A 52476-nucleotide genomic window follows, 5' to 3' on the forward strand; every position below is an offset into this window, starting at 1 on the left:
TGTACCGCGCGGGTAGTCCGGTGCAACAGCGTCGTCCCGAGGTCATGCTCAAGCTCACGTACGACCGTTGAAACACGGCCTTTCTTAATGCCCAGGCTCTCCGCCGCCTGAGTAAAGCTCTGCATTTCTGCGACGCGCGCAAAAATAGTCAGTGCATGCAGGTTTTTCATTGTTCACCTTCCGGGTAACAGTGCGTTATTTTTTGGGTGATTTATTCCCTTATTGATGACTAATAGAGTGTCTTCATACCGCGTAACGCTGTCAAACAGGTTGATGCGTTTTACACCACCGGCAACAGTCCTCAGGAAGGATAAAGAAGATGAATAAAGGTTATTTAATCGCCCACGTGACCGTCACAGATCCTGCTGCCTATGCAGAATATGCGAACGCTGCCGGGGAAGCGCTGCAGGGGTTCAACCCCCGGGTCATCGTCTGGTCAGGGGAATATGAAAATCTCGAAGGGGAGGCGCATGAACGCCATGTCGTTTTAGAGTTTGATTCGTATGCTGAGGCCAAACGTTTTTATAACAGTCCCGGGTACGTTGCCGCCAGAAAGCTGCGCGCGGGGGCGGCAACCGGGACATTTGTTGTGGTTGAAGGGGCTTAATCCTGCGCCAGCGGCAGGAAGGCGTCAGCAAATATGTCCGGCTCATACCCGGCTGAGGTAAAGAGATGATGACGTGATTCATCAATGGCCTCGCGAAGGCGGGTGATGTCTACCCCCAGCACGTTGCCGTCTTGCTTCACGATTCGTCCGGCAATCATGACGGTATGGATGTTGCTGCGCTCTGCCGCATGGACCACCGTGCCAAATGCATTGCCGGACGGATAGAGGTTGAGATCGCCGGCGTTAATAAGCACCAGGTCGGCCTGTTTACCCGGCGTCAGGCTGCCGATGCTCTCCTGTAACCCTGCACAGGCCGCACCATCGACGGTGGCTGCTTTCAGGAGCTGTTGGGTATGAAGCGTATTTACGGTGTGCGCTGAACCACAGCAGCGCTGCTGATGCATGCCCATGACGCGCTGGAGGTAAAAAGCCACGCGCATTTCCATAAACATGTCGCCGCTGTACGACGTTTCATTGTCAACGCTGAGGCCGGGGCTGATGCCGTGGCGCAGCGCGGACTGAAGGGCAAACATGCCGTCTTCAATCCCATAGTGCGCATCGGAGCGGGGGCAGACGTTCACGCGTACACCCGCGTCCCGCAGGATTTTCCATCCGTCGTCCGGCAGTGCGGTGCAGTGATTAAAAATATTGTCCGGTCCCAGAAGCCCCTGCTGATGCAGCGCCTCAAGCTGCGACGCCATTTCACCCCCAAAGAATTCGGTCACGATTGGCAACCCCAGCCTGCGGGCCTCCAGCCATCTCTCCGGCTCCAGCTGGGCCATGACCGCCAGCGAAACAAGACTTTCAGGGTTATTCTGGAAATACTTTTCTTGCAGGCGCTGCCAGTTACCGGGCCAGTGCGCGCGGTCCCATTCTCCGGACACCGGTGCACCGGAAGCGTGTACGGCGCGGATCCCCGCATCCAGCAGGGCCTCAACGGCCGCGTCCGAATGCGCAGCGGTGCGGCTGTTATGGGAATTATCAATCACCGTAGTGATACCGGCATCAATACACCCCAGGGCAGTGAGCAGGTTGCCGATATAAATATCGGCAGGGCGATAATACCTGGCGAACGAGAAGTGCGTGGCGTTGCAGTAATCTTCAAGCGTTTTGGCGTCGGGGTTAATGCGGCGCAGTTGTCCCTCCCAGGCATGGCGATGGGTATCCACCAGGCCCGGCATGGCAATCATATGTGTGGCATCTATTATGCGGGCGCCTTCTGCTGCCAGATTTTCACCAATGGCGACGATCTTTGCGCCTTCGATAAGGATATCGCCGCGCTCAAAATTACCCACCCTGTCATCCATGCTGAGCAGGGTTGCGCCCTTAATCAACGTGGCGGGTGGGGTTATGCTCTGATTGTTAATCATATTTCTCAGGTAATCGCTCATCTTCTTGTCCTTTGTCTCTTCATGGGTGAGAAATTACGCCACCCGATTACGGCGAAAAAGATGCTTAACGTGTTTTCATTATTCATAATCTACGAAGAATAATGTGAGCGACGGTCGGGGGAGAAAAGATGGATCGTATTCAGGCAATGCAGATCTTCATGCGGGTAGCGCAGGCCGGAAGCTTTGTCCGCGCAGCCGAAACGCTTTCTCTGCCTTCGTCAACGGTCACCAGCAGCATAAAAAATCTGGAGAATTACCTCCAGGTGCGCCTGCTTAACAGAACGACAAGGCGGGTGAGCCTCACCGCTGAAGGTGTGCAGTATCTGGCGCAATGCCAGGAAATACTGGCGCTAATCGATCATGCCGAAACGAGCCTGACGGCGTCAGTCCGGCGCCCGCAGGGACGCTTGCGGGTGGATATGCCGGGCGGGATCGCGGATTTCATCGTGATGCCTCACCTGAAAGATTTTTACCGGCTTTATCCGGATATCTACCTGATGTTGGGCGTCAACGATCGGCAGGTTGATCTGGTGCAGGAGGGGGTGGACTGTGTGATCCGAACGGGGGATCTGAATAACTCGACTCTTGTTGCCCGTCCTCTGGGCCGGTTTCGCTGGGTGACCTGTGCCTCACCGGACTATCTCAGGAAGTTCGGTACTCCCCGCTCGCCAGACGACTTATCACAGCATCGGGCGATACACTATTTTTCCGATCAGACCCGACGGGCGGATGCGTTACGCTTTGTCCGCGGGACAGAGACGGTCTCCATCCCTGTCCGCGGCGAAGCGGCCGTAAATGCCACCGGGCTTTATATCAACATGTGCCTTGAAGGTTTCGGGCTGGCGCAGCTGGCTGAGAGTATTGTCTCAGCGCATCTGCGGGAGGGAAGGCTGGTTGAGGTTCTGGCTGACTGGCAACCGCCTTCGGTGCCCGTCACGTTGCTTTATCCCCATCAGCGCTTTCTCTCTCCCGCAGTGCGTGCCTTTGCAGACTGGATTGCCGGGCTTATCCCGGACGCCAGCCCGGCACCGTCAGGCGGCGGGTTTGATCCGAAACCAGATCGCATACATCGCAGGCAGGAAGACGAGGGTAATAATGGTTCCCCCTAGCGTTCCGCCAATCAGCGTGTAGGCCAGCGTTCCCCAGAACACGGAGTGCGTCAGGGGAATGAACGCCAGCACGGCGGCCATGGCCGTCAGTAAGACCGGCCTCGCGCGCTGTACGGTCGCCTCAACCACGGCGTGGAACGGATCGAGACCGTCCTTCTGGTTGTGATCGATTTGACCAATGAGTATCAGCGTATTTCGCATCAGGATCCCCGAAAGCGCGATCAGGCCGACGAGGGCATTGATGCCAAACGGCTGATTGAAAAGCAGCAGCGTAGGAACCACACCAATAAGCCCCAGCGGTGCGGTCAGGAATACCATGACCATGGCCGAGAGTGAACGCACCTGCAGAATGATTATCAGCAGCGTCAGGGCAATCATGATGGGGAACAGCGGAGCCATGGCCTGGGTGGCTTTGCCGGATTCCTCAATCGATCCCGCCATTTCGATGCGATAGCCAGGTGGAAGCGAATCAATAATGGGTTGCAGCTGTTTCATGATGGCGGTTGACACATCCGGGGGCTGAAGGTTTTCGGCAATGTCTCCCCGCACGGTAATCGTGGGCGTACGATCGCGACGGCGCAACAGCGGATCTTCCATTCGGATCTCAATCTCCCCGATTTGTGACAGCGGAACGCGTTGCCCGGCGTTACCCACCAGGGTAAAGCCCTCTATCTTCGCCGGATCAAGGCGGATATCACCCGCGGCGCGCCCCGTAACCTGTACCGAGCGAATATCTTCCCGCACGGAGGTGATGGGAACGCCCGACAGCAGGAACTGAAGCTGCTGGGCAACGGCGTTCGACGTTAAACCGGTAGCCTGCAGGCGGTTCTGATCGAGGGTGAAATGCAGGGTCGGTACGCGTGAACCCCAGTCGGTATTGACGGTTCTCATCATCGGGCTGGCCTGCAGCACACCTTTAACGTTATCTGCAATGTCACGCAGTTTATTGACATCCGGTCCCATTACTCGCCAGGCGACCGGGAAGGGAGAATAAGGCCCGAACACCAGCTGCGTGACCCGCACGCGTGCCTCCGGAGCCAGCCCGCGGGCTACCGCTTCGCGAAGGCGGAACTTAAGCGCCTCGCGTGACTTCTCGCTGTCCGTCATGACGACAACCTTCGCGAAAGAGGGATCGGGCAACTCAGGGGCCATCGCCAGATAAAAGCGCGGCGAACCCTGGCCAATGTAGGCGGTGACGATGCTGGCTTCAGGCTGTTTGCGCAGCCACGCTTCGATTTTCGCGGTGGCGGCGCTGGTTTGCTCAATCGATGTGCCATACGGCATCTGCACTTCCACCAGCACCTCGGGGCGGTCGGACGTCGGGAAAAACTGTTTCTTAACCAGCCCCATCCCCAGTACTGCGAGGGTGAAGATGGCCACGACGGACGCGGCGACGATCCATTTTCGGGCGATCACGCGGCTCAGGGTATGACGAAAACGGTTATAGCGCGGGGTGTCATAGATGGCGGCATGACCGCCTTCGACTTTTGCGATGTCCGGCAGGATTTTGACGCCCAGATAAGGGGTGAACACCACCGCCACAAACCACGAAGCTATCAGGGCGAGGCCGACTACCCAGAACATATTACTGGTGTACTCCCCGGCGGTTGACTGCGCAAAACCATTCGGCATAAACCCGATGGCTGTCACCAGGGTTCCGGCCAGCATTGGCGCGGCGGTATGGCTCCAGGCGTAGGCGGAGGCTTTAATTCTGTCGTAGCCTTCCTCCATTTTTACCACCATCATTTCGATGGCGATAATGGCATCATCAACCAGTAAGCCGAGGGCAAGAATAAGGGAGCCCAGGGTAACGCGGTCGAAGTTTATACCGGAGGCTTCCATCACGACAAAAACGACCGCCAGCGTCAGCGGCACTGCCGCCGCGACAACGATGCCCACGCGCCACCCCATACTGACAAAACACACCACCATCACCACCAGCAGGGCGACGAAGAACTTGATCATAAACTCATCGACCGACGAGCGGATATTCACCGACTGATCGGTGACTTTCGTCAGGGTCATCCCCAGAGGCATATTGGCATTGATGTTTGACGTTTCAGCATCCAGCGCTTTACCCAGCGCCAGGCCGTTCCAGCCTTCACGCATCACAATACCGAGCAGCAGGGTGGGTTCTTGCTGGTTACGGATCTGCAGGGTCGGTGGATCTTCATACCCCCGTTCAACCGTTGCCACGTCGGACAGCCGGAGCGTTTTGCCCTGTGCGATCAGGGGCGTATCGCGGATCTTCTGCAATTTATCGAAAGCGCCGTCGAGGCGGATAAAGATTTGCGCCCCGCGCGTTTCAATCGAGCCCGCCGCGGTTAATGCGTTCTGGCTGTTGAGCGTGGTGAAAATATCCTGCGGCGAGAGTCCCAGTGTCGCCAGACGGTCATGCGAGAAGGAGATGTAAATCCGCTCGGCCTGTTCCCCGATGATGTTCACTTTCTTTACGCCCGGAACGTGCAAAAGCTGCTGGCGCAGGGCTTCGGCGTCACGCACTAACAGACGCTGTGGTTCGCCTTTCGCTTTCAGTGCAAAAAGGGCAAAGGTGACATCGGAAAACTCGTCATTGATCATCGGCCCCATGACGCCCGCCGGAAGGTTTTTGGCTTCATCCCCCAGTTTCTTTCGCGCCTGGTAAAACTCTTCCTGAACCTGAGAAGGCGGGGTTTTGTCCTGCAATGACAACGTGATAAACGCCATACCGGGGCGGGTATACGTTTCCGTACGGTCATACCATTTGAGCTCCTGCAGACGTTTTTCCAGCGGCTCGGCGACCTGATCCTGAATTTCCTGTGCGGTTGCCCCGGGCCAGACGGTGATAACCGTCATTTGCTTAACCGTGAAGGGCGGATCTTCCGCGCGGCCAAGGCCAAAAAACGAGAAAATACCGGCAAGGGTAACCAGAATAATCAAGAACAGCGTGACCGAGCGCTCGCGTACCGCAAGCGCTGACAGGTTGAAACGACCTCCACTCATGGTGTCATCCCCGCCTGAGTGGCATCGCGCTGTTCCGCCAGCCGGACCGCTTCGCCTTCGTGCAGAAGATGGACACCTAACGCAACAATCTTCTCTCCGGGCTGTACGCCGCCGGTCACTCTGGCGATATCATCCCCTACGCTAAGCACCCTGACAGGCTGCCAGACGACTTTTGTCGGCTGAGCGGAAATACGCCAGACGCCAGGCCCTTTCCCCGCATCGTAGAGAGACGCCAGAGGAACCTGCATCACCCGGCTGTCGCCTTTGCCGTGTTCGATGCTCAGCGTCACGGTTGCCCCCAGCGGCGCGTTCGCCAGCGCGCCATCCAGCACGTATCGGGCCTCAAAGGTACGGGTGGTCGCATCGGCTGAATCAGACAGCAGGCGCAGCTTCGCGCTAACGGGCTGTTTTTCGTTACCGTAGAGCGTTGCCAGGGCTGTACTTCCTACGGCAGGGCGCAGGGTTTCCGGCAACTGGACCAGCGCCTCGCGCTGCCCCGCGCGGGCCAGACGGACCACCGCCTGCCCGGCGCTGACCACCTGTCCAGGCTCGGCAAGCGTCTCCATCACCACGCCGTCTGAATCGGCAAGTAGCACGGCATAACCGGTGGCGTTTTGCGCCACGCCTGCCTGTGCCCGGGCAGCGCTGAGCTCCGCTCTGGCGCTGTCGGCTGCGGCTTTAATCTGGTCGTATTCCGACGCCGACACTGCACCGGATGCCACAAGGCCGCGATAACGCGCCTCATCGCTGGACGCTTTACGCGCGCGCGCCTGGGCAGCATCCACCGCTCGCTGCTGGGCCTGCGCCTGTAATTTCAGATCAACAGGATCCAGACGCATTAAAGGCTGGCCCTGCTTAACGGTCTGACCCGTATCGACAAGACGTTCGAGAATTTTGCCCTGCACCCTGAAGCCTAAATCACTTTGCGTTCTTGCCACCACCACGCCGGTAAAGGCGCGTGACGTCTCGTTCGCAGGGATCACGGACGCAGACCTGACAAGCGGTGGCTGCGTGCGCGGATCGTCACTGGCGTGGTTATCGCCGCATGCCACCAGGGCAAACGGCAGGAGGCATACGGCAAGGCGGGCTGAATGAAGCCTGAGCATGGGAACCCTTATTACATTAACAGGACGGTATCCGCATTCTCATTCGGGTGACCAATAAAGTCAATGGTCACTAATCAGGGGGCCAGGCTTCGCAAAATCAGAGAGGAGAGGACAACCGCCGCGGTCGGGGCGGCTTCAAGGTTGTACTGCAGCTGAACAGGGTTAATGAAAGGGCACATCACCATATAGATCGCCAGTGTAGCTTCGTCCAGAGGGGTTTTTCTCTCGAACTCACCGGCTTTTCTGCCCTCGACAACAATGCTCTCAATCAGCTTCAGCAGACGTTCGGAATACCTTTCGGTTGAAGGCCACTTGTCCCGCGCGGCAACGGCGGCGATGTCGTAGAGTTTACGCTCATGGAAAAACAGTTCACTTCCCGCCTCGGTGAGCGCCCTGAACAGACGACGCAGCTTTTCGCTTGCGGATGGCGCATCAGCGATGGCTGCATTGACCGCCGCCATGATCATATCAAGACGGTTCGCGCAGATGACCTCGCCGATTGCCTGCTTGGAATCAAAAAACTTATAGATATAGGCTTTTGAAAAACCGATGGCTTTCGCAAGTTCGGCGACGGTGGTTTTTTCATAGCCGTAATGGCCGAAGTGCTCATACGCAGCTTCGACGATTTGCTCTCGGACCGTGTGATCGAGTGGACCACGTGTGGATGGGGTGTTCATGTCTTTAGTCATTATTTCAGCTTAGCGTGACAGGCTCCGATTGACAACGTGTGACCATTTGGTAATTAGGTCACATGGTTGAGTGGGCAGATGGCACATGCACAGTCGTCTGTGGAACCCGAGGGATAATACTCGTTAGCCCTGAGCCGTTAAGACTGCATCATCAACCAGGTCGGCTAAGTGTATCACTGTTTTTCGCGGGATATTGTCAGTCTTTGCGAGAGGTTGCGCGCGTTTCAGTGCAATTGTGCGGCACTGAAACGTCACGCTTTGACCTGAACGGGATTATGCGTCTGAACGCGTCCCCTGACCGGCGGGCTTAGGTCGTAATACTTTTTCAGCAATGATCGCCAGACGTCGGCGGGTGACAAACCGGTGTAACTGGCCCAGCAGCCAGTTGCCGCAGCCGGGGATCAGCGTATTGCGTTGCGTATCCACGGCCCGTAACGCCTGCGCGACCACGTTCTGCGCTGGCATTCTTTTGCCCACTGACGCTTCCTCGGCGTTCACCACCTCAAAAAAGGCGGTATCCGTTGCGCCGGGGCAAAGCGCCAGCACGCGGATGCCGTAAGCGCGGTATTCTCCCCACAGCGCGTTCGAAAAGGAGAGTAAAAATGCCTTTGTTGCCCCATAAATTGCCATATACGGATCCGGTTGCATGGCAGCGGTTGAGGCCACGTTAATCATCACGCCTGAACCTTTACGCAGCATGGCGGGCAGCAGGGCGTGCGCGAGTGCCACGGGGGCGACGCAGTTGACGTTGATCTCTTCACGCTGGCGCGCCAGAGATAGCTTTTCAAATCGCCCGTAGGTGGCAAACCCCGCGCTATTAATCAAAATATCGGGATAAAGCCGTAACGCTTCCAGCCGTTCCACAATGTGGGTAATGGCCTCAGGCAGCGTTAAGTCCTGCACGATAACGGTGAGTGATACGCCGTGCGTTTTCTGAAGCTCAGCCGCAAGCGCCTGCAGCGTTGCCTCGGAGCGGGCAACCAGGATCAACCCCACGCCACGGGCCGCGAGCTGGCGGGCGAACTCCCGTCCGATGCCCGAGGATGCACCGGTAACCAGTGCTGTTTTTCCTGTATAATCAAAAGAATTCATAACATAAATCCCGTTTTCCCTGTCTGTGCGGCACAGGATAAACCGTGTACTCAGGTACACGGTCAAGCGTGATTTTTACAAGGTGAGAACGACGCGATGAGGATCGGCGAGCTGTGTGCCAGAACTGGGTTATCGAAAGAGACGGTGCGTTATTATGAAAGGGCGGGCTTGCTGGAAAAAATTCCGCAGCCAAACGGCAGTAATAACTACAAAGTCTACTCGGCTGTGGATTTACAACGGCTGAAGCTGATCGGGCATGCCAAAATGCTGGGGTTTACCCTGGCTGAAATCGCCGATGTTCTGGCGGTCTGGGTTGATGATCGCTTTACCGCGGAGGAAAAACAGGCCGCTTTGCGACGCAAACTGGCGCAACTGGCGGAGAAAGAAGCGGCGCTGAATGAACTTCGGACCCGCTTGACCGATGCCCTTCATAAAGTCGGTCAGCCGTGTGTTGATGTATTTTAAACGGCCGACGCGGGCCGTTTAACGCAACCGGCGGCTTCACGACGTCATCAGCTCACCGCCTTCAGTCTTTTTAAGCCAGTCGATAAAAAACTGGCTAAATGCGGTGACCTGAAGCGGCTGGAGTTTCCGTTGCGGGTAGACAAACTGTAGCCCGACATCTTTGCGATCAAACCGGCTAAAGCCGGTGAAGCTCCCGGCAAGTAACACTTTCAGCCTACCTTTCTCGACATCGTCCTTCACGTCCCACCACGATTTGCCCGCAATGCCAGCCCCGTCGAGGGCCCACTGACGAAGCAGCGCCCCGTCATCACAGACCATGGCAGGCTCTACGCGAACGACGCGCTCTTTCCCCTCAACCTCAAACCGCCATTCATTCATCACCACCCCTTGCGACTCCAGCGCCAGACAGCGGTGGTCCGTCAGCGCGTCACAGGAGGCAGGGATACCCTGGTCGTTAAGATACGCTGCTGACGCGACCAGCACCCGGTGATTGGGACGGATATTTCTGACCACCAGGCTGCTGTCCGGCAGGTTGCCGAAGCGAATGCTCATATCCAGCCGGTTAGCGACCAGATCCTCTACGTGTTCTCTTAAGTAAACGAAAAATTTGATTTCCGGATGCAGGCGGGAAAATGCCATGACGGCGGGGCTGAGATACTGCCTGCCAAAGTCAGAGGGGGCGGAAAGACGAATGTTGCCGCTGAGCACGCCCTCTTTTTGTGCCAGTAACGACTCGGCATGATGCATCTCTTCCAGCACGCGCAGTGCCGCATGGTAAAACTCTTCGCCCGCCCGGGTGAGGGAGATAGCCCGCGTGGAACGGTGAAACAGGCGCGTCTGGTAGCGTTCTTCAATCGCTTTGAGGCGGGCGGTCATGGTGGCCGGGGAAAGTGACAGGCGGCGGCCAGCGGCGGAAAGCCCGCCAGCCTCGGCCACTTCAACCAGCAGCGCCATATCTTCGAGTTTACCCATTATTCATATTTTCCTAAAAGTGCATCTGATTTTAGTGTAATTATCAAAATCAGATGCCGCCTGTAAAGTGATTTCATCGTAACCACAAGGGACGTCCAGATGAACCAGACCTCACTTTTTGAACGCTACAGGTTAGGGGATCTCAACCTGAAAAATCGCATCGTCATGGCACCAATGACCCGTGCCCGCGCTCTTCAGCCGGGAAATATTCCCTCGACGCTGATGGCTGAATATTACCGACAGCGGGCCAGCGCGGGCTTAATCATCACCGAAGCCACGCAGATTTCGCCTCAGGGCCAGGGCTATTCATGGACTCCGGGGATCCATACGCCAGAGCAGGTTGCGGGGTGGCAACTCACTACCGGCGCGGTCCATCAGGCGGGAGGGGTGATTTTTTCCCAGCTCTGGCACGTGGGGCGGATGTCTCATGCGCGTTTTCACGAAGACGGACTGCCCGTCGCCCCCTCCGCGCTGGCACCCGATGCGAAAGTATGGGTGGTGAATGAACATGGCGAGGGTCAAATGGTTGACTGCCCGACGCCACGCGTGCTGTCGCGAAAAGAGATCGCGCTCGTCGTCGAACAGTACCGACAGGCGGCGCTCAATGCCGTTCAGGCCGGGTTTGATGGCGTGGAGGTGCACGGCGGAAACGGCTATCTGATTGATCAGTTCCTGAGAACCACGTCAAACATTCGCACGGATGAGTATGGCGGCAGTCTTGTGAACCGGATCTGCTTCGCGCAGGAGGTGCTCGATGCCATTGCGCAGGCCATAGGCGCTGAGCGCACCGGTATCCGGCTTTCGCCGTTTATTACACAGCGGGGAATGAACGATCCGCAGGTCATCGAAGCCATTCTCGCCCTCGCGGCCTGGTGCCAGCAACGAGGTATTGCGTTTATTCACCTGGCGGAAGCCGACTGGGATGATGCGCCGCAGGTTCCGGAAAGTTTCCGCAAAAAACTGCGCGAAACATTCCGTGGCACCCTGATCGTGGCAGGAAATTATACCCCCGAAAAGGCGGAAAAAATCCTCGCAGCAGGGTATGCCGATTTGATTGCGTTTGGACGCCCGTTTATTGCCAACCCCGATTTACCACAGCGGCTGGCGCATCACTGGCCGCTGAATGACGTCAGCGATCCCGCCACGCTCTTTGGTGGTACAGCTGTGGGGTATACCGATTATCCCACCTACAACCTGAGTGAGGAAAAATGATGACCCGTAAAACGTTAATTATTGGCGGCGCGTCCGGTATTGGTTTTGCTGTAGCCCGTGCCCTGGCAGAGCGCGGCGACGACATTATTCTCGCGGGACGCAATAAAGAGAAACTGAACGCTGCCCGCGCGCGGCTCAGTCCATCTCCCGCCTCTGTTGAGACCCTCGTCCTCGATATTAGCAATGAAGCAGAGGTGATCGCGTTAAGCGAAACGCTGGGTGAGGTCGACAATATTATTGTCACGGCCGGCTCTCAGGCACCGGGAGGGGCGCTTTCCAGCCTCGACCCTGGCGCGGCGAAACTGGCTTTTGATACCAAATTTTGGGGCAGCATGCATGTCGCCAGGTATCTGAGCGGGAATATTTCGCCCCGCGGTACGCTGACGCTGACCAGCGGATTTGTTGCACGCCGCGTGGTAGCGGGTGCCATAGTCAAAACCACCATGAACGCCGCCATCGAGGCGGCAACAAAAGTGCTGGCAAAAGAACTTTCACCGCGTCGCGTAAACGTCATCAGCCCGGGTCTGACCGATACCGAAGCCCACGCCGGGATGGATGCGGCTGCGCGGGAAAAAATGCTGACTGTTGCAGCACAGACGTTGCCCGCTAAAGCGTGGGGACGAGCGGAAGACGTTGCTCAGGGCTATCTCTTTGCCATCGATAATGCCTTTGTTACGGGCTCGGTGATTGATATTGAGGGCGGGGCATTAATTAACTGACCCCGTGTTGATCCGAATTGATTCCGGCAGTGAACATGCTGGCGGAAAACGTAATCACAGGTTGTAAGCGTTTATGCAATATTCAACATATGCACGTCCAGCTGTGCTGGCGTTAATTCTGGCTGGCGTATCCGGCGTGGCTTATTCGGCCCAGAGCGACCGGGTGAAACCGAATCTTCTTATCGTGGATAACACGCTGTCGCAAACGCAATTAACGGCGAGCGAACATGCGGCCGTTACGTATGCCACGTTCTGGGATACCGGCAAAGAGTCTCTGGCGCGGGAAGCGCTGGCGGTTAATTTTGTGGATAAAACCCCACCGGAAGGCCGTAAACAGGGGCCAGAGGGCGCCATTATGGCCTCGAGGGCATTTCGCACCGCGGTGCCGGATTTACGCTGCGAGGTGGAACAAATGATCGTTACGGGTAATCGTGTCGTGTCCCATTTGCATTTCCACGGTCATTTCAGCGGGACATTTGGCAAAATAAAAGGGCAGGGTCAGAACGTTGATTTTATCGCGACGGATATCTATGAGATCGGCAACGGTAAAATAGTTTCCAACTGGCATATTGAAGATAACCTGACGCTGATGAAACAGTTGGGTGTGATTTAAATAATAGTCTGCCTCTTTTTCGTGGTGTAAAAGATAAGCCCGCCCGGGTAACCGAAAGGTTACCCGGAGCGTATAACCCCCCGTAATGGCGAAGCATGATCCTGACGAAACCTACAGCCCCAGGTCGCTCAGTGAAGGGTGGTCATCAGGACGTCTGCCCAGCGGCCAGTGAAACAGGCGCTCAGACGCTTTTATCGGCATATCGTTGATGCAGGCGAAGCGGCGCTTCATCAGACCATCCGGCTCGAATTCCCAGTTTTCATTACCGTAAGAGCGATACCAGTTGCCTGAATCATCATGCCATTCATAGGCATAGCGCACGGCGATACGGTTTTCCGTAAATGCCCACAGCTCTTTGATCAGACGATAATCCAGCTCTTTTTTCCATTTGCGCTCCAGGAATGCCTGCGCTTCCTGACGGTTAGTGGCAAACTCCGCGCGGTTTCGCCACTGGGTATCCAGCGAATAGGCAAGTGCGATTTTGGCCGGATCGCGACTGTTCCAGCCATCTTCTGCCAGTCTGACTTTTTCGATGGCACTTTCACGCGTAAAAGGCGGTAAAGGGGGGCGTGTGTTCATTTCGGCTACCTCTGGTTGGTATTAGGTAGACAGGTCTGTCTACTGGTGTTAATCTAGGCCTGAAAAATAACGCTGTCAACCTGTCAATTGAGGCCGTCGATCTGTGAACAGAGTCAACTTGAATAACGATAAAACAATCAGTGTGAGGGAAAAAATATTGCTTACCGCGCACGATCTGTTTTATTCCAGCGGATTTAAAGCAACGGGCGTGGATACCATTATCAAGCAGGCTAAAGTCACGAAAGTGACGTTTTATCGCCATTTTCCGGGAAAAAGTTTACTGATTGTTGCCTATCTCCACTATCGACACGAAATATGGATTGACTGGTTTGAAAGCACGCTGCGTCGACATCTTGCTGCGGGCAAAACCCCGGCCAGTGCATTATCAGACACGCTGTATGAATGGTTTATTTCGCCGTTATTCCATGGGTGCGCCTTTATTAATGCCAGCGCAGAAGCAAAATCTGAAGAAAATGAAGGCGAAATAAAAGATATTTGCCGCAATCATAAAACCGAAACAAAGGCAAAAATAGCGTCCCTGACCGGCATAACCGATGAGAAAACCGTTAATGAAATCATGATGCTGATCGACGGCGCGATTATTCATGCGCAAATGGGGATCGCAGCGGATGAGGTCATAAGCTCATTGAAAAAGGGAGTAGAACGGCTGACAGAAAACGCCGCCTGACCCGGGGCACGATCGGCCGTCGACGAAATACGCTTAGCATGGAAGGGCTGGCGCGGAGCCTGGCAGTGAATGCCAGGCTCCTGCCTTTAGTCATCATCTTCTGCCCGTTCCGCCAGCGCCAGCGAGCTGGCACTGGCCGGATCAAACAGGGAAATACTCTCAATCTGATTCAGCATGATCACCTTTCTGAAGTCCATTGCGCTTCCGGGTTCTGAATCCAGAGTAATGTCGTGGCGGGCATACCATTTGCTGTAATTATTTTCGATGCAAATCCGCATTGTCTCTTCATCGCGATAGCCGCTTAGCATGGGGATCAGCACGATATTGGCGGTTTTTTCATACTCGAGCGTTGCGGTGTGGATCATGCCGACATAAATCCGTCTCGAGCGCAGCGTCACCTGCGCCAGCTCCCCTTGCTCCATACACTGATACAGCAGTTGTTCGATACCGCTCGACTGCGCGAGACGTTTGTAGAGCTTCTTCCTGCCTTCACCGTCCAGCCTGGCGCTGCCAGCCCAGTTAGAACGATAAAGACAAAACAGGATAGCGAAGGCCAGCATGACGACAACCGGTGCCTGAATACCTAAAAAGCTCCAGTTCATAAAATCTATTTGCCAGTCGGCATAGGTTTGCGCCGTGAAGTGGAAGGTGTTGTCGGCGGCAGAAAGTGCATAGAGCAACAGCCAGAGCAGCCCCGTGGCGATCACCCCTTGCAGAACGAAGATACAGCCATACAGGGCAACGAGAAAATAGACATCCCAGCCGAAAGATCGCTTGATTTTAAAACGGGTCGACAGGTCACGGCTGGTGTACCAGTACCCACAGACCATCAGCACCATAAAGATAGCCGTTCCCATATCAGGCCCTCTTCAGCGCGTTAACATGACGCAGGAAATCCTGTCGTACCTCGTTGCTCTTGTAGTTCACCGAGGCGTTCCCGTCCTGGTCGATGATGATGCGATCGCCATCCTCTACGGCTTCGATAATTTCCTGCTGGCTCATCACCTGGAGCAATGATTCCGGACTGGAGAAAAGTGACAGAAAGAAACGTTTCATCGCGGGGTTTCCTCATCCTTATGATTAAAAAGGATAAGTCTGGAAGAAGAAGGGGAAATGCGCCTTAAGGTAAAACTGAAAAGCAAAACGTGAAACAGGTGTGTCAGAAAATGTTCTGAAAAAAGCATCGGCAACACATGTGTAACTTTTTGAAAAATAATATAAATAAAAAATAGTTTTACACAAACTTGGACAAATAACGTTAATTGTGTAAGTTTTAATTATGCGATTACGCCACGTTGTTTACCGCCAGGATGTGACCCATGAGCACTTTGCCCTCTGTCGTGAGTCGGTTTGTTGAGTACTACACCGCACTGGATAGCCAGCCGCCCTCAGCGCTGGTTGGGCTTTATCATTCGGATGCCACGCTTATCGATCCGTTCGGCGAGCATGACGGGATTTTCGCGCTCCAGCGCTATTTCACCCATTTGCTGGCCAATGTAGAAAATTGCCGTTTTACCATTGATCCTCCGCTGTTCGGTGACCGCCGTTTCGTTGTCACGTGGATTATGCACTGGTCGCATCCGCGCATTGCCGGAGGCGAGCCGCTCGACCTGCCGGGATGTTCGGTGGTGGAGACCGAACATGGGTTGATTACTCGCCAGCGTGACTATTACGACGCCGGAGAGATGATCTACGAACACCTTCCGCTGCTCGGTTGGGCAGTGCGCGGCGTGAAGCGGAGGGTAAACGCATGAGCACGGTTCTGATTACCGGAGCAAGCTCGGGCATCGGCGCCGGGCTGGCGAAATCCTTCGCCGCTGACGGCCACACGGTTATCGCCTGCGGGCGCGATCCGGCGCGTCTGGACGCCCTGCATCAGCACAGCCCCACTATCACGGTTCGCCTGTTCGATATGACAGACAGGGACGCCTGTCGCCAGGCGCTGACGGGCTGCTATGCCGACCTGGTTATTCTCTGCGCCGGTACCTGCGAATACCTTGAGCAGGGCGTGGTGGATGCAGCGCTGGTAGAGCGGGTGATGACCACCAATTTCCTCGGGCCGGTGAACTGTCTGGCCGCGTTACAGCCGCAGCTGGTTTCAGGCAACCGCGTGGTGCTGGTCAGCTCCATGGCGCACTGGCTGACGTTCCCGCGCGCAGAGGCTTACGGCGCGTCCAAAGCGGCGTTGAGCTGGTTTGCCGACAGTCTGCGGCTCGACTGGGAGCCGAAAGGGATCGCCGTGACGGTGGTATTCCCGGGCTTCGTTGATACGCCGCTGACGCGAAAAAATGACTTTGCCATGCCGGGCAGGGTGAGCGTTGAGGAGGCCGTTCAGGCCATTCGGACCGGGCTGGCGAAAGGGAAAATGCAAATTGCGTTTCCGGTGGGGTTTGGCCTTATCTTGCGGTTGCTCTCAGGGCTTCCCGCATTTCTTCAGCGCGCACTGCTGCGCAGGATGGTGCGTTCATGAAGATTGCCATTATCGGCAGCGGCATCGCCGGGTTGACCTGTGCCTGGCGTCTTGCCGGTCATCACGAGGTGACGCTCTTCGAAGCGGGGGCCACTCCCGGCGGTCATACCGCGACGGTTGACGTGCCGACGCCACAGGGTACTTTCGCCATCGATACCGGTTTTATCGTCTACAACGACCGTACCTACCCACGATTTATGGGCCTGCTGAGCGAGCTGGGTATCAGTGGGCAAAAGACGCAGATGAGCTTTTCGGTGCATAACCCGCAAACCGGGCTGGAGTACAACGGACACACCCTGACCTCGTTATTTGCCCAGCGTCGAAACCTGGTGAACCCGTCGTTCTGGCGGCTGCTCGGGGAGATTGTCCGCTTTAATCGCCTGGCGAAACAGGCGCTGGAGAGCGAGCCAGACCCGCACGCGACGCTGCAGACGTTTTTGGAGAGACACCGCTTTACGCCGTTTTTCGCGCGTCACTACATTCTGCCAATGGGGGCGGCCATCTGGTCATCGTCGTTGCAGGAGATGAAACGTTTTCCGTTGCCGCTCTTTTTGCGTTTCTTTGACAATCACGGCCTGCTGGATGTGACGCATCGTCCGCAGTGGTACGTCGTGCCCGGAGGTTCGCGGGAATACATCCGCGCCATGCTGGATAAACTCGGTGACCGCCTGACGCTGCACCTCAACGCCCCGGTGCAGCGGGTGATTCGTCAGCAGAATGGGGTAACGATCCAGCTCGACAACGCGAGCCACAGCGTTGATCAGGTGATTTTTGCCTGTCACTCCGGGCAGGCGCTGGCGATGCTTGACGCGCCGAGCGCGGCTGAGCAGGACGTGCTGGGCGATATCGGCTGGCAGCGTAATGAGGTGGTGCTTCACAGCGATCCGCGCTGGCTACCGGTACGTCAGCGTGCCTGGGCGAGCTGGAACTACCGTCTGAGCCAGCAGGATCAGGCCAGCGCCTGCGTCACCTACAACATGAATATTTTGCAGGGGTTGCCTGCGGGTAGCCCGTTGTTCTGCGTCACCCTTAATCCGGACATCCCCGTGGATGAACGCTTCGTTCTGAAACGCTTTGTCTATGAACACCCGCTGTTTAACCCCAAAAGCTGGCGTGCACAGGCGCGTCGCGGTGAGATTAACGGCCACCAGCGTAGCTGGTTCTGCGGCGCTTACTGGTACAACGGCTTTCATGAAGATGGCGTGCGCAGTGCGCTGGACGTGGTGAATGCGATAGCCGCCGGGGAGGGGAACTGAAATGAACAGCTGCCTCTATCACGGTGTATTACGCCATCGTCGCTTCCGGCCGAAAGCGCACCAGTTCCGCTACAGCGTCTTTATGGCCTGGCTCGATCTCGATGAGCTGGAGACGTTGCCCGCGGTCGGGGTACGTCGCAATCGCGTTGCCGCCGCCTCGTTCCATGATGCAGATTATCCGCTGGGCACGCCGCTTAAAGAGAATGTCCTCACCAGGCTTGAAAGCCTGACCGGAGAACGGCCGCAGGGGCGGGTTATGCTCCTGACGCAGCTGCGCTACTTCGGATTCCATTTTAATCCGGTCAACTTTTACTACTGCTATGACCGGGCGGAGACGCTGCGCTGGGTGCTGGCGGAAGTTCGCAATACCCCGTGGAATGAGCGTCATTACTACGCGGTGAATGGGCAGGATGCGCGTCCCACAGAAAAAGCGTTTCATGTTTCCCCTTTTAACCCGATGGACATGGTTTACCACTGGCGCTTTAACCCGCCTGACGACTCGTTGCATATGCACATTGAAAACCATCAGGAAGCGAAGGTGTTTGACGCCACGCTGGCGCTACGCCGGGAGCCGCTTACCCGGGCGGCACTGCGGTCGCTGCTGCTGCGCATTCCACTGATGACCCTCAAAACCGTTTTCGCTATTTACTGGCAGGCGCTGCGGCTGTGGCTCAAGCGCGTGCCGCTGTATAACCATCCCGTCAGCAGGAGTGAACGCTCATGACCGATCCCGTCTTTGCGCTTGAACCCGATATCCCGCGCAACGTCCGCATCGCGCGCTGGCTGCTGTTTCGTCTGTTAAGCGGTATCCGCGGCGGCTCGCTGACCCTGCGTGAGGGTGCGCAGACGTTCCATTTCGGCGAGACATCCGCTGCGCTGCATGCTGACGTTCAGATCCTGAGCCCGGGCGTGTACTGGCGTGTCTTAATGGGGGGTAGCCTCGCCGCCGCTGAGGCCTGGATGGATGGCGAATGGGAAACCACACAGCTCACGCCATTGCTTGAGATCCTGGCGCTTAACGGGCAGGTGCTTGGCCGGCTGGAAAAGGGATTTCGCCTGTTCAGCAGGCCGCTTGAACGGCTTCGTCACTGGACGCGGCGAAACTCACGCGCCCAGGCCCGCGAAAATATTGCCGCGCATTACGATCTGGGTAACACCTTCTATGCCCATTTTCTGGACAACGAGTTGCTTTACTCCAGTGCGCTGTTCACCGCAGATGAGCAGGATCTCACAGCGGCTCAACAGGCCAAAATGGCTCGCCTGTGCGATCAGCTGGCGCTGAACGCCAATGATCACCTGCTGGAAATTGGCACCGGCTGGGGAGCGATGGCGGAATATGCCGCCCGTCATTATGGCTGTCGGGTGACCACCACGACGCTGTCGCAGGAGCAGTATCTCTGGGCGAAAGAACGGATTGTCCGCGCCGGGTTGCAGGATCGCGTTGAGGTACTGCTGTGCGATTACCGCGACCTCACCGGAGAGTACGACAAGCTGGTCTCGATAGAGATGATTGAGGCCGTGGGGCAGCGCTATCTGCCAACTTTCTTCCGCACCTGTCAGGCCAGGCTGCGACCGGGAGGTCGTATGGCAATACAGGCCATCACCATTCAGGACCAGCGCTATCGCGACTACAGCAAAAGCGTCGACTTTATCCAGCGCTACATTTTCCCCGGCGGTTTTTTACCAAGCATCACCGCCATGAATGAGCTTATGACGCGCCACACCGATTTCGTGATGCGCAATCTCTTTGATATGGGGCCCGACTATGCCCGCACGCTGGCTCTCTGGCGCCAGCGCTTCGTGCATGCATGGCAGGAGATTGAAAAGCTTGGGTTCGATGAGCGGTTTCGTCGGATGTGGCTGTACTACCTCGGCTACTGCGAAGCCGGGTTTAACGCCCGCACCATCAGCGTGGTGCAGCTGACCGCCGAGCGCGTATGAAACATTATTTGCAGGTCTTTCTGCTGGCTATCGCGTTCGATTTTTACTGGGCGCTGGTGGTGCTCTTTCGCGAGCAGGGCCTGATTATCTGGATCGTGCTGGCGGTTGTGGCCTGCCTGCTGTTGCCGTCCGCGTACCGACTTTACGCCATTGCGCTGGCCGCGGCAGGGAGCCTGCTGGATACGCTCTGGGCGTTGACGGGCCTGCTTGCGTTTACGGGTGAGTCACTGATGCCGCTGTGGATGGTGGCATTGTGGCTGATGTTCGCCACCGTCTGGACTCAGCTGACGCGCACAACAACATTACCCGGCTGGCTGCTGACCCTGCTGGCAACCGTGGGCGGGCCTGTCGCCTATCTGATTGGCGAACGGCTTGATGCCATTACTTTTCTGGAGCCGACCTTTATTGTCATCAGCTGGATGGCACCGGGCTGGCTGGTATTGATGCTGTTTTTCCATCTGCTGGTGGGGAGACAAAAATGAGAGCTGCGGCACTGCTTCTCTTACTGATAATCCTGTCCCCCGTGGCTCAGGCTGCCGACTGGCTGACCTGGCGCAAGGTCGGTGACGCCACGCTGACCTGGGGGCCGTTCACCGTCTATACCTCACAGCTTCGCACGCCGGAGGGACGTTACAGCGGGGAGAACGGGGATCGGGCGTTGATCATCACTTACGCGCGTGAAATCGACCGTGAAGACCTGGTTGAGGCAACGCGCGATCAGTGGCAGGCGCAGGGGATCCTCGAGCAGGAGCCCCAAAGCGCAGCCTGGCTGCGTATGCTCCAGTCGCTCTGGCCCGATGTTGGGCCGGGCAGCCAGCTGGCGTTTGTGGTCACCGACAGGCAGGGGCAGTTCTGGTACCGCGCTTTGGCGACGCAGAAAGACTTTATTCCGCTGGGACCACGTCAGTCCGCCGCGTTCAGCACGCGCTTTCTGGCAATCTGGCTCAGTCCCCGCACGCAATATCCCGCGCTGCGTCAGCAGCTGACAGGAGGGCAACAATGAAACGTATTCTGGTCATCGCGCTGGCGGTAACGATGCTGCTGGCCGGCTGCAGTACAGAGGTGACGGAATACCGTCAGCAGCAGCCGAAGCTGGATATCTTCCACTATTTTCAGGGGAAAACCGAAGCGTGGGGCATGGTGCAGGATCGCAGCGGTAAACAGTTGCGCCGGTTTCACGTTGAGATTGCCGGGGACGTTATCGGCGATACGCTGACGCTCAATGAACATTTCGTCTATGACGACGGCGAAAAGCAGCAGCGGGTATGGCATATCCGACGGATGGGGGGCGATCGCTACGAAGGCACGGCAGGGGATATCGAAGGGGTGGCGACCGGGCAGGCGGCGGGAAACGCCTTCAACTGGCATTACAGCATGCAGGTGAAAGCCAATGGCAGCACCTGGCTGCTGCACTTTGACGACTGGATGTACCTGCAGGATGAAACCCATCTGTTCAATAAAACAGAGCTGAAGAAACTGGGCGTCACCGTCGCCACGGTGACGCTGTTCTTTACCCGCAAGGCGTGACGTTACTCGCTCCTGGGTGCCGGTTCGGCGGGGGTTTTGCTGCTGAGGTAGATGAAGATCAGCGCAATGGCCAGGCAGACGATGGCCCCGAGACGGCTCAGCGAAAACGGAATGACGGCGTTACCCAGCCAGCCAAAGCTGTCAATCAACATGCTCATGGTGAGCTGGCCGAAGATCACCGCGACCGTGGCAACGGCGGTACCGATGCGTTGTACCGCCAGTACCATTATCACAATGTAGGGCACGCCGAACAGGGCACCGAGCAGCTGCCATTTGGGCACGTCCATCAGGGTAACGGCCTGTTTGGGTTCAAAGAAGAAGATCAGCAGGGCGGTGACCAGCGCACCAACGGAAAACGTCAGAAACGCGCTTTTAAAGACGCCCACGCTGCTTCCCAGCTGTCCGTTGATGGCGGCCTGGATGCTCAGCGTGGCACCGCCACACACTGCCAACATAATCATAATCAGTGTCATTTTGTTACCCCTGTGCAACCAGAACCAGCGCGGCAATGATGAAAAGCAGCGCGATGATGCGTTTACCGTTAATCTTTCTGGGCGTGGTGCCCAGCAACCCATAGTGGTCAATGATAAGACTCTTAAAGACCTGACCTGCCAGAATGCCAATCATCGTCAGGGCAATGCCGATGGCCGGCGTGGCGAGGGTCAAAATGACGACGTAAACGGGCCCGAGTACGCCGCCGAGCAGTTGCCATGCGGGCTGTGCGAAAAACGACGGACTGTTACGCGGGCTGAAAAACAGCATCAGCAGAAACGTCAGCGCGGCACCTGTACCGAAAATACTGAACGTGGCCCATAAATCGCCGACTTCCCCACCCAGTGGCCCCAGCAAGCCAGCCTCTACGGAGAGGCCCATGCCGCCGAGAATAACCAGTAAAATTAACATCCATTGCATATTCATTATCTCTACGTTCTGAAGGTGAAACAGACTAGCCCTGAACATCGATGAGAAAAATGCCATAATGCAGGAAACACCTTTGCAGGAAATGCACTAATGGTTGATGCCGGAAATATGAATATCCGCTCGCTGCGGGTTTTTATTGCGGTTTACGAAGCGCAAAACTTTTCTGTGGTCGCCCGGCGGGAGGGGATGTCTGCCTCGCAGGTTTCACGCGTTATCCATCAGCTTGAGGATGCGCTCGGCCAGCAGCTTTTCTATCGTAATACCCGGGCGGTGATCCCAACGGAAAGCGGCCACCTTTTTATCCGCTACGCCAGAGCGATGGTGGAAAGCCTGGAGGAGGCGCGTCGGGAGCTGGATGAGCGTTCGACGGAGCCTTCCGGGACGCTGCGCATAAATGGCCCGGTGTACTTTGGGCAGCGACACGTTGCCCCGGGCCTGCCTGCACTGGCGGCGCGGTATCCCCGGCTGAATATAGAGCTGACGCTGACCGATGACTTTATCGACCCACACAAAGATGCCGCCGACGTTATCTTTCGCATCGGCATGCTGACGGATTCAACCTTTCACGCGCGGGTTTTTGGCCAGCAGCGTTACCATCTGGCCGCGTCGCCGGACTATTTGCGAAAACACGGTGTGCCAGACGGGCCGGATGACCTCAGTCGTCACCGGTGCCTGGTCTACCGCGGGTCGTCAGGTCCCAATCGCTGGCTGGTGCGAGGTCAGGGGGACGCCTGGGTGCATTACCCCGTGGTGCCGCTGATGACCTCCAATAATGCGGAGTCGCTGCTCATTGCCGCGCTGGGCGGGATGGGGATCGTGCTGTTTCCGGACTGGCTGATTGGCGACAGACTGCAGAAGGGGGAACTGGTCGCACTCCTCGCGGAACGGGAGTGCGCCATAAATACCGAGCCGCTGAACATTGCGGCGATCTATCCTCACGCCCGTCATCCGCCCCTGAACGTCAGGGCGGTGATTGATCATTACGTGGCGCTTTTCGGCACCCCGCCTTACTGGCAGACGTAGCGATTACGCGCCGAGTTCTTTACGGATAATGTCGGCGCCGGCGCTCAGGGCGTTGAGCTTTCCGTTGGCAACCTGACGTGAGAGAGGGGCCATCCCGCAGTTTGTTGATGGCCACAGCTTGTCGGCATCGACAAACTGCAGCGCTTTACGCAGCGTATCGGCCACTTCCTCTGGCGTCTCAATGGTATTGGTCGCCACGTCAATGGCACCCACCATCACCTTTTTACCGCGGATCAGTTCCAGCAGGTCCATCGGTACGCGGGAGTTGTGGCACTCCAGCGAGATGATGTCGATATTGGACGTCTGCAGTTTAGGGAAGGCTTCTTCATACTGCCGCCATTCTGAACCGAGCGTTTTTTTCCAGTCGGTATTGGCTTTGATGCCATATCCATAGCAGATATGGACCGCGGTCTGGCAGCGTAGACCTTCGATGGCACGTTCCAGCGCGGCAATACCCCAGTCGTTCACCTCATCAAAAAACACGTTAAAGGCCGGTTCATCAAACTGGATGATATCAACGCCTGCCGCTTCTAACTCTCTCGCTTCCTGATTGAGAATTTTGGCAAATTCCCAGGCCAGCTTTTCGCGGCTTTTATAGTGAGCGTCATAGAGAGTGTCGATCATGGTCATCGGGCCGGGCAGAGCCCACTTGATCGGTTTATCCGTGAGCTGACGTAAATACTTTGCGTCATCAACGAACACCGGTTTTTGACGCGCGACGGCATCCACCACGGTCGGCACGCTCGCGTCATAGCGGTTACGAATTCGCACGGTCTGGCGGTTCTCAAAATCAACGCCGCTGAGGTGTTCAATAAAGGTGGTGACGAAGTGCTGACGAGTCTGTTCCCCGTCGCTGACAATATCAATGCCCGCACGGATCTGCTCATCCAGAGATAAACGCAGCGCATCCTGTTTACCGGCAAGTAATTCCTGATCCTGCAATTTCCATGGCGACCAGAGCGTTTCGGGTTGCGCAAGCCAGGTTGGCTTAGGCAAACTGCCAGCCGTTGAAGTCGGGAGCAATGTTTTCATAGTAGAAGACCTTTATTATCGATTAATTAAAGCGTGTTGTGACCTGACCACTGCTCAAGAAGAGGTTTATAGGGCTTGATGAAATACGCTTCCGTAAATTTGCCCTGTTCAATTGCCAGCCGGCTGCGTTCTTCGCGGTCATAAACAATTTTTGTTAATGAATGATCCTCATGATTCAGATCGGGCTGGAAGCATTCCCCGGCGGTCGAGTTCGCATTGTAAATTTCAGGACGATAAATTTTCTGGAAAGTCTCCATGGTGCTGATGGTGCTAATCAACTCCAGGTTGGTGTAATCCCGTAATAAATCGCCGGTGAAATAAAACGCAAACGGCGCTGCGCTATTCTCAGGCATAAAGTAACGAACCTGCAGACCCATTTTCCCGAAGTACTGCTCGGTTAAGGATGTACCGTCCGGACGATACTCGATGCCCAGCACCGGGTGCTGGTTGCCCGTGCGGCGGTAGGTGTCTTTGCTGGAGACGCTCAGGCAGATCACCGGTGCCTTTTTGAAGTTCTCTTTGTATTCAGGTGAGTTAACGAAATGCCGGAAAATAGTGCCGTGCAGCTCACCAAAATTATCCGGGATCGCGAAGCGGGACTGATTTTTATTGTGCTCCGGCAGCAAGACGCTGAAATCATAATCGCGGACATAGGACGAGAAATTATTTCCAACGATACCGTCGATGCGCTCATGGGTCTTTTTATCAACGATCGTTGTCTGCAATATTTCGATAACCGGGAAGGGCTTCTCAGCGCCGATATGCAAATCCACAGAAATAATGTCCAGTTCGAGCGCATAGCGTTCGGCTTTTGGGTTATCCCAGCGCGCTAACGCGTTAAAACGGTTATTCATCATCACCAGCGTATTACGCAGGTTTTGCTGGCGTTTTTCGCCACGGGCCAGGTTGGCGAAGTTGGTGGTGGTACGCGTATTTTCTGAAGGGTTATAATTTTCATCAAAGCAACTACGCTTAAGGCTAAATGTAAAAGCATTACTCATCGTCGTTATACATCCTAAGTTCTTGTTGCTAAGAAGTTACCAATGCATAATTTATGCCTGAGCCCGTGACGGAGGGGAAGTGACTTAATTTCACTGCAACATGAGCTATCTTCATGAACAGCGCCTTTCCAGGTATAATCCCCAAAATTTCAATACGGTTTAGAAACGATCATGACGAAACTCACCCTACAAGAGCAGATGCTGAAAGCAGGCTTAGTCAGCAGTAAGAAGATGGCTAAAGTTCAGCGCACGGCCAAGAAATCGCGCGTTCAGGCCCGTGAAGCAAGGGAAGCAGTAGAAGAGAATAAAAAAGCGCAGCTCGAGCGTGACAAGCAGCTGAGCGAGCAGCAGAAGCAGGCGACGCTGGCGAAAGAGTTTAAAGCGCAGGTCAAGCAGCTGATCGAAATGAACCGCATCACCGTGACCAGAGGCACCATCGCCTTTAACTTTACCGACGGCAATCTCATCAAAAAAATCGAGGTCGACAAGCAGACGCAGGCCCAGCTGATCAATGGCCGCCTGGCGATTGCGCGTCTGGTGATTAATGCCAATGGCGACTGCGACTATGCGATTATCCCGGCAGTGGTGGCCGATAAAATCGCCCAGCGCGATGCCGAGAGTATCGTGTTAAATAGTGCCCTGAGTCAGGAAGAGCAGGATGAAGACGATCCGTACGCAGATTTCAAAATTCCTGACGATTTGATGTGGTAAGCAGCGCTTAAAACGGTGCGGCGTGACGGGCGTTAATTGCCTCTGCGCTCACCGGATGCACAAAATCCAGCTCACTGGCGTGCAGCATCAGCCGCGGTATCGGTTCGGTGCCCGGCAGTGCAAGACCACCATACAGATCGCAGCCTAAAATAGGGTAGCCCAACTGCTGGCAGTGAATACGCAGCTGGTGGGTTCGCCCGGTCTCCGGGGTCAGTCTGACCCGCGTCAACGGCAGTTCCGCATCATAAAACCGGTCCACCACCTGATAGCGTGAGCGTGCGGGCTTGCCGGTAATCGCACAAATCGACATCAGCGGGAACAGCGCCGGATCTTTAGCAATCGGGGCATCAATCACGCCCTCGTCGTTTTCCACATGCCCGCAAAGCAGGGCACTGTATACCTTTCGCACGGCGCGCTGGCTGAACTGGTGACAGAGAGCGGCGTTAATCGCTTTATTGCGCGCAATCACCATCAGCCCGGATGTACCGAAATCCAGACGATGCACCAGCGTGCAGCCGGGAAACGTCTGTACCAGTCGATAATGCACGGAATCGCGGTTTTGCGGATTTTTGCCTGAAAGGCTGAGCAGACCGGAAGGCTTATTAATCAGGACCAGATGTTCGTCCTGCCAGAGGATCTCGATCTCGTCGTAACACGGTGGGGCAATAAAAGAATCTATAATCGCAGACATCAGACGGCCCGACAGAAGAGTGGGTGCGGATGATAGCGAATTTTTAGCGGTGGGGACAGAAAGAAACCCTCCCACCAGGCGGTGAGAGGGGGATGATTAAGCGGCTACGAGGCTGTCGATAGCGGCTTTCGCGTCGGTCTGCGCTTTGGTCGCAACTTCCGGGCCGTAGGCAATACCTTCAGCAAACACGAAATTCACGTCGGTAATACCGATGAAGCCCAGGAACAGAGTCAGGTACGGTGCAACCAGGTCAGTTGGGGTGTCTTTGTGAATACCACCACGGCTGGTCAGTACAATCGCACGCTTACCTTTCACCAGACCTTCAGGACCGTTTTCAGTGTAACGGAAGGTTACGCCGGCACGGGCAACCAGGTCGAAGTAGTTCTTCAGCTGAGTAGGGATGTTGAAGTTGTACATTGGCGCGTTGATCACGATAACGTCGTGCGCCTGCAGTTCAGCAATCAGCTCGTCAGAGAGGGCCAGGGCTTCCTGCTGACGTGGCGTCAGGGGAGCGTCGCCTGGACGCAGCGCACCAACCAGTTCGCCATCCAGCACAGGAATCGGGTTTGCAGCCAGGTCACGCACGGTGATTTCATCAGCAGAATGCTGTTCACGCCACTGTTCAACGAAGTAGTCAGAGAGCTGACCAGACTGTGAGTACCCTGCCAGAATACTGGATTTCAATACTAATACTTTGCTCATGGGTGATTCCTGTTTTTGCATTTGATTGAAGGGGGTTGCCCCGTTGCTTGTTGACACTCTATTCACAATCCTGTCGCAGGGATAGCGCAATATATCGAAGTCTATGTTCGAATTTTTTGAATAAGGCACTCAAAGCGCCAATGTGATACTCTATAGCAATCATTAAAAAGAGATTTTACCCGGCAGTGCACTGCCCGTTAACGCTATGACAGAACAACAAAAATTAACCTTCCCGATGCTCCTGCAACAGCTTGATTCACTGATGCTGCGTGATAAACAGCGGTTTGCCCGCCGTCTGCACGGGGTGAAGAAGGTTAAAAATCCTGATGCACAACAGGCCATTTATCAGGAGATGGCGAAAGAGATTGAACAGGCGGCAGGGAAAGTCGTGCTGCGCGAAGCCGCACGTCCGGAGATTACCTACCCGGAAAACCTGCCGGTCAGTCAGAAAAAACAGGACATTCTTGACGCCGTGCGCGACCACCAGGTGGTGATTGTTGCAGGGGAAACCGGTTCAGGGAAAACCACTCAGCTGCCGAAAATTTGTATGGAGCTGGGGCGTGGGGTGAAAGGGCTGATTGGTCACACCCAGCCGCGTCGTCTGGCGGCGCGTACCGTGGCGAACCGTATTGCCGAAGAGCTGCAAACGCAGCCCGGTGGCTGCATTGGGTATAAGGTGCGATTCAGCGACCACGTTAGCGATAACACCATGGTCAAGCTGATGACTGACGGTATTCTGCTGGCGGAAATCCAGCAGGATCGTCTGCTGATGCAGTACGACACGATCATTATCGATGAAGCGCACGAACGCAGCCTGAATATCGACTTCCTGCTCGGGTATCTGAAAGAACTGTTACCGCGTCGCCCGGACCTGAAAATTATCATCACCTCCGCCACCATCGATCCGGAGCGTTTCTCAAAGCATTTCAACAATGCGCCGATTATCGAGGTCTCTGGCCGAACGTATCCGGTGGAGGTACGCTATCGCCCGATAGTGGAAGACGCGGACGATACCGAGCGCGACCAGCTGCAGGCCATCTTTGATGCCGTCGACGAGCTGGGAAATGAAAGCGCGGGCGACATTCTGATTTTCCTGAGCGGCGAACGGGAAATTCGCGATACCGCTGACGCCCTCAGCAAGCGCGATCTTCGCCATACCGAAATTCTGCCGCTGTATGCGCGCCTGTCAAACAGCGAACAAAACCGCGTGTTCCAGCCGCACAGCGGACGTCGTATTGTGCTGGCCACCAACGTGGCGGAAACCTCGCTTACCGTGCCGGGCATCAAATATGTGATTGACCCGGGTACGGCGCGTATCAGCCGCTACAGCTACCGCACCAAAGTGCAGCGCCTGCCAATTGAGCCGGTTTCTCAGGCTTCCGCTAATCAGCGTAAAGGGCGCTGCGGCCGTGTGTCGGAAGGGATCTGTATTCGCCTCTATTCCGAGGACGATTTCCTGTCGCGACCGGAGTTTACTGACCCGGAAATTCTGCGCACCAACCTGGCGTCGGTCATCCTGCAGATGACTGCGCTAGGGCTTGGCGACATCGCCGCGTTCCCGTTTGTCGAAGCGCCGGACAAGCGCAACATTCAGGACGGCGTGCGCCTGCTGGAAGAGCTGGGTGCCATCACCACCGACGAGCAGGCTAGCGCCTACAAACTGACGCCGCTGGGCCGTCAGCTCAGCCAGCTGCCGGTTGACCCGCGGCTGGCGCGCATGGTGCTGGAAGCACAGAAACACGGCTGTGTGCGTGAAGCGATGATCATTACCTCCGCGCTCTCGATTCAGGATCCGCGCGAGCGTCCGATGGACAAGCAGCAGGCGTCTGATGAAAAACACCGTCGGTTCCACGATAAAGAGTCCGACTTCCTCGCCTTTGTGAACCTGTGGAACTACCTCGGCGAGCAGCAGAAAGCGCTGTCGTCGAACCAGTTCCGCCGCCAGTGCCGCGTCGATTTCCTCAATTATCTGCGCGTGCGCGAGTGGCAGGATATCTACACGCAGCTGCGTCAGGTGGTGAAAGAGCTGGGCATTCCGGTTAACAGTGAACCGGCGGAGTACCGCGAAATTCACATTGCGTTGCTGACCGGTCTGCTCTCCCATATCGGGATGAAGGATGCCGACAAGCAGGAGTATACCGGGGCGCGTAACGCCCGTTTCTCCATCTTCCCGGGGTCCGGTTTATTCAAGAAACCGCCTAAATGGACCATGGTGGCCGAACTGGTGGAAACCAGCCGCCTGTGGGGCCGCATTGCGGCGCGCATTGATCCCGAATGGGTTGAACCTGTTGCCCAGCACCTGCTGAAGCGCTCATACAGTGAACCGCACTGGGAGCGCGCGCAGGGCGCGGTGATGGCGACCGAAAAAGTGACCGTTTACGGTTTGCCGGTGGTTGGCGCGCGCAAGGTTAACTACAGCCAGATAGACCCCGCGTTGTGCCGCGAGTTGTTTATTCGTCACGCGCTGGTGGAGGGCGACTGGCAGACGCGTCATGCGTTCTTCCGTGAAAACCTCAAACTGCGTGCCGAAGTGGAAGAGCTTGAGCATAAATCCCGTCGCCGCGACATTCTGGTCGACGACGAGGCGCTGTTTGAGTTTTACGACCAGCGTATCAGCCACGATGTGATTTCTGCCCGCCACTTCGACAGCTGGTGGAAGAAGGCCAGCAAAGAGACCCCGGACCTGCTCAACTTTGAAAAGAGCATGTTGATCAAAGAGGGAGCGGAGTCGGTCAGCAAACTCGATTACCCGAACTTCTGGCATCAGGGCTCTCTCAAGCTGCGCCTGACCTATCAGTTTGAGCCGGGCGCGGATGCGGATGGCGTCACCGTACACATTCCGCTGCCGCTGTTAAACCAGGTCGAAGAGAGCGGATTCGAGTGGCAAATTCCAGGGCTGCGTCGCGAGCTGGTGATTGCGCTGATCAAATCGCTGCCAAAACCGGTGCGTCGTAACTTTGTGCCTGCGCCAAACTATGCCGAAGCGTTTTTAGGCCGCGTAACGCCGCTGGAGTTGCCGCTGCTGGATTCGCTGGAGCGTGAGCTCAGGCGCATGACGGGCGTAACCGTCGACCGCGACGACTGGCACTGGGATCAGGTGCCCGATCACCTGAAAATCAGCTTCCGCGTGGTGGACGACAAAAACAAAAAGCTGCAGGAAGGCCGATCGCTGACCGAACTGAAAGAGGCGCTGAAAGGTAAAGTCCAGGAGACGCTTTCTGCGGTGGCTGATGACGGTATCGAGCAGAGCGGATTGCACATCTGGAGCTTTGGAGAGCTTCCGGAAAGCTATGAGCAAAAACGCGGCAACTACAGGGTGAAGGCCTGGCCTGCACTGGTGGATGAGCGTGACAGCGTGGCCATCAAACTCTTTGATAATCCACAGGAACAACAGCAGATGATGTGGCGTGGTCTGCGTCGTTTGCTGCTGCTTAATATTCCGTCACCGATTAAATATCTGCACGAGAAGTTACCGAACAAAGCCAAGCTTGGCCTCTACTTTAACCCGTACGGTAAAGTGCTGGATCTGATTGACGACTGCATCTCCTGTGGCGTAGACAAGCTTATCCACGAGGCGGGCGGTCCGGTCTGGTCAGAAGCGGAGTTTGCGGTACTGCACGAGAAAGTCAGGGCAGAACTGAACGACACCGTGGTCGACATTGCGAAACAGGTCGAGCAGATCCTCACCACCGTGTTCAATATCAACAAACGCCTGAAAGGGCGCGTGGATATGACCATGGCGCTGGGGCTGTCGGACGTGAAAGCGCAAATGGCCGGGTTAGTGTACCGTGGATTCGTTACCGGCAACGGCTTCAAACGCCTTGGCGATACGTTGCGTTATCTGCAGGCGATCGAAAAACGTCTGGAGAAAATGGCTATCGATCCGCATCGTGACCGCGCGCAGATGCTGAAAGTGGAAAGCGTGCAGAAGGCATGGCAGCAGTGGCTCAACAAATTGCCGCCAGCGCGCCGTGACGATGAAGACGTGCAGGCGATCCGCTGGATGATCGAAGAGCTGCGCGTCAGCTTCTTTGCCCAGCAGCTCGGTACGCCGTATCCCATTTCGGATAAGCGTATTTTGCAGGCAATGGAGCAGATTTCGGCGTAACGTCGGGTGTTCGCCCTCTCTCTGTGAGAGAGGGCATCTGCGTTTAGCGATTCACCACGGCCAGGGTAAAGCCATCCCATCCTTTACTGCCCACCGTTTGTAGCGCGGTCGCCGTCAGGCGCGGGTTATCCCCGATCATCTCAATAAATCGTCTGACGCCCTGTACGCGGGCATCGTCGCTTTGCGCGTTAATCACTTCGCCGTCCCGAACCACATTATCCCCGACGATCAGCGTTCCCGGACGCGAGTAGTACAGTGCCCACTCCAGATACCCCGGATTGTTTGGCTTATCGGCATCGATAAAGATCAGGTCGAACGGCGGAATATCACCGATGTGTTCAAGAGAGTACAGCGCCGGGCCTTCAATGAGCTCAATCCGATCGCTGAGCCCCGCCAGCTGGATATTCTGCCGTGCAACGCGGGCATGGATGGGGTCCGCTTCGAGGGTGATCAACTTCCCGTCAGGTGGCAGCGCACGTGCCATCCAGATAGTGCTGTAGGCGCCCAGCGTGCCGATTTCAAGGATCCGCCGTGCCTGCGTCATGCGGACAAAAAGCGCCAGCAACTGCCCTTGATTTGGCGCGACATCGTGTTCGGGTAAACCGGCACGCTGGTTGTTTTCCAGCACCCGCTGGAGGATATCATCCTCGGGAATGAGTGAAGAGATCATGTAATTATCAACTGCAGACCACTGTTGTTGCATAGATTGACTCCTGAGTGGCAAACACCGGGTTGCGCTGCGATCCGGTTTTCGCCCCCTCCATGCCGGAGAGGGCCTGTGGGGTATCAGGTCAGGCGTTGCTCCAGCCTCCGCCCAGTGCTCTGTACAAATCAACCTGCGCCAGCAGCAGGTTATTTTTGACCTGCACGACGCTGGTTTGTACCGAGAACAGCGTGCGCTGGGCATCCAGCACATCCAGGTACGACGAATAGCCGTTGCGATAGCGGTTTTGCGCTATGCGCAGCGTCTCTTGCGCCACATCTTGTTGGGCAAGCAGCTCCGTCAGTTGTTCCTGATAGCGCGTGATGGCATCAAGACTGTTATTGACCTCGGCAAAGGCGTTACGGACGGTTTTTTCATAGCTGTAAAGCGCCTGGTTGCGCTGGGACTGCGAAATATCCACCTGTGCGTTCAGCGCCTGGCGGTTGAGCAGCGGAGCAAGAATGCTGCCGCCGACGCTCCAGAGCTGCAGCGGGTTGTCGAGTAAGCCGGAGAGCGTGCGATCCTGTATCGATCCGGTTGCGGTCAGGTTGATCGACGGCAGCAGGCTGGCGCGTGAGGCAGCAAGCGAGGCATCAGCCGCAACCAGTTGCTTTTCAGCCTGCACAATATCCGGACGGCGATTAAGCAGCGAGGAGGGCAGTTGCGAGGGCAATGTCAGGGGCGTCAGGGCCGCAAAGCTTTCACTGCGCGCGACCTCGCCCGGGTTGCTCCCCAGCAGCAGGCTCAGGGCGTTCTCCTGCTGTGCAATCTGATGCTGCAGCAGGGGAACCTGCGCCCGCGTGGAGCGCAGTTCGGAGTCGGACTGCATCAGCTCCAGGCGTGAACTGTAGCCCGTTTCAAACTGGCGTTTAGCGAGAGTGAATGCCTCTTCCCGGGACTTCAGCGTGGAGCGGGTAACGCGAAGCTGTTCATCGAGGGACAGCAGAGTGATATAGCCGGAGGCGACCGAGGACGCCACGGTAAGATCTGCTGCCGCCGCCGCGGCTTTCTGCGCGTCCAGCGAGGCTTCAGCCGCATTCGCGGTGCTGCGGTTTACGCCCCAGATATCGACATCATAGCTGGCGGTGAGGCTGCCTTTATACAGGCTGCTGTAGATCGGCAGACCGGTGGCAGCAGATTGTGTCCGGGCGCGGGTGCCCGTGACGCCAGCATCCAGCGACGGAAACAGGCTGCCTTCGGCCGCGTAGACCCGCGCCTGATACTCGTTAATCCGTTCGCGGGCAATCAGCACGTCGCTGTTGTTCTTAAGCGCCAGGTCCACATAGCGGTTCAGATTATTGTCGTGGAAATTACGCCACCAGAGCTGTTCTGCAGGGCTTGCCGGGCCTGCTGTTGCTCGCCATTGCGTGGGGATGTGCAGCGACGGCTGCGCCGGTTTCACGTCAACCGACTGGCAACCGGCCAGCACGGTCATCATCATCAGAACGGCTATCGGGCGAAGGGTCATTGCTTCGCCTCCCGCGTATCAATGGTCACCTGCACCGACATGCCCGGACGCAGAAGCTGATAGGCTTCCTGGTCACCCAATACTTCGATTCGTACCGGAATACGCTGGGCAATTTTGACAAAGTTACCCGTGGCGTTATCCGGCGTGATGGCGCTGAACTCAACGCCGGTTGCCGGAGAGATGCTCTCCACGCGGCCCTGATAGGCCTTATCATTTAACGCATCGACGGTGAATTTCACCGGCTGACCCACCCGAAGCTCCGCCAGCTGCGTCTCTTTAATATTGGCGATCACCCAGTGCTGAGGCGGCACGAGGGTGGTGAGGTGGGTTCCGGCGGTAACGTAAGCGCCCAGACGAACGGCGATCTGACCAAGCTGGCCGTCGCGAGGCGCCACAATGCGCGTGTTTTGCAGGTCAATTTGCGCCAGCTCCAGCGCCGCTTTGGCGTTTTCCACATCCGCCTCCAGCGCGCCGCGATTGACGATCACCGTTTGCAGATCCTGGCGCGACATTTCCAGCGTGGCTTTCGCCTGATCAATGTCGGCGCTGCCCTGGGCTGCGCTTGCCAGCGCGGCGTCGCGCTCACGGATAGACAGTGAACCATCCGCCGTCAGGTCCTTTACGCGCTTCAAATCCGCCTGAGATTTCAGACTCTGGGCGCGGGCATTTTTCAGAGCCGCTTCGTTTTTGGCGATCACCGCTTCGGCGCTTTTGCGCTGTTGCAGGTTGTTGTTCAGGGCGGCAATCTTCATCGCCAGCTGTGCCTCGGCCTGATGCACCCGCTGGCGGTAGATACGGTCATCAATCTGCAGCAGCAGCTCGCCCTTTTTGACCCGGTCGAAATCCTGCACCTTCACCTCAGTGATATAGCCGTTAACCTGCGGGCTGATAAAGGTCGTCTGTCCGCGCACGTAGGCATTATCAGTAAACTGCGAGTGGCGGGTGAACGGGGGTAGCTGCCAGGCGTAGAGGATCACCAGTACGCCGACAATACCGATTGCCGCCGCGGTGAAAACCGAAACGATACGGACATTTTTACGGGTGTTGGCCTGCTCTTTAGCGGCATCCTGCTGACTCATAACATCTCCAGAGAAATCATCTTCATATTCATTACTTGTTGCCTGTTGCCTTCTTCAGGGCCATACGGGCAGTCAGGCGCAGGCGCAGCAAGCGCCATAAAATCCAGACCAGGGTGGCGGCGGCAATGCTCGCCGTCAGTAAATAAGTATCGTTATAAGCCAGAATATTTGCTTCAAGCGATGAAACCGTTTGCAGCTGGGTGATGGCCTGGGTACCCAGCAGCGAGCTGTCGCCAATCAGGTTCCGGTACAGCCCGGTGTAAGCCTGAATACGGTCATTCACCAGCGGGTTCAGGGTTGTAAGCTGATCGGCCAGCATGCTGGAGTGGTATTTCTCGCGCCAGGTCTGGAAGGTCCCCAGGATGGCAGAGCCGAGCAGGCCGCCGAGGTTCTGGCTCATGCCAAACATCACCGAGAAGCTCACCAGGTTGCGCGGATCGGCGATAACCCCGCCAATCGCGGCCAGCATGGCGGGCGCGAGGAAGAAGGCGCTGCCGAAGCCCAGCAGGAACTGGCTTAGCATCAGCTGGTCCGGGCGGGTCAGGTTGTTCGACTGGCTGTCCAGCAGGGAGGCAACAATCATAAGCGCCAGCGAGGTAATGATCGGCCACGCCAGTTTTGTGGGCTTGATGGTCAAACAGCTGGTCACAATCCCGCAGACAATACCGGCAAAAATAGACCACGCCAGGTGGGTCATCTGCTCATTCTGCAAGCCGACATACTGCAGCCAGCCGATAACGCCGGTGTTTTGCTCCGCCAGCACGATGCGGATCAGCAGCATAATGAGCCCGAGACGCACGATGCTGCCGCTCGACAACCAGCGGGTATTCAGCAACGGGTTAGAACGGTTATGTTCAAACACGATCGCAGACACGATTAATACCAGCGCTAATGCCAGCGACCAGCCGATCCACGGCGCTTCAAACCACCAGTAAAGACGGCCTAAGGAGAGCACCGCGCAGAGCAGCGCCATCCCCGGGGCCAGTAAAAAGAAGGTGATGAAGTCTTTTTTCTCGAAGACCTTGCGCCGGTCGCCAGGAGGCAATTTCAACGCTATCACGCAGGCCAGTGAAATGAGCGCCAGCCCGAGCTCAAAGAAGTAAAGCCCGCGCCACTCGTCAAGCTGCAGCAGCTCGGTCGAAAAGAGGCGGGCGAGGGGGATGGCGAGCGATGACCCGGTAATCCCGATGGTCAGTGCCTTCAGACGGTGTTTCGCGGGCCAGGCCTGTATCTGGTAGTAAATACCGAGGGAGCTGAGCGCGGCGGCCACCATCCCGTGCGCGGCACGCACCATCAGCGCGGAGCTGAGATCGTTTACAAACAGGTGGAAAAAGGTGACCAGCACATACAGCACCAGAAAACCTTCCGTGAAGGCGCGCAAACCATACTGCTGGCGGAATTTCACCAGCAGCAGGTTGATGGAGATGTTGGTCATTACATACACCGCCGGGAGCCAGGCGATTTCTGTCGACCAGGCCCCGAAGGTCCCCTGCAGATTTTGCAGATTGGCGGTGACCACCGCATTACCCAGCGCCCCCGTCAGGCACACCAGCAGACCGACAACCCCGTAGGCAATCCGTTTTGGCGTGCTGTGTTCTGGCGTGGAGGGCGAACCCAACAGGGCGGGTTTCTCATGAGGCTGCCACTCGCGAGGAGCATAAGGGTCGCGTTCGGGCAGGCGCATAACGTCTTTTACCTTAGAAAAAATTGAATAATGAGTGGGCTAACGATTCTACGTTTGCCGCAAATGATAATTCAAGTGAATATGATTTTCGCAGGTTAATCAAATGTTGAAGAACAGGTTAAGGAAAAAGAGCGGCCCGGGAGGCCGTTGTTTTGTCGATCTGAAGTCGTTAATCTGAACCAGAGCAACTGAGGACATCACCATGGTTCAGACGCATTTTCCCCTTCTGCCGGAGTCAACCCTGGCGGCAATTAACACGGTCGGCCAGTGGCTGGCACAGGATGATCTGGGCGATACCCGCGACGTGGCGGCGGTTGACAGGGTTATTCTGGCCGGAAACGCGGTGATGCCGACCATCGACGCTGCCTGCCGTATTGCCGCTGAACACGACGTTCCGTTACTGATTAGCGGAGGGATTGGCCATTCGACCGCGTTTTTGTATGCGGCCATCGCTCAGCATCCGCATTATCAAACTGTCCCGGTAACCGGGCGAGCGGAAGCACGTATTCTGGCCGATATTGCCCGCCAGTTCTGGCAGATCCCTGATGCGCGCGTGTGGGTTGACGATCAATCAACCAACTGCGGAGAAAACGCGCGTTTTAGCTGGAACATGCTCAAACAGCATCATCAGACGTCCGGGCGCGTGCTGGTCGTGCAGGATCCGACCATGCAACGCCGCACGATGGCAACCTTTGCCCGCGTGTGCCGTGACGAGTCTGCTTCGCCGCAGTGGGTCAGCCACCCGGGCTATACACCGGTGCTGAAAAACGGCGAAAACGGGCTGATGTTCAGCGGGGAGAGCGCTGGCCTCTGGCCGGTAGAGCGTTATCTCTCGCTCATTTTAGGCGAGCTTCCGCGACTCTGTGATGACATGAACGGCTATGGCCCGGCCGGGCGTGATTTTATTGCACACGTTGAATTCCCCGACGAGGTGACTGCAGCGTGGGCACGGTTAAAGCAGGATCCTGTGCTTACGGATGCCCTGAATCACCGGTCGCTTCTCTGAGCAGAGGCCGTTTGCGGTATTCCCCTCTCCGCGGAGAGGGGACAGGCATTACAGCGAGGCGAATTTGTCCAGCGTGCGCACCAGCTGGGTGACGAAACCGTATTCGTTGTCATACCAGGCGACGGTTTTCACCAGTTGCAGATCGCCAGCCTCTGATACCTCGGTCTGTGTGGCGTCAAAGACAGAACCAAAGTGAGAGCCAATCACATCAGACGAAACAATCTCTTCATCGGTATAACCAAAAGATTTATTCCCCTGCGTCGCTTTTTTCAGCGCGGCGTTGATCTCCTCAACGGTGACCTTTTTACCCAGAATCGAGACCAGCTCGGTCACTGAACCGGTTTTCACCGGTACGCGCTGGGCGTGGCCTTTCAGCTTGCCGCTGAGGGCCGGAATCACCAGACCGATGGCTTTGGCCGCCCCGGTGGTGTGCGGAATAATATTCTCCGCCGCGGCGCGTGAGGCGCGAAGGTCTTTCCCGCGCGGGCCATCCACCAGCGCCTGCGTGCCGGTATAGGCGTGAATGGTTGTCATGGTGCCCACTTTTATTTCAAACGCATCGTGCAGGGCTTTTGCCAGTGGGGCGAGGCAGTTGGTGGTACAGGAAGCAACGGAAATAATCGTATCACTGGCGACAATGGTATCGTCATTCACGTTATACACGATGGTTTTCATCTCACCGGCAGGGGCAGAGATCAGCACTTTTTTGGCTCCGGCCTCAAGGTGTGCCTGTGATTTTTCTGCCGACGTGTAGAAGCCGGTGCATTCCACGACGATATCCACGCCCGCGGCTTTCCACGGGATATGTTTTGCCTCTTTTTCGGCGTACACGGCGATAGTTTTTCCGTCAACAATCAGGGCGTCTTCGGTGAAATCTACGCTCCACGGGAAGCCACCGTAGTTGGAATCATGCCTGAGCAGGTAGGCCAGCACTTTGGGAGAGGTGAGATCGTTGATGGCGACGACGGTGTTGCTGTCCTGGGTTTCAAGAAGGCGACGCAGGACAAGGCGTCCTATGCGTCCAAATCCGTTAATGCCAATTTTACTCATGGTGTACTCCTGTGAACGCGTCTTTGCGACAGTTTGAACTCATCCAGGCTTAGACCATCACGGACAGGGCGGCAATTGAAGAAGCTTCATGCGAGGGGAAGTATTTGAAAAACCATACAGAAAAATTAATGAATTTTTAAGGAAAGGGGATTATGTTGGCGCGATATCGGTTATTTATCAGGAAATCTCATGCGTACTAAATATACAAGCCTGCAAATTGCTATCCACTGGCTGGTGTTTTTGTTAATCATCGTCGCCTACTGCGCGATGGAGTTCAAAGGCTTCTTCCCACGCACCGCCCGGCCGGTAATCAACATGATCCACGTTTCGTGCGGCATCTCTGTGCTGGTGTTGATGGTGACGCGTTTAGTGGTTCGCCTTAAATTCCGCGCACCGCCGATTGAACCAAAGCCAAAACCGATGGTGACCGGGCTGTCCCATCTTGGCCATCTGGTGGTGTATCTGCTGTTCATCGCGTTGCCGCTGATTGGTATTGTCATGATGTATAACCGCGGTACTGACTGGTTAGCCTTTGGTCTGGTGATGCCGCACGCGGCAGAATCGAATTTTGATCTGGTCGACGTTCTGAAAGAGTGGCACGAGACGCTGGCCAACGTGGGGTACGTTGTGATTGGTCTGCACGCGATGGCGGCGCTGATGCATCACTATTTCTGGAAAGACAACACCCTCCTGCGCATGATGCCAAAAAAACGCCAGTAATCCATAACCGCGAGCCCTGCAGCAGTCTGCAGGGCTTTTTTTGCGTTTTATTGCAGTTGAGCGCGCTCTTCCGGGGTTAACTCCAGCGCCTGAGTGGTGCCCGTCTCTGAGGATTTCACGGCCGCTTCCAGTACCGCCATCACCGCCAGCGCCTCGACCGGATGAACCGGATTGGTGATTTTTCCGAGTAGCGCATCACGCACGTTGATGTAGTACTGACGCTGATCGCCTTTCGGCGTGGTAACGGTCTGCGGCTCACCGTTTGCACCAAAGAACACCATGCTGTCACTGTCCTCGCCCCAGGCCTCACTGCCGGGGATCACGCCCGCCAGCAGCTGCGCTTCCTGTTGGTCGATTCGGGCTTTCACCACGCTGCCTTTATCGCCGTGAACGGTAAAACGTGCCGTTCCGCCAGCCACCAGCATGCTGCAGTGCAAAATCACTTTATGTTGCGGATAATCTAAGACCACGTGTGCCCAGTCGTTAATTTCCGCGCCGTCACGCAGCGTGGCGATATTGCCCTGTACCGACTGTGGCAGTCCAAAGAGCTGCAGCGTCTGGTCAATCAGGTGCGGCCCCAGATCAAACCACAGACCACTACCGGGCACGTTTTGCTCTCTCCAGCGCACGCGCACTTCCGGGCGGAAACGGTCAATGTGCGACTCAAGGTGTTTGACCTTGCCAAGGGTTCCTTGCTCAATAACCTGCTTAATGCCGAGGAAGTCGCTGTCCCAGCGGCGGTTATGGAAGACGGAGAGCAGCAGTTGCTTCTCTTGCGCCAGGGCAATCAGGTCGCGGGCTTCCTGCATGTCGAGTGTGAACGGTTTGTCCACGACCACGTGTTTGCCTGAATTCAGGGCAAGCGTTGCCAGCGGCGCGTGGGTGGCGTTAGGGGAGGCAATCACCACCAGATCGACATCGGGATGCTGAATTGCCTCTTCCGGGGTTGCCACCACCTGAACATCAGGAAGATCGCGTTTAACCTTCTCTTCATCACGAGACGAAACCACCGCCAGCTTAAGGCCGTCCACGGACTGGATCAGCGGGGCATGGAAGGTCTTGCCTACAAATCCATACCCGATCAGCGCAATGTTGATTGTCTTCTTTTTACTCATGACCTTCTCCACGTTATTTCGCGCAAACCGTAATGTGCATTGCGCCAGGGTCCCCAAGCTCAGGCCAGGGACGATCTAAAAAGAGGTGCTGGATGTTGGATAATCCGCTGACCAGATACGGTTCACAGCGGTTTAGTTTCAGATGGTCGGCGACAATCCAGCGCTCATGACTGGTCGCGAGCATCGCCCGTTTGACCTCGGCATCGGCCTCTTTTCCGGCGCTCAGACCGAGTTCAGCATGGATAGCACAGGCTCCCAGAATGGCGATATCCGCGCGGTAGCGTGACAGCAGGGAGAGGGTGGCGCTGCCGGCAAACAGTCGCTGCTTGTGGTCCCATTTTCCGCCGAGCAGGATCAGTTCGATATCGTCACGGTCGCTGAAGTGCCACGCGATATCCAGCGAGGTGGTGATGATTGTCAGCGGTCCCTTCAGGAACGAGGCGACAGCCATTACCGTGCTCCCCGCATCCAGAAACAGCGTCGAACCTGGCGGAACAGCCTGCGCCACCTGTTGACCAAGACGTTGTTTGGTTTCGGGCAGCAGTGTATTGCGCCCCTGACGATTCATGGCCGATAGATTCAGGGCAATTGCCCCGCCGTGGTTCTTTTGCGCCAGCCCCTGTTTCTCGAGATCGGTCAGATCCCGGCGGATGGTGTCCGCTGAGACCTGCAGTTTGTCCGCCAGTTCCGTAATGCTGGCCTGCCCGTGCTCACTAATGATATCAAGCACATATTTTTGTCTGGCCGTTTTGTGCATGGGTAAATCCCGCAAAATGTCGCAATAAGTTGCATATTACAGCATTTTACCGCAGAGGGAAGGGTGTTGATCGCCAGTAAGTATCAATGTCCGGTATTGTTCAGATTGGTTATTATTAAAATGTTATTAATACGGTGTGAGTGATTCATTCCAAATGTTAACAGCAATGTTATTGTTGTGTTTTATTAAACACACTGGCGTATATAACCATTGTGATACCAATATGCAACCATTAATGCTTTAATGAAATTAATAAATAGCAATAAATTCTGTGTATTTTTATATTAATAGATATTAATGTTGTATATGGCATTATGGTTACTTAAATTGACATTTCTTTGAAAATCTTTGTGTCTGACGCATGCTGAAATTAACGCAAAAATGTGCATCCGGCGATTCTAAAATTTTACTTAAATAACAAAGACTTTATTTGTTTCATTTGAAAGCCCCTTTTTAAGGTTTTGTCCAGAAACCCCATCTTTTTTCTTATCTGTAACACCACATTAACATTGTGGGTGTAGTTGCCTATAGCGCATTTTGTTATGCTGCAAACCAGTTAAAGAAATAAGTAAATTCTTATTGTCATAAGAATATGGTCGGCTCTCATCTCCAATGGAAATGGGGTTGGGGAGCGTTTGTCCAATATTTATTCGGACCCAGGTAAGATATTTGTCGAATTATTTATACCCCTTTAGGGGTAAATATTTAAGCGTCATTCAGAGTCAGGGAGATAAAAATGACTATCATGCGAAATAATATGTTGCTGAGATTTCCAGTCGCCCTGGCATTAATTTCGCTAGCCTTTAATACGGCCTCTGCGAATAGCCGCCAGGTGGGGATTGCTCCGATTGCCGCGACAACATTAAAAGAGAGTATTCTTTTTGCCATCGATCGCGATCCGTCGATTAGCCAGCAGGCCGCGCAACTGGGAATAGGTCAGGCACAAATAGATGAAGCACGCAGCGGCTGGATGCCACAAATATCGTTAAACGGTAGCACTGGCCATAGCCAGACCACCGATTCCAGCGGCTCGCTGCGCAATTCTGCGGCCTGGGGATTGAGTCTGACGCAGCTGGTATACGATTTTGGCAAGACCAACAACAGCATCGACCAGTCCACGGCGCAGCGCGATAGCTATCGTTACCAGTTGATGAGCACTTTGTCTGCGGTGGCGGAAAAAACGGCGCTCAGCTACGTAGAAGTCAAACGCTATTCCGACCTGTTGCAGGCCGCCAAAGAGAACGTTCAGGCGCTCAAAAACGTTGAACAACTGGCCAAACTCCGCGCCGACGCAGGCGTCAGTTCAACCTCTGACGAGCTTCAGACGCGCACGCGCATTGCCGGTATGCAGGCCACGGTCGAGCAGTATAACGCGGCGTTAAACAGCGCCCGCGCACGGCTTGCGGTGTTGACTGGCATGGAGGCCGAGCGCTATTCACCTGTACCGGCGAAGCTTGCCATTGAGCAAGACTCGCTTAATCGCATTGATTACTCGTCCATTCCCGCGGTCATGGCCGCGCAGAATATGGAGCGTTCAGCTCAGTATGGCGTGGCAACGGCAAAGTCTCAGCACTGGCCGACGTTAAGCCTGAAAGGAGGCCGCACCCGCTACGAGTCCGACAACCGTTCTTACTGGGATGACCAGATTCAGCTCAATATTGACGCACCGCTATACCAGGGTGGTGCCGTTTCAGCCCGCGTTCGCCAGGCCGAAGGGGCAAGGGCCATGGCATCGTCTCAGGTTGACCAGGCGCGGTTCGATGTCCTGCAAAAAGCCTCTGTTGCGCAGGCTGACTGGACCGGCGCGCAGGGGAGAATGCAGGCGGGGAAGCTGCAGCTGGAAAGCGCGTTACGCGCCCGGGATGTTTACAGAAATGAATATACCCTGAGCAAGCGGAGCATTAACGATTTGCTCAGCGTTGAACAGGATGTCTGGCAAGCCACCTCAGCCAAAATAATGGCTGAATATGATGGCTGGAGTTCGGCGATTAATTACGCATCTGCCGTTGATAATTTGATGCCAATGATCGGCATAGAGAAAAACGCTGCCGCAAAATTACCTGATTTGAGTTAAAAAACACGCGTCTTTTTGTGCGAAATAAGTAAGAAAATAATGGGTGCTTTTTCCCAGGGATAGCTACATCCATTTGGTGGACATATCCACAGGAATCCGGACACCTGCAAGGAGAGGAAAATGAGTAACGTAAAAATTGTTGATGTCATCATTCGCAAAACGGCCGAGAAAACGAAATTAACCGGAGAGGGTAATTTGTCGGTTTCTATTTCTTCGCCGAGTGTGATTGAAATTCAGGGTTCTGCTCAGGATGTTGTGCGTTATGTTCGCCAGGGTAAAGACCTGCTTATTTATATGAAAGACGGCAGCGTTATTCGCTGCAATAACTATTTTGTTGAAGATCCACAGACCCATAATCAATCAGAACTGGTCTTCAACGATCAGCAGGAACTGACGCATATTTCTTTTGCCGATGCCGGGGAAGCGTCTGGCGTTGCTGTTACCGAGTTAACCGCGCAGGCTACGCCGGTTGCCAGCATTGAGCCTTTCCTTGAGCAGGGAAGCGTTCTCAATGACGCGCCATGGGGATGGATTGCAGGCGCTGCGTTGGGCGGCGGTGCCATTGGCGCACTGCTGGCGCACCGGGGTGACGGCGAAACCAAAACCAAAGTCATCGACAACACCAAAGATGTTGAAAGCGCGACGCCGACCTTTTTGCTGACGGACAACGCGGGTGATAAGCAGGGTGTGCTGAGTGGAAAAGCGATCACGGACGACAACACCCCAACCTTTAGCGGTACCGGGCAGCCGGGCGCGACCATTCAGGTTAAAGACAGCAGCGGAAGCACCATTGCCAGCACCATGGTCGGGAAAGAGGGTACCTGGACCGTAAAACTCCCGACTCAGGCTGACGGCGAACATACCTGGTCTGTCGTGCAAATCGACGGGAGCAAAACGACGCAGGCGGGCAGCATTACCGTCACAATTTCTACCGCTGACGCCAGCATCACGCTGGGGACAACGGCCGGTGACAACGTGATCAATGCCAGCGAACACTCCGCTGGCTTTACGCTGTCCGGCACCAGCAAAAATCTGGCGCAGGGAACCGGGCTTACCGTCACGCTGAACGGCAAAACCTACACGGCGGAAGTGGGGGCCGGCGGCGCATGGAGTGTGAACGTGCCTGCCGCGGATGCACAGGCGCTGGGTGACGGCACCTGGACGGTGAACGTCAGCGGTAAAGACGCCGCGGGCAATACCGTGAGCGGCAGCCAGACGATAGGTGTGGATACCAACGCGCCAGCGCTTTCTGTTGATACGATTGCGCAGGACAACATCATCAACGCGGCTGAGCACAACCAGGCGCTGACGCTCACCGGTAAAACCGATGCGGAAGCCGGCCAGATTGTGACGGTAACGCTCAACGGGAAAAATCATACCGCCACGGTGGGGAGCAACGGCACGTGGTCCGTTACGCTTCCCGCCAGCGAGGTGCAATCGCTGGCGAATGGCGACCATACGCTAACGGTGAACGTCAGCGATAAAGCGGGGAACGGATCTTCCACGACCGTCGATTTCACCGTGGACACCGCCGCCCCGGTCGTGACGATTAACACCGTTGCTGACGACAATATCCTCAATACCAGCGAGCAGGGCCAGGCGCAGATTATTTCCGGTACGGCGAGAGGCGCCGCAGCAGGGGATGTCGTGAGCGTAACCGTTGGCGGTCAGACCTTCACCGGTGTGGTGCAGGCGGACGGCAGCTGGAGCGTGGGGGTGCCTGCGTCCGTGCTAGGCTTGCTGGGAGAAGGCAACCACAACATTACGGTTTCCGTTACCGATGCCGCGGGCAATACCGGCAGCGCCACACACGGCATTACGCTGAGCGGTAACCCACCGGAATTTACCGTTCATGCCATCAGCCAGGATAACGTTCTCAATGCTCAGGAGGCTATGCAGCCGCTGAGCCTGACCGGCACCAGCACGCTGCCAGACGGCAGCGCCATCACCGTGACGCTGAACAACGTCAATTATCAAACCGTTGCCGAGAACGGGAGCTGGTCAGTTCAGGTACCCGTTTCCGACGTCCTGCAACTGGCGAACACGCTGTACACCGCCAGCGTCAGCGGTACCGACAGCGTGGGCAACAGCGGCTCAGCGGAGGCCACACTGCTGGTTGATACCGTGTTGCCACAGGTGGTCATTAATACCTTTGCCGGCGACAACCGGGTGAATAACGCCGAAGTGGCCGCCGATCAAACGATCAGCGGTCGTGTCACGGGTGCAGCGGCAGGGGATACGGTGTCTGTTTCCGTTGGCGGCAAGCATTACAGCGCCACCGTGGGTAGCGATCTGACCTGGAACCTCACTATCCCGTCTGCGGATCTCAGGGCATTCGGCGACGGCGACCTGACCATTAACGCGTCAGTCACCAACAGCCACGGCAATACGGGCAGCGGCGAGCGCGATATCAATATCAACGCGGCGCTGCCGGGTCTGCGCGTCAACACCCTTTCCGGTGATGACGTGATCAATGCCATTGAGCAGCATCAGGATCTTACCGTGACCGGCTCCAGCAGCCATCTGGCCGCAGGCACGCAGATCACCGTCACCATCAATAACGTCGATTATGTCACCGTGGTCAACGCCACCGGTGGCTGGCAGACTGGTGTCCCGGCGAGCGACCTCCAGTCCTGGACGCCGGGCCATATCGCGGTGCACGTCAGTGCAGAAGATGCGTGGGGCAATGCCGTTGCCGCTGAACATCCGATCGAACTCGACCTGAACGCCGTGGCGGTGACTGTTGATGTCATCTCCGGTGATGACCGGCTGAACGCGGCGGAAAAAGGCAGCGATCTCACGCTCTCTGGCCAGACGCAGGGCGTGGAAGCCGGGCAGACTGTGGTGGTGAAATTCGCCGATCGGACCTATACCGCGCAGGTGCAGCAGGATGGCTCCTGGAGCCTGACCGTACCGGCCAGCGCCATGGAAACGTTGATTGACGGCCGCGCGCAGGTGAGCGTCAGCGTGACGAACGTTAACGGCAACAGCGCCGATGCGTCGCGCGTGGTGACGGTCGATACGCTGCCTCCGGACATCACGATCAATAATCTGACCGATGACAACATCATCAGTGCCGCCGAAGCGCAGCAGGATATCGTGTTAAGCGGTAGCAGCACGGCGGAAACGGGCCAGACGGTCACCGTCGCGCTGAACGGTAAAAACTACCAGACCACCGTTCAACATGACGGTAGCTGGCAACTGACAGTACCTGCCGCGGACGTCGGCGCACTGGCCGATGGCACCGTCACGGTAACGGCAACCGTGAGCGATGTGGCAGGTAACAGCAGCAGCACGGATCGCGTCGGGCTGGTGGATGCCACCGTACCGCAGGTGACCATTAACGATTTTGTCACCGATACCAATACCATAAACCAGCTTGCCCATACCCAGGCGCAGGTCCTCAGCGGCTCCGTGACCGGAGCGGCAGCGGGTGATTGGGTCACGGTGACCATCAATAACGTGGATTACACCACTGTGGTGGATGCGGCGGGCAACTGGAGCCTCGGCCTGCCTGCGTCTGTGGTACAGGGCCTGGCGGACGGAACCTGGACGATTACGGTCTCTGTGACCGATCAATCTGGCAACACCGGCAGCAGTACGCTGGAGGTGATGGTTAATACCGTGACGCCGCAGATAGGTATTCACACTCTGGCGGCGGACGACGTGATTAACGCCACGGAAAAAGGCGAAAACCTGCTGCTTTCCGGAACCAGCAACCAGCCAGAAGGCACCCCGATCACCGTGGCCCTGAATGGCATTCACTACACCGCCATTACGGATGCCAGCGGTAACTGGCGTGTTACCGTACCGGCCTCCGCAGTAAGCGCGCTGGGCGAGGCGCACTACACGGTGACGGCGAGCGTCACGGACAGTGTGGGTAACAGCGCGTCGGCCACGCACGATGTGCTGGTAGACAGCTCGCTGCCGGTGGTCACGCTCAACACGCTGGCGGGCGATAACATCATCAACGCGGCGGAACTGGCGGCAGGCCAGACCCTGACGGGGAAAGTCGCCAACGCGGCGGCAGGCGACATTGTCACCCTTACCCTGGGCGGCCAGACGTATACCGTTGCGGTGCAGGACGATCTTACCTGGAGCCTGCCGTTAACCCAGAGCCAGTTAACCGCGCTCGGTAACGGTGAGCTGACGGTTACGGCCAGCGTGACGAATGCGCACGGAAACACCGGTTCTGCCGCGCTGGACTTCACCATCGACGCCCAGTTGCCTGGCCTGCGTATTGATACCGTGGCGGGCGACGATGTTATCAATATCATCGAGCATGGGCAGAACCTGATTGTTTCCGGTACCAGCACCGATCTTGCAGCGGGCAGCACCGTTACCGTGACCATTAACAACATTGAGTACGTCGCCACGGTCCTGGCCGACGGAACCTGGAAAGCGGCTGTGCCTGCGGCGGATGTCAGCCAGTGGCCGGACGGTCCTCTCAACATTACAGCCCGCGCGCAGGATGCTTCCGCCAACCCGGTGAATATCGGGACCGTGGTGGATGTCGATCTCGCCCCGGTCGCGATAAGCGTTAACAGCGTGACCCCTGATAACGTGCTGAATGCGGCGGAGAAGGGACACGATCTGGCGCTCTCCGGCACCACGTCTGGGGTCGAAGCCGGTCAGACGGTGACGGTCACCTTTGGCGGCAAAAGCTACACCACCACCGTGGATGCGAATGGCAACTGGGCTTACACCGTTCCGGCTGCGGATGTAAGCGGCCTGAAAGAGGGCGATGCCCGCGTTCAGGTGAGCGTGAGCAACGTGAATGGCAACCCGGCCTCTTCGTCACACGAATTCAGCGTCGATACCACTGCGCCGGCGGTCACCATCAATACGGTCAGTCACGACAACATGCTCAATGCGGCAGAGGCGGCACAGGATCTCACCCTGAGCGGCACCTCGACTGCCGAAGCGGGGCAGACGGTCACGGTGACCTTTAATGGCAATCAATACACCGCACAGGTACAGGCTGACGGCAGCTGGACGCTTGACGTGCCGGCAGCCGATCTGGCCAGTATCACCGACGGCACTGCCGTCGTTACGGCGACCGTGTCGGATAAAGCCGGTAACCCGGCCAGCACGGATGCGTCTGTGCTGGTGGACACCACCGTGCCGCAGATCACCTTCAACACCGTTGCCGGTGATGACATTCTGAATATTGCTGAACACGGTCAGGCGCTGATCGTTTCTGGCACAGTCACCGGGGCACAGGCAGGCGACGTGATCACCGTGACGCTGAACGGTAAAAATTACAGCGCAATGCTGGACGCGTCCGGCAACTGGAGTCTGGGTATTCCGGCGGCTGACGCGGGCGCGCTGGGCAATGGCGACCATACGATGTCTGCGACCCTCACCGACAAAGCGGGCAACAACACCACGCAGACGCATGAGATTGCGGTTTCCCTGACCGCTCCGGTTATCGCTATCAATACCGTTGCGGGCGATGATGTGATCAATGCCATCGAGAAAGGCGAAGATCTGCAACTCTCCGGCACCAGCAACCAGCCGGACGGCACCACGATCGTCGTGACCCTGAATGGCATTAACTACACTGCCACGACTGACGCCAGCGGCAACTGGAGCGTGACGGTACCGGCAGCAAACGTCTCGGCGCTGGGCGAAGCGAACTACACCGTCACCGCGAGCGTGACCGATACCGCAGGCAACAGCGCGAGCACCAGCCATCAGGCACTTGTCGACAGTGCGCTACCGGTGGTGACCATTAACGCTGTCGCCATTGATGATGTCATCAATGCGGCGGAAGTGACTGCGGGACAGACCCTGAGCGGGAACGTCAGCGGTGCCGCAAGCGGTGACACTGTCACGATTTCAATGGGGGGCAACACCTGGACCGCCACCGTTCAGGATGATCTGAGCTGGTCGGTCAATGTGCCGCCTGAAGTCTTAAAGGCCATTGGCAACGGCGATTTGACCGTGACGGCAAGCGTCACTAACGGTCACGGCAATACCGGCTCCGGCAGCCGCGACATCACCATTGATGCCAACCTGCCGGGTCTGCGGGTCGATACCGTGGCGGGCGACGATGTGATTAACAGCATCGAGCATGGTCAAAACCTGATTATTAGCGGCTCCAGTGATGGGCTGAAAACCGGCTCTGCGTTGACGGTGACCGTCAATGGTAAAACCTATGCGGCGACGGTTCTGGCCGACGGAACCTGGACGGCAGCGATCCCGGCCGCCGACGTCAGCGCGCTGAGCGCAGGCAAGGTGACGGTAACCGTTGAGGGTCAGAGCACCGCAGGAAACCCGGTGACGATTGCGCATGACGTCACGGTCGATCTGGCCGCGGTGGCGATCAGCGTCAACGCGATTGCCACCGACGACGTGATCAACGCGGCGGAAAAAGGCACGGACCTGGTCCTGTCGGGTACCACCACCCACGTCGAAGCCAACCAGACCGTGTATATCACCTTCGGCGGCAAGTCTTACACCGCGACCGTGGATGCCAGCGGTAACTGGACCGCTACCGTGCCTTCTGCTGATTTAGGCAGCCTGAAGGAGGGCGATGCCAGCGTGCAGGTTAGCGTTACCAACGTGAACGGCAACAGCGCGTCAGCGGGCCGTGAATACAGCGTGGATACGACCGCGCCGACGGTCTCTATCGACATTGTCAGCGACAACAACATCATTAATGCGTCTGAAGCGCAGCAGGATTTGGTGGTTAACGGCATCACAAACGCGGAAGCGGGCCAGACCGTGACCGTTACGCTGAATGGCAAGGATTACACCACCACCGTGCAGGCGGATGGCAGCTGGAGCCTGAGCGTACCGTCAACCGACCTGAGCGGCATTATCGACGGAAACTACACCATCACCGCGGCGGTATCCGACAAAGCGGGTAACCCGGCCTCGGTGGATCGTGACGTGCTGGTGGATACCACGGTGCCGCAGTTGACCATTCACACCGTTTCGGATGACGACGTCATCAACAGCGTTGAGCACGCGCAGGCGCTGATTGTCACCGGGTCTGTCACCGGCGCGGCAGCGGGTGATGTGGTCACCGTCACCATCAATAATAAATCTTACACCGCCACGCTGGATGCCGTGGGCAACTGGAGCGTGGGAGTGCCTGCGGTCGACGTCAATGCTCTGGCCGCCGGGGATCACACCATCACCGCGACCCTGACCGATAAAGCGGGCAACAGCAACAGTGCGACGCACGACGTGGCCGTCAACCTTACCGCTCCGGTGCTGACCATTGACACCGTTTCAGACGACGATGTCATCAATAGCACCGAGAAAACGCAGGATCTCACCCTCACCGGCACCGCGTCAGGTCTGGCGGCGGGCGCGATCGTCACCGTGATGCTGAACGGCAAAGCCTACAGCGCGACGGTGGATGATAACGGGCTGTGGACGGCTACCGTACCGGCGGATCAGGTCGGCGCACTGGGTGAAGCGATCTACACCCTCACCGCGTCTGCAACCGATGCTGTTGGCAACAGTACCAGCGTGACTCACACCGTGAACGTGGAGTCTGTCCTGCCGGGTGTCACCATCAACACCGTGGCTGGCGACGATATTATCAATACCGCGGAGCTGGCGAGCGGCCAGACTCTCAGCGGTACCGTGGTGAACGCCGAGGCGGGCAACACCGTCACCGTGACCCTCGGCGGTAACACCCTGACCGCAACGGTGCAGGATGACCTGACCTGGTCCGTCAACGTACCGGAGTCCGTGTTAACCGCACTGGGTAACGGCGAACTGACCGTCACCGCCAGCGTGACTAACGGCGTGGGCAACAGCGGCACCGGCGAGCGCGATATCACCATCGACGCCAGCCTGCCGGGCCTGCGCGTGGATACCGTGGCGGGTGACGATGTGATCAACAGCATCGAGCATGGTCAGAACCTGATCGTGACCGGCACCAGCGAAGGACTGGCGGCAGGGACCGCACTGACCGTAACGGTAAATAATAAAACCTATCCGGCCACCGTGCTGGCTGACGGCACCTGGAGTGCGGCTATTCCGGCGGCCGATATTGGCGCGCTGGCGGCAGGCACGGTAGCTGTCACCGTTCAGGGGCAGAACAGCGCCGGTACGCCGGTGTCCATTACCCACAATGTGACGGTGGACCTTGCGGCGGTCGCCATCGGGATTGACGCCATTGCCACGGATGATGTGATTAACGCGGCTGAGAAGGGCGCGGATCTGGTGCTCTCTGGCACCACCTCCAACGTGGAGGAGAATCAGACCGTCAGCATCTTCTTCGGCGGTAAAACCTATACGGCGTCGGTGGATGCCGACGGCAAATGGACGGCGACGGTGCCGTCTGCTGACCTGGCCGGTCTGAAAGAGGGCGATGCCAGCGTGCAGGTGAGCGTCACCAACGTCAACGGCAACAGCGCGTCTGCGGGCCGCGAGTACAGCGTGGACACCACCGCGCCGTCCGTAACGATTAACACCCTGGCGGCTGACGACATCCTGAATGCGACCGAAGCGAAAGCTGACCTGACGGTGTCCGGTACCAGCACCGCCGAAGCGGGCCAGACGATCACCGTGAGCCTGAACGGGAAGAACTACACCACCACCGTGGGGGCAGACGGCAACTGGACGCTGGACGTTCCGGCAGCCGACCTGGCGGCGCTCACGGACGGCAGCGTGACCGTGACGGCCGCCGTCAGTGACAAGGCGGGTAACCCGGCCTCGGTGGATCATAACCTGGCTGTCGACGTGACGGTGCCGGTCGTGACCATCAACACCGTGGCGGGCGACGACGTGATTAACGTGGCTGAGCATGCGCAGGCGCAGATCGTCAGCGGCTCTGCCACCGGCGCGGCGGCGGGCGATAAAGTCACCGTGACCGTTGGCAGCCAGACCTACACCACCGTGCTGGACGCCGCGGGCAACTGGAGCGTCGGCGTTCCGGCGAACGTGATTTCTGGCCTCAGCGACGGCACCGTGACGGTCAGCGTCAGCGTCACCGATGCCGCGGGCAATACCGGATCCGGCACCCATAACGTGACTGTCGATACCGGGCTGCCTTCCGTGGGCTTCGATACCCTGAGCGGCGACAATGTGCTGAACGCGGTGGAGAAAGGTCAGGATCTGAGCGTCAGCGGTACCAGCGCCAACCTTGCGGAAGGTACCCTGGTCACCGTGACCCTGAACGGCAAACAGTACACCGCAACAACCGCGGCGGACGGCGGCTGGAGCCTGACGGTACCGGCAGCGGATCTG

45 protein-coding genes (1 of these 45 only partly in view) are annotated in these 52476 nt (G+C 56.7%); 22 read left to right on the plus strand and 23 right to left on the minus strand.

Annotated features, from left to right (window positions below; translation table 11 throughout):
• Positions 1 to 170: the 5' portion of a LysR family transcriptional regulator gene (locus F8561_RS12630; RefSeq protein WP_068794593.1), read on the minus strand. 736 nt of this gene lie to the left of the window's left edge; 170 of the gene's 906 nt are visible here — the first part of the coding sequence; the start codon lies at positions 168 to 170; its stop codon lies beyond the left edge, outside the window.
• 149 nt (positions 171 to 319) lie between these two features.
• On the opposite strand from F8561_RS12630, the gene F8561_RS12635 reads away from it, so the two are divergent.
• Entirely contained in the window at positions 320 to 607 is a 288-nt protein-coding gene (locus F8561_RS12635; protein WP_014169939.1) for a DUF1330 domain-containing protein, read from the plus strand.
• On the opposite strand, the gene F8561_RS12640 is transcribed toward F8561_RS12635, so the two are convergent.
• Entirely contained in the window at positions 604 to 1998 is a 1395-nt protein-coding gene (locus tag F8561_RS12640) for an amidohydrolase family protein (protein ID WP_151887536.1), read from the minus strand. The genes F8561_RS12635 and F8561_RS12640 overlap by 4 nt on opposite strands.
• 128 nt (positions 1999 to 2126) lie before the next feature.
• On the opposite strand from F8561_RS12640, the gene F8561_RS12645 reads away from it, so the two are divergent.
• Positions 2127 to 3107: a LysR family transcriptional regulator gene (locus F8561_RS12645; protein WP_151887537.1), complete on the plus strand. Its 981-nt coding sequence runs from the start codon at positions 2127 to 2129 to the stop codon at positions 3105 to 3107.
• Here the strand turns inward: F8561_RS12645 and F8561_RS12650 are convergent.
• From F8561_RS12650 to F8561_RS12665, 4 genes are all read right to left on the minus strand, one after another.
• Entirely contained in the window at positions 3030 to 6089 is a 3060-nt protein-coding gene (locus F8561_RS12650; RefSeq protein ID WP_151887538.1) for an efflux RND transporter permease subunit, read from the minus strand. The two genes, F8561_RS12645 and F8561_RS12650, sit on opposite strands and share 78 nt — an antisense overlap.
• Positions 6086 to 7195 (minus strand): efflux RND transporter periplasmic adaptor subunit, encoded by a 1110-nt coding sequence (locus F8561_RS12655; protein WP_050736753.1) that lies wholly within the window; start codon positions 7193 to 7195, stop codon positions 6086 to 6088. The genes F8561_RS12650 and F8561_RS12655 overlap by 4 nt, the downstream gene beginning before the upstream one ends.
• A 74-nt stretch (positions 7196 to 7269) precedes the next feature.
• Positions 7270 to 7884, minus strand: a complete 615-nt coding sequence (locus F8561_RS12660) for a TetR/AcrR family transcriptional regulator (RefSeq protein WP_014169944.1) — start codon at positions 7882 to 7884, stop codon at positions 7270 to 7272.
• Positions 7885 to 8157: 273 nt separating this feature from the next.
• A complete protein-coding gene (locus F8561_RS12665; RefSeq protein WP_049022007.1) occupies positions 8158 to 8976 on the minus strand; it encodes an SDR family NAD(P)-dependent oxidoreductase in 819 nt (272 codons plus the stop codon).
• A 96-nt stretch (positions 8977 to 9072) separates the two neighbouring features.
• Between F8561_RS12665 and F8561_RS12670 the strand changes: the two genes are divergently transcribed.
• Positions 9073 to 9441: a MerR family transcriptional regulator gene (locus tag F8561_RS12670; RefSeq protein ID WP_020884230.1), complete on the plus strand. Its 369-nt coding sequence runs from the start codon at positions 9073 to 9075 to the stop codon at positions 9439 to 9441.
• A gap of 36 nt (positions 9442 to 9477) precedes the next feature.
• Here F8561_RS12670 and F8561_RS12675 read toward each other — a convergent pair whose 3' ends face one another.
• The gene (locus F8561_RS12675) at positions 9478 to 10413 is read right to left on the minus strand and encodes a LysR family transcriptional regulator (RefSeq protein WP_151887539.1); all 936 of its coding nucleotides are present in this window, start codon (positions 10411 to 10413) and stop codon (positions 9478 to 9480) included.
• 99 nt (positions 10414 to 10512) lie between these two features.
• On the opposite strand from F8561_RS12675, the gene F8561_RS12680 reads away from it, so the two are divergent.
• From F8561_RS12680 to F8561_RS12690, 3 genes are all read left to right on the plus strand, one after another.
• Positions 10513 to 11625, plus strand: a complete 1113-nt coding sequence (locus tag F8561_RS12680; protein WP_151887540.1) for an alkene reductase — start codon at positions 10513 to 10515, stop codon at positions 11623 to 11625.
• On the plus strand, positions 11625 to 12344 hold the full coding sequence (locus F8561_RS12685; RefSeq protein WP_151887549.1) for an SDR family oxidoreductase: 720 nt from the start codon (positions 11625 to 11627) through the stop codon (positions 12342 to 12344). Before F8561_RS12680 ends, F8561_RS12685 begins: the two co-directional genes overlap by 1 nt.
• Before the next feature lie 73 nt (positions 12345 to 12417).
• A complete protein-coding gene (locus tag F8561_RS12690) occupies positions 12418 to 12957 on the plus strand; it encodes an ester cyclase (RefSeq protein ID WP_014169950.1) in 540 nt (179 codons plus the stop codon).
• A 111-nt stretch (positions 12958 to 13068) separates the two neighbouring features.
• Here the strand turns inward: F8561_RS12690 and F8561_RS12695 are convergent, their stop codons facing one another.
• Positions 13069 to 13536, minus strand: coding sequence for a DUF1348 family protein (locus tag F8561_RS12695; RefSeq protein WP_014169951.1), 468 nt, complete (start codon positions 13534 to 13536; stop codon positions 13069 to 13071).
• Positions 13537 to 13639: 103 nt separating this feature from the next.
• Between F8561_RS12695 and F8561_RS12700 the strand changes: the two genes are divergently transcribed.
• Positions 13640 to 14224: a TetR/AcrR family transcriptional regulator gene (locus F8561_RS12700; protein ID WP_078774010.1), complete on the plus strand. Its 585-nt coding sequence runs from the start codon at positions 13640 to 13642 to the stop codon at positions 14222 to 14224.
• Between the two features lie 86 nt (positions 14225 to 14310).
• Here F8561_RS12700 and F8561_RS12705 read toward each other — a convergent pair whose 3' ends face one another.
• Together F8561_RS12705 and F8561_RS12710 are read right to left on the minus strand one after the other, a co-directional pair.
• Positions 14311 to 15081 (minus strand): hypothetical protein, encoded by a 771-nt coding sequence (locus tag F8561_RS12705; protein WP_040017411.1) that lies wholly within the window; start codon positions 15079 to 15081, stop codon positions 14311 to 14313.
• Position 15082: 1 nt separating this feature from the next.
• Positions 15083 to 15280: a hypothetical protein gene (locus tag F8561_RS12710; RefSeq protein WP_008502331.1), complete on the minus strand. Its 198-nt coding sequence runs from the start codon at positions 15278 to 15280 to the stop codon at positions 15083 to 15085.
• 263 nt (positions 15281 to 15543) lie between these two features.
• Between F8561_RS12710 and F8561_RS12715 the strand changes: the two genes are divergently transcribed.
• From F8561_RS12715 to F8561_RS12750, 8 genes are read left to right on the plus strand one after another with little or no spacing between them, the layout of a single operon-like run.
• Positions 15544 to 15978 (plus strand): nuclear transport factor 2 family protein, encoded by a 435-nt coding sequence (locus tag F8561_RS12715; protein ID WP_014169955.1) that lies wholly within the window; start codon positions 15544 to 15546, stop codon positions 15976 to 15978.
• Positions 15975 to 16694, plus strand: a complete 720-nt coding sequence (locus tag F8561_RS12720) for an SDR family NAD(P)-dependent oxidoreductase (protein WP_050736756.1) — start codon at positions 15975 to 15977, stop codon at positions 16692 to 16694. The genes F8561_RS12715 and F8561_RS12720 overlap by 4 nt, the downstream gene beginning before the upstream one ends.
• Positions 16691 to 17950: an NAD(P)/FAD-dependent oxidoreductase gene (locus F8561_RS12725; protein WP_151887541.1), complete on the plus strand. Its 1260-nt coding sequence runs from the start codon at positions 16691 to 16693 to the stop codon at positions 17948 to 17950. The genes F8561_RS12720 and F8561_RS12725 overlap by 4 nt, the downstream gene beginning before the upstream one ends.
• Position 17951: 1 nt before the next feature.
• On the plus strand, positions 17952 to 18674 hold the full coding sequence (locus tag F8561_RS12730; RefSeq protein ID WP_014169958.1) for a DUF1365 domain-containing protein: 723 nt from the start codon (positions 17952 to 17954) through the stop codon (positions 18672 to 18674).
• Positions 18671 to 19891 (plus strand): SAM-dependent methyltransferase, encoded by a 1221-nt coding sequence (locus tag F8561_RS12735; RefSeq protein ID WP_138013810.1) that lies wholly within the window; start codon positions 18671 to 18673, stop codon positions 19889 to 19891. The genes F8561_RS12730 and F8561_RS12735 overlap by 4 nt, the downstream gene beginning before the upstream one ends.
• A complete protein-coding gene (locus F8561_RS12740) occupies positions 19888 to 20373 on the plus strand; it encodes a DUF2878 domain-containing protein (RefSeq protein WP_025204262.1) in 486 nt (161 codons plus the stop codon). Before F8561_RS12735 ends, F8561_RS12740 begins: the two co-directional genes overlap by 4 nt.
• Positions 20370 to 20894 (plus strand): hypothetical protein, encoded by a 525-nt coding sequence (locus tag F8561_RS12745; RefSeq protein ID WP_025204261.1) that lies wholly within the window; start codon positions 20370 to 20372, stop codon positions 20892 to 20894. Before F8561_RS12740 ends, F8561_RS12745 begins: the two co-directional genes overlap by 4 nt.
• Complete coding sequence (locus tag F8561_RS12750; RefSeq protein WP_032678108.1) at positions 20891 to 21418, plus strand: DUF3833 domain-containing protein; 528 nt, start codon at positions 20891 to 20893, stop codon at positions 21416 to 21418. Before F8561_RS12745 ends, F8561_RS12750 begins: the two co-directional genes overlap by 4 nt.
• A gap of 2 nt (positions 21419 to 21420) precedes the next feature.
• Here F8561_RS12750 and F8561_RS12755 read toward each other — a convergent pair whose 3' ends face one another.
• Positions 21421 to 21891, minus strand: coding sequence for a DMT family transporter (locus tag F8561_RS12755; RefSeq protein ID WP_025204259.1), 471 nt, complete (start codon positions 21889 to 21891; stop codon positions 21421 to 21423).
• A 4-nt stretch (positions 21892 to 21895) separates the two neighbouring features.
• On the minus strand, positions 21896 to 22330 hold the full coding sequence (locus F8561_RS12760) for a DMT family transporter (protein ID WP_025204258.1): 435 nt from the start codon (positions 22328 to 22330) through the stop codon (positions 21896 to 21898).
• Positions 22331 to 22429: 99 nt separating this feature from the next.
• On the opposite strand from F8561_RS12760, the gene F8561_RS12765 reads away from it, so the two are divergent.
• A complete protein-coding gene (locus F8561_RS12765; RefSeq protein WP_025204257.1) occupies positions 22430 to 23362 on the plus strand; it encodes a LysR family transcriptional regulator in 933 nt (310 codons plus the stop codon).
• Positions 23363 to 23365: 3 nt separating this feature from the next.
• Here F8561_RS12765 and F8561_RS12770 read toward each other — a convergent pair whose 3' ends face one another.
• Both F8561_RS12770 and F8561_RS12775 read right to left on the minus strand, forming a co-directional pair.
• Positions 23366 to 24394: a methionine synthase gene (locus F8561_RS12770; RefSeq protein WP_025204256.1), complete on the minus strand. Its 1029-nt coding sequence runs from the start codon at positions 24392 to 24394 to the stop codon at positions 23366 to 23368.
• Positions 24395 to 24420: 26 nt separating this feature from the next.
• Complete coding sequence (locus F8561_RS12775) at positions 24421 to 25395, minus strand: DUF1852 domain-containing protein (protein ID WP_151887542.1); 975 nt, start codon at positions 25393 to 25395, stop codon at positions 24421 to 24423.
• Positions 25396 to 25566: 171 nt separating this feature from the next.
• On the opposite strand from F8561_RS12775, the gene F8561_RS12780 reads away from it, so the two are divergent.
• Entirely contained in the window at positions 25567 to 26106 is a 540-nt protein-coding gene (locus tag F8561_RS12780; RefSeq protein ID WP_014169968.1) for a DUF2058 domain-containing protein, read from the plus strand.
• 7 nt (positions 26107 to 26113) lie between these two features.
• On the opposite strand, the gene F8561_RS12785 is transcribed toward F8561_RS12780, so the two are convergent.
• Together F8561_RS12785 and azoR are read right to left on the minus strand one after the other, a co-directional pair.
• Positions 26114 to 26797 (minus strand): RluA family pseudouridine synthase, encoded by a 684-nt coding sequence (locus tag F8561_RS12785; RefSeq protein ID WP_025204254.1) that lies wholly within the window; start codon positions 26795 to 26797, stop codon positions 26114 to 26116.
• A gap of 96 nt (positions 26798 to 26893) precedes the next feature.
• Complete coding sequence (azoR, locus tag F8561_RS12790) at positions 26894 to 27499, minus strand: FMN-dependent NADH-azoreductase (protein ID WP_025204253.1); 606 nt, start codon at positions 27497 to 27499, stop codon at positions 26894 to 26896.
• A 205-nt stretch (positions 27500 to 27704) separates the two neighbouring features.
• On the opposite strand from azoR, the gene hrpA reads away from it, so the two are divergent.
• Entirely contained in the window at positions 27705 to 31607 is a 3903-nt protein-coding gene (hrpA, locus tag F8561_RS12795) for an ATP-dependent RNA helicase HrpA (protein WP_014169971.1), read from the plus strand.
• A gap of 43 nt (positions 31608 to 31650) precedes the next feature.
• Here the strand turns inward: hrpA and F8561_RS12800 are convergent, their stop codons facing one another.
• The 4 genes from F8561_RS12800 to F8561_RS12815 form a co-directional block, all read right to left on the minus strand.
• Positions 31651 to 32310, minus strand: coding sequence for an O-methyltransferase (locus F8561_RS12800; protein ID WP_151887543.1), 660 nt, complete (start codon positions 32308 to 32310; stop codon positions 31651 to 31653).
• An 88-nt stretch (positions 32311 to 32398) separates the two neighbouring features.
• Entirely contained in the window at positions 32399 to 33778 is a 1380-nt protein-coding gene (locus F8561_RS12805; RefSeq protein ID WP_151887544.1) for an efflux transporter outer membrane subunit, read from the minus strand.
• On the minus strand, positions 33775 to 34857 hold the full coding sequence (locus F8561_RS12810; protein WP_014169974.1) for an HlyD family secretion protein: 1083 nt from the start codon (positions 34855 to 34857) through the stop codon (positions 33775 to 33777). The genes F8561_RS12805 and F8561_RS12810 overlap by 4 nt, the downstream gene beginning before the upstream one ends.
• Positions 34858 to 34888: 31 nt before the next feature.
• Positions 34889 to 36541 carry an MFS transporter gene (locus F8561_RS12815; protein ID WP_073396726.1) on the minus strand — a complete coding sequence of 551 codons (1653 nt, stop codon included), beginning with the start codon at positions 36539 to 36541 and terminating at the stop codon, positions 34889 to 34891.
• Positions 36542 to 36743: 202 nt separating this feature from the next.
• Here F8561_RS12815 and F8561_RS12820 point away from each other — a divergent pair, with 202 nt between their 5' ends.
• Positions 36744 to 37547 (plus strand): YdcF family protein, encoded by an 804-nt coding sequence (locus tag F8561_RS12820; protein WP_151887545.1) that lies wholly within the window; start codon positions 36744 to 36746, stop codon positions 37545 to 37547.
• 48 nt (positions 37548 to 37595) lie between these two features.
• Here F8561_RS12820 and gap read toward each other — a convergent pair whose 3' ends face one another.
• Positions 37596 to 38597 carry a type I glyceraldehyde-3-phosphate dehydrogenase gene (gap, locus tag F8561_RS12825; RefSeq protein ID WP_149376561.1) on the minus strand — a complete coding sequence of 334 codons (1002 nt, stop codon included), beginning with the start codon at positions 38595 to 38597 and terminating at the stop codon, positions 37596 to 37598.
• Positions 38598 to 38786: 189 nt separating this feature from the next.
• Here gap and cybB point away from each other — a divergent pair, with 189 nt between their 5' ends.
• A complete protein-coding gene (gene cybB, locus F8561_RS12830; protein ID WP_025204247.1) occupies positions 38787 to 39317 on the plus strand; it encodes a cytochrome b561 in 531 nt (176 codons plus the stop codon).
• A gap of 47 nt (positions 39318 to 39364) precedes the next feature.
• Here cybB and F8561_RS12835 read toward each other — a convergent pair whose 3' ends face one another.
• Both F8561_RS12835 and F8561_RS12840 read right to left on the minus strand, forming a co-directional pair.
• Positions 39365 to 40432, minus strand: a complete 1068-nt coding sequence (locus F8561_RS12835) for an oxidoreductase (protein ID WP_151887546.1) — start codon at positions 40430 to 40432, stop codon at positions 39365 to 39367.
• 13 nt (positions 40433 to 40445) lie between these two features.
• Entirely contained in the window at positions 40446 to 41189 is a 744-nt protein-coding gene (locus F8561_RS12840; protein WP_151887547.1) for a DeoR/GlpR family DNA-binding transcription regulator, read from the minus strand.
• A 736-nt stretch (positions 41190 to 41925) separates the two neighbouring features.
• Here F8561_RS12840 and F8561_RS12845 point away from each other — a divergent pair.
• Together F8561_RS12845 and F8561_RS12850 are read left to right on the plus strand one after the other, a co-directional pair.
• Complete coding sequence (locus tag F8561_RS12845) at positions 41926 to 43263, plus strand: TolC family outer membrane protein (RefSeq protein WP_106504092.1); 1338 nt, start codon at positions 41926 to 41928, stop codon at positions 43261 to 43263.
• Between the two features lie 120 nt (positions 43264 to 43383).
• The coding region (locus tag F8561_RS12850) for an Ig-like domain-containing protein (RefSeq protein ID WP_151887548.1) at positions 43384 to 52476 on the plus strand (9093 nt) is incomplete at its 3' end.

This window comes from Enterobacter sp. 198, from assembly GCF_009025585.1.
GTDB classification, from domain to species: Bacteria; Pseudomonadota; Gammaproteobacteria; order Enterobacterales; family Enterobacteriaceae; genus Enterobacter; species Enterobacter ludwigii.

Excerpts from the sequence above, each read along its gene's own strand:
- F8561_RS12705 (WP_040017411.1), bottom strand. The coding sequence starts at position 15,081 with ATGGGAACGGCTATCTTTATGGTGCTGATGGTCTGTGGGTACTGGTAC.
- F8561_RS12785 (WP_025204254.1), bottom strand. The coding sequence starts at position 26,797 with ATGTCTGCGATTATAGATTCTTTTATTGCCCCACCGTGTTACGACGAG.
- F8561_RS12750 (WP_032678108.1), top strand. The coding sequence starts at position 20,891 with ATGAAACGTATTCTGGTCATCGCGCTGGCGGTAACGATGCTGCTGGCC.
- F8561_RS12815 (WP_073396726.1), bottom strand. The coding sequence starts at position 36,541 with ATGCGCCTGCCCGAACGCGACCCTTATGCTCCTCGCGAGTGGCAGCCT.
- azoR (WP_025204253.1), bottom strand. The coding sequence starts at position 27,499 with ATGAGCAAAGTATTAGTATTGAAATCCAGTATTCTGGCAGGGTACTCA.
- F8561_RS12805 (WP_151887544.1), bottom strand. The coding sequence starts at position 33,778 with ATGACCCTTCGCCCGATAGCCGTTCTGATGATGATGACCGTGCTGGCC.
- F8561_RS12840 (WP_151887547.1), bottom strand. The coding sequence starts at position 41,189 with ATGCACAAAACGGCCAGACAAAAATATGTGCTTGATATCATTAGTGAG.
- F8561_RS12780 (WP_014169968.1), top strand. The coding sequence starts at position 25,567 with ATGACGAAACTCACCCTACAAGAGCAGATGCTGAAAGCAGGCTTAGTC.
- F8561_RS12660 (WP_014169944.1), bottom strand. The coding sequence starts at position 7,884 with ATGACTAAAGACATGAACACCCCATCCACACGTGGTCCACTCGATCAC.
- F8561_RS12640 (WP_151887536.1), bottom strand. The coding sequence starts at position 1,998 with ATGAGCGATTACCTGAGAAATATGATTAACAATCAGAGCATAACCCCA.
- F8561_RS12770 (WP_025204256.1), bottom strand. The coding sequence starts at position 24,394 with ATGAAAACATTGCTCCCGACTTCAACGGCTGGCAGTTTGCCTAAGCCA.
- F8561_RS12665 (WP_049022007.1), bottom strand. The coding sequence starts at position 8,976 with ATGAATTCTTTTGATTATACAGGAAAAACAGCACTGGTTACCGGTGCA.
- F8561_RS12695 (WP_014169951.1), bottom strand. The coding sequence starts at position 13,536 with ATGAACACACGCCCCCCTTTACCGCCTTTTACGCGTGAAAGTGCCATC.
- F8561_RS12685 (WP_151887549.1), top strand. The coding sequence starts at position 11,625 with ATGACCCGTAAAACGTTAATTATTGGCGGCGCGTCCGGTATTGGTTTT.
- F8561_RS12765 (WP_025204257.1), top strand. The coding sequence starts at position 22,430 with ATGGTTGATGCCGGAAATATGAATATCCGCTCGCTGCGGGTTTTTATT.
- F8561_RS12675 (WP_151887539.1), bottom strand. The coding sequence starts at position 10,413 with ATGGGTAAACTCGAAGATATGGCGCTGCTGGTTGAAGTGGCCGAGGCT.
- F8561_RS12735 (WP_138013810.1), top strand. The coding sequence starts at position 18,671 with ATGACCGATCCCGTCTTTGCGCTTGAACCCGATATCCCGCGCAACGTC.
- hrpA (WP_014169971.1), top strand. The coding sequence starts at position 27,705 with ATGACAGAACAACAAAAATTAACCTTCCCGATGCTCCTGCAACAGCTT.
- F8561_RS12725 (WP_151887541.1), top strand. The coding sequence starts at position 16,691 with ATGAAGATTGCCATTATCGGCAGCGGCATCGCCGGGTTGACCTGTGCC.
- F8561_RS12755 (WP_025204259.1), bottom strand. The coding sequence starts at position 21,891 with ATGACACTGATTATGATTATGTTGGCAGTGTGTGGCGGTGCCACGCTG.
- gap (WP_149376561.1), bottom strand. The coding sequence starts at position 38,597 with ATGAGTAAAATTGGCATTAACGGATTTGGACGCATAGGACGCCTTGTC.
- F8561_RS12800 (WP_151887543.1), bottom strand. The coding sequence starts at position 32,310 with ATGCAACAACAGTGGTCTGCAGTTGATAATTACATGATCTCTTCACTC.
- F8561_RS12760 (WP_025204258.1), bottom strand. The coding sequence starts at position 22,330 with ATGCAATGGATGTTAATTTTACTGGTTATTCTCGGCGGCATGGGCCTC.
- F8561_RS12635 (WP_014169939.1), top strand. The coding sequence starts at position 320 with ATGAATAAAGGTTATTTAATCGCCCACGTGACCGTCACAGATCCTGCT.
- F8561_RS12680 (WP_151887540.1), top strand. The coding sequence starts at position 10,513 with ATGAACCAGACCTCACTTTTTGAACGCTACAGGTTAGGGGATCTCAAC.
- F8561_RS12710 (WP_008502331.1), bottom strand. The coding sequence starts at position 15,280 with ATGAAACGTTTCTTTCTGTCACTTTTCTCCAGTCCGGAATCATTGCTC.
- F8561_RS12655 (WP_050736753.1), bottom strand. The coding sequence starts at position 7,195 with ATGCTCAGGCTTCATTCAGCCCGCCTTGCCGTATGCCTCCTGCCGTTT.
- cybB (WP_025204247.1), top strand. The coding sequence starts at position 38,787 with ATGCGTACTAAATATACAAGCCTGCAAATTGCTATCCACTGGCTGGTG.
- F8561_RS12775 (WP_151887542.1), bottom strand. The coding sequence starts at position 25,395 with ATGAGTAATGCTTTTACATTTAGCCTTAAGCGTAGTTGCTTTGATGAA.
- F8561_RS12720 (WP_050736756.1), top strand. The coding sequence starts at position 15,975 with ATGAGCACGGTTCTGATTACCGGAGCAAGCTCGGGCATCGGCGCCGGG.
- F8561_RS12715 (WP_014169955.1), top strand. The coding sequence starts at position 15,544 with ATGAGCACTTTGCCCTCTGTCGTGAGTCGGTTTGTTGAGTACTACACC.
- F8561_RS12740 (WP_025204262.1), top strand. The coding sequence starts at position 19,888 with ATGAAACATTATTTGCAGGTCTTTCTGCTGGCTATCGCGTTCGATTTT.
- F8561_RS12745 (WP_025204261.1), top strand. The coding sequence starts at position 20,370 with ATGAGAGCTGCGGCACTGCTTCTCTTACTGATAATCCTGTCCCCCGTG.
- F8561_RS12670 (WP_020884230.1), top strand. The coding sequence starts at position 9,073 with ATGAGGATCGGCGAGCTGTGTGCCAGAACTGGGTTATCGAAAGAGACG.
- F8561_RS12730 (WP_014169958.1), top strand. The coding sequence starts at position 17,952 with ATGAACAGCTGCCTCTATCACGGTGTATTACGCCATCGTCGCTTCCGG.
- F8561_RS12810 (WP_014169974.1), bottom strand. The coding sequence starts at position 34,857 with ATGAGTCAGCAGGATGCCGCTAAAGAGCAGGCCAACACCCGTAAAAAT.
- F8561_RS12820 (WP_151887545.1), top strand. The coding sequence starts at position 36,744 with ATGGTTCAGACGCATTTTCCCCTTCTGCCGGAGTCAACCCTGGCGGCA.
- F8561_RS12845 (WP_106504092.1), top strand. The coding sequence starts at position 41,926 with ATGACTATCATGCGAAATAATATGTTGCTGAGATTTCCAGTCGCCCTG.
- F8561_RS12650 (WP_151887538.1), bottom strand. The coding sequence starts at position 6,089 with ATGAGTGGAGGTCGTTTCAACCTGTCAGCGCTTGCGGTACGCGAGCGC.
- F8561_RS12835 (WP_151887546.1), bottom strand. The coding sequence starts at position 40,432 with ATGAGTAAAAAGAAGACAATCAACATTGCGCTGATCGGGTATGGATTT.
- F8561_RS12690 (WP_014169950.1), top strand. The coding sequence starts at position 12,418 with ATGCAATATTCAACATATGCACGTCCAGCTGTGCTGGCGTTAATTCTG.
- F8561_RS12645 (WP_151887537.1), top strand. The coding sequence starts at position 2,127 with ATGGATCGTATTCAGGCAATGCAGATCTTCATGCGGGTAGCGCAGGCC.